The following is a 48,099-nucleotide window of genomic DNA, read 5'->3' as shown; positions in this document are numbered from 1 at the left end:
CAGTTTGATCAGGAATGAGCGTACGTTGATAAGCGGCTTCAAATTTTGCACGGTGCTTTCTGAAAGCGGTTATTTGCCCATCCGAAGAATAGGCTTGCGCACTATTTTCTGCCAGTTCCAACAGACGTTTGCGAAGAAGGAGTTGAGTCTCTACCGGTACATTTTCAGATAAATGCTCTAATAAGTGAGGACGGATATCTTCAGCAATATACCAAGTACCGTCCCATTGCGTCCATACACAGCCTAAACTCTTTACACGTCGAAGGAGGCTTTCCGTTGAACCATCGCTCTGGGTCACTAAGCCTATCGCTTGTCGGGCTATCGCATCATTAAGCGAAAGCGCTGCTGAACAGGCGAAAAGCGCGCGTTTAGCTTTTTCATCACCTGAGAGCAGATCAATATATTCCGAAACTGCTGATTGAGGCATGCTCATATCCTGCTTATCTATATTTTATCATCGTGTTTTGATAAATACAACTGCACGGCTTCACCATGTCCTAATTTACTCGTAAAGCGACGAAATCCCGCAATGCCAATTAATATAATTATAGATTTTTCCCGGTTCTCTATCGATGCCTATTCCAGACATTTTATCGCATATTTCGCATGCCTCATTATCAGTGTAACCCCAATTCGTTTTCAAATGCTTTTCTACATCTTCACGAGTGAAAAAGGAGCCAGCAAAGTCTTCAATTTCAACCCCGAGAAGTTCTTTCGGCCCCCTTGCTCCAGTCGAGAGATACAAACAAACCCTAGCAACAGGAGGATTTGTATCAGGCCGCAGGGCAAGAGTCCTGAGCAGTCGATTTATAATATCGCTTCGATATTGATCTGTAATAATGATACTGACGATTGGTTTTTCAGTTGTTGATGCGAAGGCTCGAAGCTCTTCCAAGGCGTCAATATCTGAGCTTTGCGCCATGTGTCTGCCGAATTGTTCCATAAGCTGCGAAACAATACTCGCTAAATCCAATGGGATATTCGCCTGAATATCAGCGCGTGCAACTAAACATCCGTTCTGCAGACTTGCATCTGCCTCGCACCATCTTGTGAGCTCACGTCCATCAAAATCAGGGTCTTTTGAAAACAAGAAAAGCTTCGTTTCTCCGTTTTGAATTGCCCCCCTGAATCTTGCAACAATTAGATCCCGATCGATACGGCGTTGTTCAGCTCTTTCCGCCTTAAGTATGTTAAGAGCATCAACTTTCAAATCCGGCAACGGCCCTTTTTGAGCGTTGAACGCAACTTTTGCCCACGGTTTTGCCCAACCAATAGTACCGCGGGACATTTCATAGATCTCTGGGCTCAACTGTCTCCACTGCGAATTAAACCACTGCATGATCCAATCCGCCATATCGCGTACGATATCGTCGTCCTTATGCCAAGAAAGTTGAAACTGTAGCTCGTTTCTAAGCATCGGATTAGGCGTTACGATTTGAAATCCCTTGACGAGGGCATGCTTAACCTGGTGCAACTCAGATACGGGGTTTAAATCGTAAAGGCGGTGAATGGTTCGAAAATACCGTGCGCGAACCGGAGAAATATCTAATAGGTCTGCCAGTGCAAGCAGTGTCCCTAAAAGCCGGAGTCGCCCCCGTCGATTGTTGAAAATGTAATCTTCCGAATCAAGCGCTAGAGCAAAATCTGTCCAGTGCGCTCTGGCGATAAGAGCTATAGCTTGGCGCTGGTTAGTATCGGTGATTGGTAGAGTGATTCGCCTTACTTCCGGGCCTATCTGGGCCGAAGAATAAAGAATAAGATCGTAGGCATATTGCGCATGTTTTTCTCTTGCATCAGGCTCATCGAGCTGCATCCCGATATCATGCAAACAGCAAGCTGCTAACAGAACATAAATCTCTTCCGGCTCCAATGGCATCGCGGATTCCATAAGAGGGCGCGTTAAATTATCGAGATTCTGCTCTACTTGCTCAATGTGTGGTTGCCCGTGCGCCGTATATAGTCGGAAGGCTTGCTCAGCCCACATCTTGAGCGTTTCTTTATAAATGTTATCCAATTCACCCGCAAGAGCAGGATTCATTTGTGTAAGCTTGTCATACAGATAACGGTTAGACACAGGAGTTCCTAAATTAATTCAAATTAAAACATCATGAAGTGATGAAGCGGTTCGCTCTTACAGACGGAGCGAACCCATCTTTTATTGAGTATCTATTGCTTGGATTCTATTGTGTTCCATATCTTACAAAATTTCAAGCTAAAAATACTCGGGCGAGCAGAATAGTTGGGCGGAACAAGCCCAAGTAATACTGTGGGGGACGTAGTTGACAAACTTGACTAACTGCCTAAAGGAACCAAATGGACGGCCTGCGGAATTGGCAGATATACGTTGTCACGCTGGTCAACTACCCCTAGGGCCCCTTCACCCCATAAGCCGAAGTTATTCCTCCTGAGCGCCAAACCCCGGTAAAACCTGCCGCTCCACCAAAAAGGGCAAAGAGGGTGAACTGTACCGATCCGACGAGGACACATTGCCCCGTGTTGAGCAAACAAGGTTACGAAGAGAAAGGCATCGCGTCGTGGTACGCTCCGTCTTTCCACGGACGTAAAAAGCCTTAAGGAGTGACTAACTACCTAAAGGAGCCGAACGGACGGCCTGCGGAATTGGCAGATATACATTGTCACGTTTGTCAGCTATGCCCCCCATGGAGCCCCCAAAAGGGCTTTTCCGCGGAAACGGTGCATGACTTGCTTTCCCCTCGTTAAAATCTGCAGAACAGTTTGAAAACGTTCCCTTGACGTGTGTCACGTGACGTGTTACACATAGATAGTGATAAAGACCTTTGCTGATAAACATACTAAGGAGTTATTCACGGCGGGGAAATCGAAACGGCTGCAACCTGACATCATCAGGAGAGCCGTACGGAGGTTGGAGTATGTTGACCTGGCGACATGCATCGATGATTTGAGAGTGCCCCCGAGCAATCGTCTTCACGGATTGAAGGGAGATCGGGAAGGAACGTACGCTATTTCCATAAATGATCAGTGGCGTATCTGTTTCAGATTTGCCGACGGAGATGCGTATGATGTTGAAATAACAGATTATCATTAAGAGGTGTTCAATGAGTATCAAAAATGAAGGCATGAGGAAAATAAAGCCGACACACCCCGGAGAGATGCTTCGAGAGGACTTTATGCCTGACTATGGCTTAACCGTCGCCTCCCTTGCCGCAGCCCTCGGGACATCCCGGCAGACAGTCAATGAATTACTTCGGGAGCGGCGCGCTATGACTTCAACCATGGCATTGAAGCTCGCTCGCCTCTTCGGCAATAGCCCGGAGTTTTGGTTAAACGCCCAGCAGGCTTTTGATTTGTGGGAAGCCGGGACGCGGCACAAGGAGGAGATTGAGCGTATCGTGCGCCTACCCGCCGCATAAGTTTATCGACATCCTCCCCGCCCAGAACGACGCGGTCGGATTCGGTCGAATTTGAGACGACTTGCGTGTCTTTAACGCATCAACGCTTTCACGCATTAACGCATTAACGGGTTTACAAGAAGGGGATTTTATAGACCTGACCGGCGCGCTTCCTGATCTCGTCATCCGGAGCATTGAATGAAGCCCTATAATTGAAGAAAAGGAAGAGATTGAGGAGCATGATGCCCTTTGAAGGGAGGGGTTGAAAGTATCAAATATCAATATATATCAAGGACGGCCCCTTTCTGCTCAAAAGATTGCCCTCTGAGGGGACGATGCGGCTTTCCTTGATGGTACCGGGCGATTAGAAGCCGGCGGAATGATCGGGCTTGGACGTCTGGTTCTTGAGGCCGAGAGCGTTGAAAACCAGTTGCTCCGCCAGATTGGCGACCTTATCGATGCCGCTCTTATGGTCAAAGTCGAACCAGTATGTGGTCCATGTCAACATCCCGAGTAAAAAGAGGGCGGTGAGGGAAGGGTCGATGGTCGGGCTTATTCTGCCTTCCGACTGGATTTGTCCTATGGTGTCTCGAAGAAGAAAATAGTGTTTCTTCCACTCTGTTTTCACATCACGGAAATATTTATCCTTGACGGTCAGGGTATCGTGTATGAGGACCCGGAGTTCGGGGTGGACACAGATGATCTCTTTGGTATAGGTGCGCACCATGTAGGTAAGCCTTTCCACCGGGTCCCCGATAGAGGCGGCTTTTTCGATGTAGGGTTTCAGATCCCGCTCCATGGCCGCCCCGTGGACAGCCATGAGAAGTTCGCGTTTACCGCGGAAGTAACTGTAGAGGGTTGGCCTGGTAATCTTTGCCGCAGCGCAGATGTCGATTGTCGAAACGGAAGCGGCGTTTCCCTTCTTCACAAGGACTTTCCGCGTTGCCTGGATAATCCTGTCCCTCGTCAGGCCTTGTTGATTTTCTTTCTTGATTTTGCACCCCCGTCATCTGCTGAAATTGGCATCATGGATAGGTAAATTTATTTTACCACTGCCAACGGACTTTGTCAAACTTCAGTTAATGCCATCTAACATCATGATATTAGGTTATAAGACAAATAGTAGTTGACACATGTGTAAAGTATAATTAAACTTACATGTATGTAAATTGTGATCTGTGTAAAGGTGCTCACGATGGGATGGGCCACGCAATAGATATCAGATAGGAGGATTGAAATGGAAAGAACAGAACGAACCGGGGAGGCGTCTTTTGAGTCTTCTCTCATCACGCTCGTAGTGAACGGCAGAACCTATGAACTGGAGGTGGGGGAAGGCGCCGAAAAAGTCGAAGCCTCCGCGACCCTGGCCCATACCCTGAGGGAGACACTGGGACTTGTGGGCACCAAGGTCGCCTGCGACAATGGTGCATGCGGGTGCTGCACGGTACTCATCGAGGGAAAGGCCCTCCTTTCCTGTATGACCCTCACGGTGGAGTGCGATGGAAAGAAGATACAGACGATCGAGGGCCTCAGAGACCCTGTATCCGGCGTTCTCGATCCTCTTCAACAAGCATTTATAGATCATACTGCATTCCAGTGCGGGTACTGCACCCCCGGCATCCTCATGAGCGCAAAAGCCCTTCTCAATGAAAACCCCCGCCCCACTGAGGACGAGGTGAAGGAAGCGCTCTCCGGGAATTTCTGTCGATGCATCAGCCATTACCAGGTAGTCAAAGCCGTCATCGCGGCTTCAGAAATGACGAGGTGACGCAATGGCACACACATACAGATATATAGGTAAGACAGCACCCAGGAGAGATGCTACGGATATTGTCACGGGAGGAACAAAATTCCTCAACGACATCAAACAGATCAGATTCCCCGACATGCTTTACGGAAAGGTGCTCCGAAGCCCCCATCCCCACGCCCTCATTAAAAAGGTCGATAAGGCACGGGCCCTCAAGCTGAAGGGAGTGAAAGCGGTCCTTACCTGGGAGGATGTTCCCGATTGGAAGGCAGGCACGCCGCGTATAGTGCGCATCCTTGACCGTAAGGTCCGCTATGTGGGCGATGCGGTCGCGCTGATCGCGGCTACCAGCGAGGAGGTAGCCAGGGAAGCGCTCGGTATTATCGATGTGGAGTATGAAATCCTGCCCGCTGTCTATGACGTGGAAGAGGCCCTCAAACCTGATGCTCCCCAATTGTATGAAGAACTTCCAGGCAACGTCGTAACGCCGGGACACACTCTCCTGGGACCGAAAGGGCTGACCGAAATCGTCATAGGGGATGTGGAGAAGGGCTTCGAGGAAGCCGACGTGATCACCGAGGGAACCTTCGGATACGAGGGAACGCCAAACCCCATGCCTCCCGAGCCTCCCGGCGTAGTTGCTCTGTGGGAGGAACCGAACAAAGTCGATCTTTGGGTCGTAAATCAGTTCCCCTACCTCGATAAGATCACCCTTTATTTTACCTTTGGCAGAAAAGTAGATGTAAGGGTCCATGGCGGTCCCTGCGGAGGGAGTTACGGATCACGGACTATGTCGTGGCAGGTGGAAGCCTACGCAACAGCCCTGAGCAGAGCTACAGGCCGACCCGTAAAACTGATCTTGACCAAGGAGGAACACCTCGCCACGTTTACTATCAGGCTTGGCTCGCGGATGCGAGCGAAAGTGGGCATGAAGAAGGACGGGACTCTCACCGCAGTGTCGGGCAAATGGTTTGTCAATACCGGATATTACTCCTACAGTACCCAGTTCATGGTTGCGGTCGGATCAGGGGAGGCGCAGATTATGGCCCGGTGCCCCAACTGGAATCTAAAACCCGTGATCGTCTGCACCAACCGCAACGCGTCAGGGCCGGTGCGTGGCTTCGGCGGCCAGGAGCTCAAATGCGCCCTCATCCCCCTTCTCTCCCTCGCCATGCAGAAGGCTGACGTCGACCCGCTGGAGTTTTTCAAGAAGAACTTCGTAAAACCGGGTGAGGGTTATTTTTGGAGAGACGGTATCTGGTATACCTACAGGGGAGCTGATTACCGCAAGGCCATGGACCGGGGCGCCGAGCGCTTTGGCTGGAAGGAAAAATGGAAGGGATGGCTTAAGCCTTCCTCGGTAAAGGGCGTCACGCGAAGGGGGGTGGGTGTGGCCTCACACGGAAACGCGGACGTGGGAGAGGATTCTTCGGAAGTGCACGTCCATCTTCGTCCGGACGGGACGGCGCTCATCAATTCGAACGTGACGGAGCATGGAACAGGACAGTGGAGCAACTTCCAGAAGATGGTGGCGGAAGTCCTGCAATTGCCCCTGGACCGGGTGACGATGACGCCGTCAGATACGCTCTTTAACCCCTACGAGTTCGGGCCCGCAGGGTCCAGAGGCACCTACGCGATCGGAAGCGCCATGATCGCTGCGGCAGAGGATGCGAGGAAGAAGCTTTTCGAGATAATCGCCCCCGAGCTTCAGGCAGGGCCGGACGACCTGGACACCATGGACGGGATGGTCTTTGCCCGTTCCAATCCTGAAAGGAAAATACCCTGGAGGGTGATAGGGGCCGACCGCACCGTAACCGGTTTGGGGCGTTTTGAGGCAGACTATACCATGTCCAACTGCATGACCACCTTTGTCGAGGTAGAGGTCGATACGGAGACCGGGAAGGTGGATCTGGTGCGTGTCGTGAATGCCACGGATGTGGGCCGGATCATAGACCCCCAGGGTCTCGAAGGCCAGCTCAACGGGTGTCTCGGTTCGGGAGGGATCGACAGCGCACTCTTCGAAGAGATAGTGCTTGACCGTTCCACCGGGCACATACTTAATGCGAATATGATCGACTACAAATGGCGAAGCTTCTCCGAATTGCCCCAGATCGACAATGTGGTCCTTGAAACCCCTTTTCCCACCCATCGTTTTCACGCGGTGGGGGCCGGAGAGGTTGCGACAGCGCCCGGCCCGACTGCAGTCCTCATCGCTGCCTCGAACGCCGTCGGCACATGGCTGCACGAATACCCCCTCACGCCGGACAAGATTTTGAGGGCCCTCGGGAAGATTCCCTCCGGCCGTAAAGGAGGTGCTTTATGAGATCTTTTGCCCACATCAGTGTTCCCACAATAGAGGCCGCCCTCGCTGCCATGAAAGATTATGAAGGGAAGGCCCGTCTCATCGCGGGCGGCACCGATCTTTTCGGCATGCTGAAAGATGAATTTCTTCCCCTTTACCCTGAAACAATCATCAATATAAAGACTATCGCCGATTTCGACTACATAAGAGAGGAAAAAGGGTACGCTGAAAATAGGGGCCCTCGCGAAGCTCGCCGACATGGCAAAATCACCCCTTCTCCGCAAGAAGTTCGAGGCCCTCGCCCTCGCCGCTCATTCGGTGGCTACGCCCCAGATCCGTAACGCTGCCACATTAGGCGGCAATCTCTGTCAGGACGTGCGATGCTGGTATTACCGATACCCTCGACAAGTCGGCGGTCCTATGGACTGTCTGCGCAAAGGGAAAGGGACATGCCTTGCCGTGCGCGGCGACAACCGATACCATGCGATAATAGGCGGAAAGAAATGTTTTGCCGTCTGCCCTTCGGATGTTGCCGTGGCTGTTGCCGCTCTGGAAGGGCAGGTGGTAATCGCAGGACCGACCGGGGATAGAAGGGTGGCCATCTCAGACTTTTATGCTCCCCTCGGCAATGCTCTTGTAACACACGAGATGGTAAGAGAGATTGAAATTCCAGAAATAGCAGATCAGGCGCAGCAGGTATTTCTCAAGTTTACCCTGCGAATACCGATAGATTTCGCCATTGCAAGCGTTGCAGCCGTCCTGACCACGGAAAAAGGCGTCTGTTCCAAAGCCCGCATTGCCCTTGGCGCGGTGGCCCCGGGGCCTTTTCGGCCGACGGCAGCAGAGGAATTTCTCACCGGGCGAATGATCGACAACGCGGTGGCAGAGGAGGCCGCCCGGTTGGCCGTGGAGGGGGCAAAGCCCTTAAGCGGAAATGCCTATAAAGTCGAGATCGTCAAGACCCTCGTGAAAAGGGCGATAACGTCTTAAGGGACAGAGGGAAAAGTTTCCCCACGATTAGAGAAGCGGTTTAGGGAAGGGGTGCGAAATATGGCCATTTGGGCAGCCCTTCGTCCATCCTGCCCGGGACGAAGGGCTTTTTTATGAGGCGGGATTGCGTCGTTTCACCGGTAGGTTCAATCTGAGCCAAGCAGTCAGTGCGCTCGATGGTGCGCTGCTCGCGGTCCGAGTGGAAACCATTCCCCGGTCGACTCTCCCCGTAGCTATCATTGCCACAGCGGTTGTGTTATAATGAGTACATCACATTGCGACTGATCACCAATTCTCTTACGTCCCGCGGTTATTTGTTATCCTGAAAGGCCATCGGAGGCTAAGGGTGACTGCCAGACACTCCAATAAACAATAAGGCTATTTTTATGGGCTTCAAACAGGACACGCTCTGGGAAGAAGCAGAGAAGACCCTGTCTGTGAGGACGGGGAAAGAACCGCCCCTTGACGCAGGTTCACTTACCCATCAGCTTGAGGTCCACCAGATCGAACTGGAGATGCAGAACGAAGAGCTTCGGGCATCCCAGCTTGAGATTGAAAAATCAAGGGAGAAGTATTTCGAGCTTTACGACCTCGCCCCGGTCGGTTACCTTACCTTGAGTGAGAAGGGCTTGATCACCGAACTTAACCTCACCGCGGCAGGGTTTCTGGGTGTTGAACGGAAATCTCTTATCAACAGGCCCTTTTCCCGCTTTCTCGATCGTGACTTTCAGGACACATTCTATCTTCACATTCGGGAGGCGTTCAGGTCCTTCACAAAGCAGACCTGCGAACTGGCGCTCAAGCGGCATGACGGCGCAGCAATCCATGTCCAACTGGACAGCGTCGGGGTAAGCATTAATGGACAGAATATAGTGCGTGCCGCCCTCACCGATATCAATGAGCGCATGCGGGCAGAGAAGGCGCTCAAAACGGCCCACGAGGAACTGGAACAGCGGGTTCAGGAGCGTACCGCCGATCTGAAAGAAGCACACGACAGGCTCAAAGCGGAGGTGGCCACGCGGGAGGAGATGGAGGAAAGGCTGCGCCAGTCGGAAAAGATGGAGGCTGTCGGCACTTTAGCCGGTGGGATCGCGCACGATTTCAACAATATGCTGGCTGCGGTCATAGGATTTACCGAGATGGCGATCGATGACAGCGAACCCGGCAACAGCGCCGTAGCCCGTGCCCATGATCATGTCCTGAAAGCAGCCTTCAGGGGGAGGGACCTCGTAAATCAGATCCTTGCCTTCAGCCGGAAAAGCTATCCGGACGTCGTCCCCCTCCAACTGACCCCCCTTATCAAGGAGACGGTCAAGCTCCTGAGGGCCTCGCTCCCTTCCACCGTTGAGATTGATGTGAAGATAAAGACCACGTCGGACACGGTCCTTGCCGATCCGTCGCAGATGCAACAAGTGATCATGAATTTATGCACCAATGCCGGCTTCGCCATGCGGGCCACGGGAGGGGGTAGACTCACGATAACGGTCCGTGATGCGGGCTTGTCTCATTCGACGCTGCCTGCCGGTCTGGAACCAGGGCCCTACTTGCTTTTCAGCGTAAAAGACACCGGCACAGGCCTGAAGTCTGAGGTAATAAAAAGGATCTTCGATCCCTTTTTTACCACAAAGGAACCGGGCCAGGGTACGGGCATGGGCCTTGCGGTCACGTACGGTATTGTGAAGAGCATCCACGGCGACATTACCGTCAGGAGCGTACCGGGAAAAGGCACTACTTTCAAAATCTTCATCCCTCAAGCTGAACCAGCCGTTCAATCGGATGAAATCGCCCTGGATGAAATCCCGCACGGGACCGGACTTATCCTCTTCGTCGATGACGATGAGGCCCTTGTGGAGTGGGGCCGGACGACTCTCAGGCGTCTCGGGTACAAAGTTGTCGGGGTAACGGACAGCCTGGACGCACTTCGCATATTCATGGATAATCCCGGCAAGTTCGATGTCGTCATTACGGATCATACGATGCCTGCCCTGACCGGATTAGATCTCGCAAAGGAACTCGTGAAGGTAAGGCCGGATATCCCGGTTATCCTCTGCACGGGGTACAGCGAAACTGCATCTCCGGAGATGGCGACGGAAGCGGGGATTAAAGAATTCCTCTTGAAACCCCTCGCCAAACGCGACCTGGCAGAGGCAATCCGGCGGGTACTCGACAAGAACGGGCCGCCAAGGGAATAGATTAAGAAGTCGCCCATGAAGGACCCGTAGTCACCATGGTAAGTTTTCAGTCATGGACAAGGGGCGGGGAAGAGCGGAACCGGAGGACTTTCGACTGCCTACGGGAAGTACATCTCGGAAGTACGAACCATCCGGCTTCTGGTCGGGGCGACTGCATATGAACCAGCGATTCTCATATAAGCGAAGCCGACAAAAGGTCTACTCGACCCGATGAGAATAAGCGTCAGTCGTGATCCATGGAATCCCGTAAGCCCATGCTGTGTGATGTAGCGCGCACGGCGCGCGAGAGGGGAAGGCTCGCTTGGCTTTGCCAAGCGAGGGGGCGACGTGAGCCCCGTTAACTGTGCGACGTGAGCCCCAATGGTTGAATATGGTCGGGGCGACTGGATTTGAACCAGCGACCTCTTGCTCCCAAGGCAAGCGCGCTAACCATGCTGCGCTACGCCCCGTTCCGGTGAAACGTTAGCATAGAAAAGCGTTGATTTGCAATATCAACGTCGAATCAGGGCCCGGGGATCGTTTCGGCTTTTCCATTATTCTCTTGCAAATGAGGGCCAGAAGGTGAAAAACTGGATAAATATGGACTGGAAAAAGATAACGATCATAGGGGTAGTGGCGCTCGTGATGATAATGAGTTACGGATGCGGCAGGTCTCCCGCCGATTCACCGGGATTAAATAAAAGACCTGGCCTGTCGATTGATTCCCATAAAGATGGCGGGGAAAGGCGTGGCTTGTTCACGAAGGAGAATGGGAAAGAGGAAGGGGACGAGCCTGGTGAAGGGGAAGAAGGGGAAGAAGATGGCGGGGAGGAATGAAGCGCTGCAGAATGAAACGCTTCCATGAAGCGCCGCCATTGACTTTTTGGGCCTCTTGAGGCAACAATATTCCCATGATCGGTATATCGAAACTTTATTGCGGCGCGGTTGAGGCCTCGGACCCTTTGCGGTACGGCAGGGAGTCGGGGAAGCTTCCTTCCCACCTTCTTCAGTTCTCCAAGGACAAGAAGCCCGTGGTGGTCTGGAATACGACCAAAAGGTGCAATCTCAAGTGCGTGCACTGCTATGCCTTCGCAGAAGGCGAGGGGGAGCGTAAGGGGGAGCTGACCACGGAAGAGGGCAAGAAACTGATTGACGACCTCGCCCGCTTCGGCGCGCCGGTCATCCTTTTTTCGGGCGGCGAGCCGCTGCTCAGGGAGGACCTCCCGGAGCTGATCGATTACGCGGTGAAGAAGGGCATGAGGGCGGTGATCTCTACGAACGGCACCCTTATCACCGAGGAGAAGGCCCGGATTTTCTCGAAATACTCTCTTTCCTATATCGGGGTGAGCATCGACGGCATAGGCGAGGTGAACGACGCATTCAGGGGCGTGAAGGGGGCCTTTGACAAGGCTGTCGCCGGAATCAGGAACGCGAAGGCGGCGGGCATAAAGGTCGGCCTCCGGTTCACGATCAATAAAAGGAATTACAAGGAGATACCCGCGGTGTTCGACCTTATCGAAAAGGAGAAGATCGAGCGGGTCTGCTTCTACCATCTCGTTTATGCGGGACGGGGGTCCAAATTGATCGATGAGGACCTTTCCCACGAAGAGGCGAGGAAGGCGGTCGATTACATCCTCGAGCGGACAAAGGGTTTTTTCGACAAGGGGCATCCGCTGGAAGTGCTCACTGTGGATAACCATGGGGACGGACCCTATATCTATCTGAAGCTTCTAAAAGAAGATCCGAAGCGGGCTGAAGAGGTCTATGCGCTTCTCACGATGAACGAAGGCAATTCCTCGGGAGTGGGGATCGGCTGCGTCGACGAGGCGGGGAATGTCCACGCCGACCAGTTCTGGCGCCACCACACCTTTGGGAACGTGAGGCAGAGGCCCTTCAGCGAGATATGGATGGATACCGCCGACCCGCTCATGGCGCGACTCAAGGAAAAAAAGCGGTTCGTGAAAGGCAGGTGCGCCCGGTGCCGGTGGCTTTCCGTGTGCGGGGGCAATTTCCGGGTAAGGGCAGAGGCAAAGACCGGAGACCTTTGGGCCGAAGACCCCCAGTGCTATCTTACTGAAGCAGAGATCACCCCATAAGGAGCCGACCATGTCAACCTTTCCCGCCTATCGACCCAGAAGACTGAGAAAGAATGAAAAAATCCGCGCCATGGTCCGCGAGACGGAGATCTCTTTGGACCATCTGGTCTATCCCCTTTTTGTGAAGGAGATGGCCGAGGACAAGGTTCCCGTGCCTTCCATGCCTGGTATCGACCAGTTTTCGGTCGAAGGACTGATGAGGGAGATAGAAGAGTTGGTGGACGTCGGTGTGCCGGCGATCATGCTCTTCGGGATACCGGAGGAGAAAGACGAGACGGGCAGCGGCGCCTTCGATGAAAAAGGGATCGTCCAGCGCGCGGTGAGGGCGATCAAGAAGCTCTTCGGAGACGATATTCTCGTGATTACCGATGTGTGCATGTGCGAATATACGAGCCACGGCCATTGCGGAGTGATAAAGGACGGCGAGGTCGACAACGACGAGTCGTGCAAGCTCCTCGCAGCGAGCGCCTTAAGCCATGTAGCGGCCGGGGCCGACATGGTCGCCCCATCTGACATGATGGACGGAAGGGTGAGGGCCATACGGGAGACCCTCGACCAAAACGGGTTCTCCACGATTCCTATCATGAGTTATGCGGCAAAATATGCCTCCAGCCTCTACGGGCCCTTCCGCGACGCCGCGGAATCGGCCCCTCAATTCGGCGACCGCAGGGGCTATCAGATGGACCCTCCCAACCAAAGGGAGGCCCTCCGGGAAATAGCCCTCGATATAGAGGAAGGCGCCGACATCGTCATGGTCAAACCGGCCCTCTTCTACCTCGATGTAATCTCGGAAGCGAGGCGCCTCTTCGACCGCCCCATCGCCGCCTATTCGGTGAGCGGCGAATATTCGATGATCAAAATCACCGCTTCGAAGGGGTACCTCGACCTCAAGAGGGCGGTGCTTGAATCGACCCTAAGCATACGCCGGGCGGGCGCCGACATCATCATTACCTATTTTGCAAAGGATTTGGCGAGATGGTCCAAAGAGAATACCCTCTGAGGATGGTCGCCTGGGAGGTGACGCGGAATTGTAACCTGAGCTGCGTCCACTGCAGGGCATCCGCAACGGGCGGCCCCTATACGGGCGAGCTCTCATTCACTGAGTGTACCCGGATACTCGACGAGATACGCTCATTTTCCGACCCCACCATCATCCTTACCGGGGGAGAGCCCCTCCTGAGGGACGATATCTTCGACATCATATCCTATGGCGCCGGAAAAGGGCTCCGCATGGTCATTGCCGTAAACGGGACATTGCTGGATGAAGAAAAGGCAATCAAACTCAAGCAGGCGGGCATAAAACGGGTGAGCATGAGTCTCGACGGCACGGACAGGGAGTCTCACGACAGGTTCCGGGGGGTTTCGGGCTCTTTCGACGCGGTCATGAAAGGGGCCGGGATTCTCCGCGCGGTGGATATGCCCTTTCAGATCAACACCACCGTGACGAGGCTTAATGTGGCCGATCTTCCCTCTATTTATGAAAGGGTGCAAGCCATCGGAGCAGTGGGGTGGCACGTATTTCTCCTCGTGCCCGTCGGACGCGGCGAAGGCCTCAAGGGCGAAGAGCTGAATACGGCCATGTACGAGGCCACCTTAGAAGAGCTTTACGCAATGGAGCAGAGAAACGAGATGGAGCTCAAGGTGACCTGCGCCCCCCATTACTACCGCATAGTGAAGGAAAAGGGGGACACCCCCAAAAGCGCGGGATGCCTCGCAGGCAAAAGCTTCATGTTCATATCCCACCAGGGCATAGCCCAGCCCTGCGGTTACCTCGAAGTGCCCTCGGGGGACGTGAGGAACCGGGGAGTGAAAAAAGTATGGGAAGAATCGGAAGTATTCACCGGGCTCAGGACCCTCACCAATTACAAAGGCAAGTGCGGCGGATGCAAATACCTGAAAATATGCGGCGGCTGCCGGGCCAGAGCGTATGAGGGGACAGGGGACCTGCTCCAACAAGAACCCTATTGTAGTTACACCCCGGGTTGAGCGGGGTTTGGGGTGGGGTGCCGCCTTTTTCCGCATATCTTCGTTGTCCGCGTCGTCTCTCTCCTCGACGTACCTCAAGGTACGCCTGCGTCGGCTCCTCCTAGCCGCCTCAATCTGCGAAAAAAATCGACCCGCCATGGCAGGTTCATCAATCTTCCAAAATCTGAAAGAATTACTTCCTGTGCGCTTTAGATCTTTCATATTTTGTCTTTGCTAACGACTAACGACTAACGACTAACGACTATCGACGGTTTCTGCTTTTTCATCAATTGACATCCTCCTCGGCGATGCTTTTATTATCTCTTAGGTTCGCGCACTTGGGCTGATCGGACACTATTCTCTAGGAGGTTACCATGTTGAAACCAACCAAAATACTCGTACCTACCGATTTCTCCGAATATTCGGACAAGGCCTTGAAGCAGGCGCTCGATATCGCGAAACAGTATGGCGCGAAAGTATTCCTCTTTCATGTGATCCATGAGGAGGTGCACCAGTGTGTAGTCGATTATTGCATTACCGACCAGCAGCTCACCGCGGTGAAAGAGCAGATGATGAATGAATCGCGGGCGAGCCTCGAAAAGCAGCTGGCGAAGTTTCCCCAGGCGGCCGGTGAAGTGGAAGTGGTCCCGGACGTGAAACTGGGCGTGCCTTACGAGGCTATTCTTGAAGAGGAAAAGGAGAAGGGGATCGACCTCATCGTGATCGCCTCTTTAGGAAGGACAGGCATTGCGAAATACCTGATCGGCAGCGTGGCCAGGAATGTCCTGAAAGGGGCGAAATGTCCGGTCCTTTTGACGAAATAATCACGGACCTTTTTGTGACGCGGCGCTTTCCACAAAAGAAAAGAGAGAGAAAAATCATACGAACCGGAGGCTCCCATGTTTAAACCTCAAAGAATACTCGTACCCACCGATTTTTCGGAATTTTCGGACAAGGCCCTGGCCCAGGCCCTCGATATTGCGAACCAATATGACGCCGGGGTTCATGTCCTTCACGTGATCCACGAAGAGATGCACAGGTGCGCGGCCGATTACTGCATCCCCGAAGACCAGATGGAGAAGTATAAGGACCAGCTTTTGCAAGGCGCCGCCGAGGATCTTCGGAAACAGGTGGCCAAATTCCCGGAAGCAGTCGGGGTCGAGATCTCCCTCGACGTAAAAAAAGGCATACCTTACGAGGCCATACTGGAAGAGCAAAAGGAAAAGGAGATCGATCTTATCGTGATCGCCTCCCTGGGTAAAACGGGGATAATGAAATATCTCATGGGGAGCGTGGCGCAGAACGTGATAAAGGGCGCCCACTGTGCCGTGCTCGTCATACGGTAGGTCCGACGGCGACTATGACTGAATCGAGCCGGGAGAGCCGAGTGCCTCCCGGCTTTTTAGTCCGAGAAAGGAGTAACCCTTGAACAGACTGGCGAACGAAAGATCGGCCTATCTCCGCCATGCGAAGGACCAGGAGATTGACTGGCGCCCCTGGAGCGAAGAGGCCTTCGAAGAGGCCCGCCTTCAGGATAAGCCCGTATTCCTGAGCTCCGGCGCCCAGTGGTGCCACTGGTGCCACGTGATGGCCCGTGAGTGCTTTGATAATGAAGAGGTGGCGGCCCTCCTTAACGAGCGTTACATCGCGATAAAGCTCGACCGGGACGAGAGGCCCGACGTAGACAAGAGATACCAGCGGGCTGTGGCGGCCATGGGCCTCGGCGGAGGATGGCCTCTCAGCGTCTTTCTCACGCCCGACAAGAAGCCATTCTATGGGGGTACTTATTTTCCTCCCGAAGAAGCATACGGAAGACCCGGATTCAAAACCATTCTCCTGACCCTGAGTAATCTTTACAGAGAGAAAAAAGAGGAGATTCTCGCCCAGAGTGCAAAACTCCTCGATCTCCTGAAGGAAAAACCCCCCGCTCTCGGCGAGATAAAGGAATCGGCAGTGGAAGAGGGCGTCGGTCTTATAGTCTCGGGGTATGACAGCACCCACGGAGGGTTTGGGGGTGCGCCGAAGTTCCCCATGTCCGGGGCTCTTGAGCTGCTCCTCAACAGATTCTTTCTTACCCGTGACGCATCCTATGGGGCCGTGGCCAGGGAGACGCTTTTCAACATGGCCCAGGGAGGCATGCACGACCAGTTGGGAGGAGGGTTCCACCGGTATTCTACCGACGAAGCATGGATCATTCCCCATTTTGAAAAAATGGCGGATGACAATGCATGGCTACTCAGGAATTATGCCGACGCCTATGCGGTCTTTCAAGAGCCTTATTTTAAGGAAGTGGCAGCCGGCATCGTGGGGTGGTTCCTTTCCGACCTTTCCGATCCCCGGGGCGGGTTCTATGCAAGCCAGGACGCGGACGTGACCCCCGAAGACGAGGGGGGCTTCTTCACCTGGACCGACGATGAATTGAAAGCGGTCCTGGACGACGAGGAGTATAAGGTCCTGTCGCTACGGCTTGCCGGCCCGAAAGGACGAATGCACCATGACAGGGCGAAGCATGTCCTCTACGTCGCGAGGACCGTAACGGAAATAGGAAAGGCCCTCGGTCTCCCCTCACCATCCGTGGAAAAGATCGTGGAAAGGGGAAAGAAAAAGCTCCTGGAAGCCCGTAATGGAAGGAGCAGGCCTTACGTGGACACCGCCCTTTATACGTCTCTTAACGGTCTCGCCATAGCCGCCTTCATAAAAGCTTACAGATTTCTCAATATCGGGGATGCGGCGGATTTCGCCTTCAAAAGCATAGACAGGGTTCTTGAAAAGAACGTTCACGACGGGCGCCTTCTCCACTGCGAGGGCGTGCCGGCCCTCCTCGATGATTACGTCTTCTTCTCCTGGGGTCTGATAGAAGCCTACGAGGCTACGGGGCGGAAGGAGTATCTCGACAGGGCCGCCCATTTCATGGAGGCTGCCATTGCCGAATGCGGCGATGAGGTGGGGGGAGGATTTTTCGACACAGCCGGGGAGGTATTGGGCATACGGCTCAAGGGGGTGGAGGATATTCCTCATCCCTCCGCCAATGCGGTCGCCATCCCCGTTCTTATGAAACTCGGTTTTATGCGGGACGACCAAAGGTACAGGACCGCCGCCGTGAAGGCGCTCCAGGCGTTCTCTCTTCAGGCGCAATACATGGGGGCCCACGGCGCCTATTACCTCTGCGCCCTCGACGCCTACTTCAATATGTGGGAGCTTACCTTCAACCTCTCTCCTGACGGGGAGTATGCGAGGGCGGCGCGGTCGATCTTCGCTCCCTATCAGGCCATCAAATATGGTCCCGACCTGGGGAACGTCTCCCCGTGCCGGGCAGAAGTATGTCTGGAGCCCGTCGCCAACGTGAAGGAGCTCGAAGCCCTTCTCGCTTCCGGCCCCCGGGGCTCCCGCCCCTGAAGGACCTCACCGGCCCTCCCCATGCAATTTATTTGACAAAAGGGGGTTTTTGTATCAGAATCTTCCCATAAGATCGAATGCAATGAATGGAGGCATGGTCTGGTCAAAAAAATTATCGTCTTTACGCTCCTCCTGTTATTGAGCGCACCTTTTATTTTTTGCTCCGCGGAAGCGAAAATGGTAGTGAGGTACGGGCACACGGGGCCGGTCGATCATCCCCAGCACCTGGGCGCCGTTGCCTTCGCGAAATACGTAACGGAGCGAAGCAGGGGAGAGATCGAGGTCAGGGTATTTCCCTTCGGCCAGCTTGGCGGTGAGCGGCCCATGCTCGAACAGGTCCGGACGGGAACGCTCCACATTACGGCCGTGAGCGCGATCGTCCTGGCGAATTACGTAAAGGAAGCAGGGGTTATAGGACTGCCTTTTGTCTACCCCGACCTCGAGACCGCCTATAAGGTCCTTGATGATAAAGAGGTGATGGAGCGGCTCTCGGGATTTACCGAACAAAAAGGTCTCGTCCTTATCGGGTATGGAGAGAACGAGGCGAGGGACTTCACCAATTGGAAAGGGCCCGTAAGGAAGCCAGGGGATTTTAGGGGATTAAGGGTAAGGGTGGCGGAAGGTCCCATCTATATGGATATGTTCAGGGCCCTGGGGGCGGAACCTGTTTTTCTTCCTCTGCCGGAGGTCTACAGCGCTCTTGAGCGGAAGCTGATCGACGGGCAGGAGTTCTCCCTTTCTCTTGCGGTCTCGATGAATTTTATTGAAGTGAACCGGTTTGCGACCATGACGGATCACATCCTGGTGGAATGCCCCCTGATGGTGAGCAAGTCATTCTGGGAAACCCTGTCGCCGGAGCAGAAGACGATCTTCAGAGGCGCCGGCGAGGTCCAGGCGAGGATAAACAGGGAAGGAAATGCGAAGCTGAGGGCCCTGGCCCTGGAGCAGGCAAAGGCCCGAAGAGTGGAGATGACCTTGCTTACACCGGCGGAAAGGGAAGGTTTCAGGGCAGCCCTCAAACCGGTACATGACAAATACAGGTCTGCCTATGGAGCGGAATGGTACGATTTTTTTATCAAAAAAATCGAATTCTATCAGGGTAAGAGATAACAAAAAGAGGGGCCGGATTCAAAGGGAAACCGCTGCGGCCCAATAAAGCGAAACAGAAATGGCAAATGTTCTGATTATCGACGACGACGAGATCATTTCGGAAATGCTCTCCGATATGGTTTCCATTTGGGGACATCATCCGGAAACCGCGGCTACCCTGCAGGATGGGGTGGATAAAGCCCGGGGCGACTCTTTCGACGTGGTTTTTCTCGATATAAGACTCCCCGACGGCAGCGGCCTCGATGTGCTGCCCGTGCTCCGGGAGGTGCCGTCGTCGCCTGAGATAATCATCATTACCGGTTACGGAGATCCTGACGGCGCCGAGCTTGCCATAAAGAACGGCGCATGGGATTATATCGAAAAATCTTCCTCCATCAAGGAGATGGAGCTTCCTTTTGTCCGGGCAATCCAGTACAGGCAGGAAAAACGCTCGAAGATGCCCCCTGTCTCCCTGAAAAGGGAAGGCATTATCGGAAGCTCGCCCCAGATGCAGGCATGCCTCGATTTTCTCGCCCAGACCGCCAACAGCGACGCCAATGCCTTCATTTTCGGAGAGACGGGGACAGGCAAGGAGCTTTTCGCCCGGGCCATCCATGACAACAGCATGCGGGCCCACCGGAATTTCGTGGTGGTGGATTGCGCATCTTTTCCCGAAACCCTCGTGGAAAGCATACTTTTCGGCCATGAAAGGGGGGCTTTTACAGGGGCCGACAAAGCTCAGGACGGGCTCATAAAGCAGGCCCACGGCGGGACGCTCTTCCTTGACGAGATAGGAGAGCTCCCTGCATCGATTCAAAAGACTTTCCTCCGCGTCCTCCAGGAGCACCGCTTCCGAACCGTAGGGGGTAAGCAGGAGATAGAGAGTCAGTTCAGGCTCATCTCCGCCACCAATAAAGACCTGGTGGATCTGGCATCCAGGGGGATCTTCCGGGAAGATCTGCTCTTCCGCCTGCGTACTTTAGGCGTCGAGCTGCCCCCATTGAGGACCCACAAGGAAGATATTAAAGAGCTTGCCATTCATTTCGTCACGAAGATATGCGAGCGCTACGGAACGGGGATCAAGGGATTCTCGGCCGATTTTCTGGAGGCCCTCATGACCTATGACTGGCCCGGCAATGTGCGAGAGCTGATCAACGCCCTTGAACGGGCAATCTCCGCGTCATACCACGAGCCTACCCTGTTTCCGAAACACCTCCCGACCGAGATCAGGGTGAGTCTCGCCAGGGCGTCGGTTTTCAAAGAGTCTCCCCAGGAATACGATACAAAACCGGCTTCTTCCAGGTTGCCTCTTCAGCCGCTCAAGGAATTCCGTGACGCCGCGGTGGCACGGGCGGAGAAAGGATACCTTGAAGACCTGATCCGCCTTTCCGCGGGTAATATAAAAGAAGCATGCCGAATATCCGGCCTCTCCAGGCCGCGTCTCTATGCCCTCCTCAAGCAGTATAACCTCAAGAACCTCAAGAGAGAATCGGAAGAATAGGCAGATAAAAGCTCAGCCCTTTCTTTTGCCCAGTCTCCCGGGGTGAGACAGAACGTCTTGACCCACGAGAACTTTGTCTCAGACCGCAAGACAGCCCCATCCCCCTCCGGAAGACCCATTTACCTCCTTTTCCGCGTAAAATAAGGGAAAAACAGAGAACGGGGGAGTTGTGCCCTAATGGCACGCATCTTGCGTTATAGGATGATGTGCAGGACAGAGGATAACATGGCGAAATCGATAAATTACGACGAAAGGGATCAAGACCGTGAAAACTCCTGTAGAATGCCTTACGTGGCGCTCTACTCGAAAAGTTCTCTCGTACTCGATACGCTGCAGCGCGCAACCGCGGAGGTCATGCCGAATGCCAGGGTCGAGCGGTATTACACAGTCGGGTCAATGGGCGAAGCACTTCGCAGGGCGGCTTTCGATTGCGCGATTGCGGTCATTGTGGCATCCGATAAGGAAGAGCTTCGGGAAATTGCAGCCCTGCGCCCGTTCCTCTGGGGCCTGCGGACCATAGTGGTGCTATCGGACGGGGATGAGGAGACCATTTCTCTGGCTCATAGCCTGGGACCCCGCTTTGTAAGCAACGCGGAGGACGGTTTTCTGAAAGTTACGGCAGTATTGAACAAGATGCTTGAAGACCATAATGTGAAGTCCAATGTTGGATAAGGAGGTTTAGGATATGCATACGATTCGACAGGAATGGAACCCGGCGGAAGTAAAGGGCGTCATTGACGGGGGAAATGGTATACCAGGGTTCGAGACGACACCACACGGAGCTCAGGACCCGTTGCTCATGAATAACCTTTACTCGATTCTCACGCTCTCTCTCTTCTTCTATGACAGAATCACACGGCCTTTTGACGGCCGGGAGGATGACCGGGTAGTCTCTTATGCTCAGGAATCCGGAATCGGCTCCTGAAAGGCAGGTTTAGTTTTAATGGAGGAGCAGATGATCAATTCCGAAACTCACACGGGTAATTTTCAGGATGAAGTCGCAAAAAGGCTTATCCGCTGGAGCGGCCGGGAACTGACGGGAGGGGGGCAGCAAGACGTCAAGATGGTTACAGGCCACGAGCCATCCCCCGATGACACGGATATGGCGGGGATAATGCAGTTTGCATCCCAGATTGCCCATCACTTCAATAATATTCTTTCCGTAATGTCGGGCTATGGGGGACTTCTCAAGTCGAAGATGGAGAAAGACGACCCTTCTCTGGTCTTTGTGGAGAAGATGCTCGCATCGTCGCTAAGGGCCCACGATCTGGTGAGAAGTCTTCTGCTCTTCACAGGGGACGAGAAGAGCCGGCTCAGACAAGTGGACCTTAACAGGGTAGTGAAGAGAGCGGGGAGGTTCCTCGCATTCGAAAAAGAGAGAATAAAGACAAAGGTCGAGCTCCACGAGAGCAGCCTTTTCATTATGGCCGACGTGGTGAGGATGGAAGAAGTCCTGGCCAACCTCATTGAAAATGCGCGCGATGCCATGCCTTCCGGCGGCACGCTGACGATTCGGACCGAACCGGTATTCACGGACGAGGGGCTTGCCTGCGGCGCTGAACCCGCATTCGTAAGCCTGTCGGTAACGGATACGGGATCGGGAATGGATGAAGGGACCCGGGAAAAGGTATTCGAGCCTTTCTTCACGACCAAGGGACCCGGAACCAACATGGGTCTCGGTCTATCGAAGGTGTATGGAATAGTGAAGCAACACGCGGGCGTTATAGAAGTGGTGAGCGCGCCGGGCGAAGGGAGTTCAATAAAGATACGATTGCCCCTTGTCGAAAGAGGCCGTGCGGTGGCGGAGCCCATACCCCTTCCGGATTCGGTCATGGGGACGAGTATCCCGCTATGCAGTTCCCGGTGGCCGGTATAGAATTATCGGGAGGTGAAGAAGGTCAGATAAATTTGGTGTTAACTCCCCCTCACCCCTCCCTTCGGCTTCGGCCCCCCTGCCTTTTTCCTCCTTGCTCTCCGAGGTGGTATTTGACAGGGGAGGGAGGGGTTCCCCCTAAAGAGGGAGAGATTACATATATATTCAGGGCAATGCGAAAAAACGGATTCATGTCTCCCTCCACGTGACCCGCACCAGCCGTCCCGGGAAACCGGGGCGCCGGCCCTACGGGGTCGCCATTCAAACCACTTGAAATCATAACTCTTCACCTTTTTTGGAGGCGCCCATGATAAAGACTAAACGGGTCTATGGATCTTTAGATGGAGGGGGAGGCACATTGATCCTTGTGGATAGGCTCTGGCCGCGGGGGGTGGCGAAAGAGAAGCTGAAGAACGCCCTCTGGATCAAGGACGTGGCGCCGAGTGAGACGCTTCGGCGTGAATTCGGCCACGACCCTGCGAATTGGAGATCCTTTCGGCAGCGGTATCTCGAAGAGCTGGAGCATAACCGGCCGGCGGTGGATGAAATCATGGATAAAGCAGGCCGCGGCGATGTGGTCCTTCTCTATGCCGCAAAGGACGAGGAGCATAATAATGCAGTGGTTCTGAAGGAGTTCCTTGAAGAGCGCCTTCCCCTTTAATTCCAATTCCAACTCAAAGTGCTCTCTTCGTTGCCCTCCTCATCCGTAGCTCGGTATACTGCAAAGCACACCTGCGTCGCTCCTTCCTTAGCGCCTCGATATCATCTTTCATTTGGAACCGGAATAAGCTGGGCCCGGGCGCTTTCTACGCATTATCAGACGGGCGGCAACGGCACAAGCGAGAAACAAGGCCGTGATGATCACGAAATAATCCCCGTAACGGACGTAAAAGGTCTTGCTGTCCCTGAGGTCGAACCCTTGAGTCACTACGGCAGGCTCGAACAGGGATGTCCTTCCGTGAATGCGGCCCCGGGGGTCGATTACGCCGCTTATACCCGTATTCGCGGCCCGAAGTACAAACCTGTCCGATTCTATCGCCCTGAACACGTAAAACGCGAGGTGCTGATAAGGGGCTGAAGTCCGGTCATACCAGGCATCGTTGGTGATGTTGACGAGTACCTGGGCGCCCTGCTCCACCGCCTCCCTCGTGATATAAGGAAATATGCCCTCGTAACAGATGAGGACCCCCACGTTGCCCATCCCCGACCGTATAGGGCCGTGCGAGGCGCCGCCGAAGAATTCCCCGATCTGGACACTCAGTTTCTCGAGAAAAGGGAGGTAATTCCTGAGAGGCGTATATTCGCCGAAAGGGACGAGGTGGCCCTTGCTGTATATCCCGTCTTCCTGACCGTTTTTGCCCAGAACATAGGCGGAATTATAATACCTGCCGCCGTCGTCCCTCGAGATCGCGCCGAAGAGGAGCCGTGCGCCCGTAAGCACGGGAAGGGTCCCGATATGGCTCTTCACATAAGGCTCTGCATCGAAGATAAGAGGCATGGCGGTCTCGGGCCAGACCACGAGGTCCGCCCCCATCCCCGCGCCGACCGTCGCCTGATAATAGGTCCTTATGGTGTTGAGCTTAAAGGCCTCATCCCATTTTACGTCCTGCTTTATGTTGCCCTGAACGATCACCGCCTTCAGCGTTCCCTCTCCAGCTCCCTGCATCCTGATAAATCCATACCCGATCGACCCTGCAAAAAGAAGGGCGGTAATTCCTATGAAGATCGGGGAGACCCTTTGGCGCCTCCACAATCCATAGAGGATGCAGTTCACCGCCACGATGAGAAAGGATATGAAATAGGCCCCCGTGAGTGATATTACCTGGATGAGAGGGAGGAAATTGTGCTGGGAATGGGCGAGAAAGCTCCACGGGAACCCGGTCAGGAGGCTGCCCCTCCCATATTCGAAGAGCACCCAAAGGGCCGGAGCACAGAGGTAAAAGGGAATGGACAACCGCTTCTCGCAAAAGGCCACGGCAAGGGCAAAACACCCTGTGTAGAGGGCGAGATAACAGATGAGGAGCATGAGGATGAGAAAGGCCAGGTATATGTTGATCTTTCCGTATTTGTGGACCGCCACGATGATCCAGTAAAGGAGCCCAAGAAAAGAGACGATGCCGGTCGCGCATCCCGCCATGAAACTTCTCCCCAGGTTCTCACGGTCAATCGAATAAAGCAGCGGAATGAGCGCAAAAAAGGCAAGGAACGACAGCGAGATCGGCGGCTGGATGAGGACGAGGAGGAGACCTGAGGCGACCGCCGGGCTAAAGGGTGATTTCTTTATAGATTCTATCAGATGTGACATAGGCGAGGAGCTTTTTCTCTCTGTACCTCATTCTTCTCAGTTCATTCCCCCCTTTCTCATGGTGAAAGCCCAGGATATGGAGCAATCCATGAATTATGAGGGTGAAAAGCCTCTCGTAAAAGGGGATCTCCAGGGAGTCCGCTTCTTCCCGGGCCTTTTCAAGAGAGATTACAATATCGCCGATCATTTCACAAGGCATTTCCCCGCCCGAGCTCCGGGGCACGGTCTCCTCCTCAATATAGGAAAAGGAGATTACGTTTGTCGGCTTATCTTTACCGAAGAATTGCTTGTTCAGCTTCCGTATCTGTCTGTTGTCGACAAACAGGATACTTACATCCCTATCCGGTAGCTTTAAATACGTGAGAAGGTTTCCCGTTATCTCTCGTATGCGCTTTTTGTCCGTCTTCAACAGCTTTTGGGTATCTTTTATCAGTGCCGTCATGGGGCGTCGTCCTTTCCGGATATTGAATGCGGTGGTGGAATGTGCCGATAAGAATGGCGATGAAGCTTTTCTGGATCGCATGGAGGTCCTTGAGCGTCAGCTCACATTCGTCGAGCTGACCATCTAAGAATATCTGCTCGATAATATTCTGCACGTGGGTCTCGATTCTTTTCGGCGTCGGTTCTGCGAGGATTCGCGAGGCCGCCTCCACCGCGTCGGCGAGCATGAGGATGCCGGCTTCCTTTGTCTGGGGCCTTGGCCCGGCGTACCTGAATTCCTTTTCATCCACCAGGTGGAGCTTGGGGTCCTCCAGCTCTTTTGCTCTGTTGTAAAAATAGTGCACAAGGCTCGTCCCATGGTGCTGTCGCACGGTATCGGTGATCTTCTTTCCGAGCTTGTATTTTTCAGCCAGCTCGATTCCCTCCTTGACATGGGAGAGGATGATGAGGGCGCTCATATTCGGGGTGAGGGTCTTGTGGGCGTCATCGAAATCGGTCCGGTTTTCGATGAAATAATGGGGGAGCTTCAATTTTCCTATATCGTGATAATAGGACGAAACCCTGGTAAGGAGCGGATGGGCCCCGATGCTCTCCGCCGCCGCCTTGGCAAGGTTCCCCACCACAATGCTATGGTGGTACGTGCCCGGCGCCTCGATCATCATCTGTTCGAGGAGCGGATGTTCCAGGTTCGCGAGCTCGAGGAGCTTTATGTCGGTCGTATAGCCGAAAAGGTGCTCTATCACGGGGAGAAGGCCGAGGGCGATGAAGCTGCTGCCGATGCCGGACAACAAAATTAGGGCGATTTTAGTGGGGATATTGGAGGCAGGGTCGTTAAAGAGCACGTGAAAGAGGATCATCACGAAGCTCATGATAAAAGCCGTATAGATCCCCGCTTTCAGTATGGTGTTCCTGTTCTCGCACTTACCCGAAAAATATGAAGCAGCGATATTTGCAAGAAGGGTGTAGAGAAAGACCTGGAGGCTGCTCTGAAACGCGAGCCCCATGGCAATGGCATAGATCAGGGAGAATGCGAGAGCCGCTTCGGAAAAAAGTACGATCCTGACGATGATCCCGAAGAGAAAAATGGGGATCACGTAGATCAGGTCGGACATATTGTCCCGGGCAAAATGACCGAAAATAAGGAAGCAGCTTTTTACGAAGGAGACGGTGAAGAGGATAAGAAGAAGCCCGAAAATAAGGTCTTTCTCCGAAACCACGAATTTCTTGATATTTCTGTTGGCATACTCGTAGATGATCGTTACGGAAAGGAGGAGGAGAATAAAGATGGCAAGGAATTTCCGGACGTTTAGGGTTTCCGCCTTTTCAGCCTCCTTCAGGGCGGAGAGCACGGCCACATGGTAATCGGTGATCCGCTCCCCCTCGCGCACGATGATCTCGCCTTTCTTCACCATCTCGCCGGTGGTAGGAATGCGAAACTCCACGGGTGATTTGATATTGCCGCCGGCTATGTCTCCGTATTGGTAGGCGGGTATCAGGAGCGGATATGCCGCATGGATAACGAGGGTAAGGCAAAGGGCGAAGACCGCAAAAACAAGAACTCTTTTTAAATCGGGATACGAGGGAGGTTTCTCTTTCTTGTCCTTACCGTTCTGCATGTTTATTTCCCCCCTCCGCGCCTTTCTTCTCATATGCTTTTATAATCTTCCGGACGAGAGGATGGCGTACCACGTCTGTTCCGCTGAAATTGACGAAATGAATCCCTTTTATACCCTTCAATATGGTCTGGATCTCTACCAGGCCGCTCGATCTCTTGTCGGGGAGGTCGATCTGCGTCACGTCCCCCGTAATTACGGTCTTGGATGAGAAGCCCAGCCTCGTGAGAAACATCTTCATCTGCTCCGATGCCGTATTCTGGGCTTCATCGAGGATGATGAACGCGTCGTTGAGCGTTCGGCCCCGCATGAACGCCAGGGGCGCGATCTCGATCACGCCCTTTTCCAGGAGTCTTGTACCCCTCTCCATATCGACCATATCATAAAGGGCATCATAAAGAGGCCTGAGATAAGGGTTTACTTTGTCGTACAGGGTCCCGGGCAGGTATCCCAATTTTTCACCGGCCTCTATGGCGGGTCTCGTGAGAATGATCCTCGAGACCTCCTTCCTGTAATATGCGGAAAGGGCCATTGCCATGGCAAGGTAGGTTTTACCTGTTCCCGCCGGTCCTACGCCTATGACCATGTCGTGTGTTTTTATAGCCTCAATGTACGCTTTCTGATTTGCCGACTTGGGTGTGATTACCTTTTTCGAGGGGAATATATAGATCTGGTCTTTATAAAGCTCGTCCACCGCGTTCTGTGTATGGGCGACGTACCGGACCGCATGGTCGATATCGGAACAACTGACCACGAAACCCTTCCTGATGATGCCCTGGAGCTCGCCGATTACTTTATTGGTATTCTCGACCTCTTTCTTTTCCCCTATAATGGTGAGGTGGTTTCCTCTAATGCTTGTTTTTACATTGAAGTACTTCCGTAGATATTTGATATTCTCGTCTTGTGGACCAAAAAGATTACGCGCTACATTTGTGTCGTCAAAGGACAACTTGAGATGCCCCTCTTCATTCCTTCTGTCTTCCAATAAAACTTTGAATACCTCCATGCAACGGTTTTTGAATCAGTACGAATATTATACCATAAAACGCTCCTTTGCAAGTGGTTACCATTTGTATAATCGGTGCGTTTCGGGTAAACTATGACCGTGCATAAGGTACTCATCATAGACGACGAGAAAAATATAGTCCACGCCCTCTCTTCAATATTGGGAGACGAGGGGTTCCACGTGCTCGAGGCGGGCGACGGCCAGGAAGGTCTTGCCATATTCGAAAGAGAAGCACCGGAAGTGGTCCTCTTAGACATTTGGATGCCCGAGATGGATGGGCTTCAGGTGCTCAAGAAGATAAGAGAGAAGGATAAAGACGCCATCGTAATCGTCATGTCCGGCCATGGGACCATCTCTACCGCCGTAGAGGCGGTGAAGCTGGGGGCCTATGATTTCCTTGAGAAGCCCCTTTCCATCGATAAGGTACTCGAAGTGATCCAGAGGTATCTGGCGGGCGATGCGAAGCGCTCCGAACCCGTGGAAGATGTGAAAATAGGAATGTCCCGGGGGCAGAGCATTCGCACCCAGAAGACCATAGGGAAGAGCATCGTCGTATATGGGGCGGGCCTGTTCTCTGGTGTGAAGACAGGCATGATACTGCTGCCCATGCCCGAGGGTTCGGGTATAGTCTTCGAGCATATTCCGGACGGCGAGCGCATTCCCGCGTTTATCGATTACGTCTATTCCGTAGGCTATTCCTCATCGGTAAAAGGAAAGACCTGCATCGTGAGGACCATAGAGCATCTTCTTGCCACCCTTCATATGTACGGCATAACCAACCTTCTCGTGAAGGTGAGCGAAGAGGTGCCTATCTTTGACGGCTCGGCAAAAGAGATATGCATGAAGATCGAAGAAGCGGGTGTGCTGGAGCAGAGAGAAGGGATCGAGCCCCTGAAAATAACGGAAAAGGTGGTCCTCAAAAACCTCAATGATTCCCAGTATCTCTCCATAGAGCCGTCGGACGGGTTCGAGATAGATTACGTGCTGGAGCACGGAAAACCCATCGGCGCCCAGAGATACCATTTCAAGGCTGATAAAGATTCTTTCATCAATGAGATCGCCCCCGCGAGGACATTCGGCTTCATAAAGGATTTCGAGCGGCTCGCCAGAATGGGACAGGGTGGAAGAATCGATAATGTGATGATGAATGTCATCATCCTGAGCGATGAAGGGGTGGTAAATACGAAACTCAGATTCGAGGACGAATTTGTGCGCCACAAGATCCTGGACGTGATCGGAGACACCTACCTCCTCAACAGGCCCGTGATCGGCAAAATAACCGCAAAACAGACAGGGCACCTGGAAAACATAGCCCTCATGAAAGAGCTCAAGAAGCTATACAGTTAAGACTGCCCCTGTCTTGATCCTCCGGATTCCGCTTTAACCTCCCGATTTCCGATTACACGTTTTCCGTTTTCCGCTCTTAACGCTTCACACGCTTCACACGCATCACACGCAAACGCCTCTACTTCAAATGATCGGGAAATTTACGAAAGTAGTGGTGAAAGGCTACGATAACGAGGGCATGGTTTATCGCGCCTTTTTCGATCAGCGAAGCTACCTCCGATATGGGGAGAAGCTCCACTTCGATGTCCTCGTCGGCATCGAAATTAGTCTCCCCCACCTTTCTTGCCCCTTCTATGAGATAGGTATGGCAGAGGTTGTTGAATATGGCCGGATTCGGATTGATGGAGCCGAGGAATGAAACGCGCTCTCCCTTATAGCCCGTCTCCTCCAGAAGCTCTCGCTCGGCGGCCTCCATAGGATCGGACTCGTCGACAAGACCGCCCGGTATCTCGAGGGTGATCTCCTTTGAGCCATGCCGCCACTGGCGGATCATCACGATCTTTCCGTCTTCCGTGACGGGGATGACATTGACCCAGTCATTCGTGTCGATCACATAAAAACGACCTTCTTCGTTGGTTCTGGGAGAGAGGGCCTGTTCTATTTTTATCCGGAAGATCTTGTAGTCCCGGTCTACATTGGAATCTATGAGTTTCCAGTCTTTTAACATGGCTTTCGGAAGAAGAAGTTACCACAGGATATCGGCCATTTTCAACCGGGAAGAAAGGGGAAAGGAAATAAAGAAAAGGAAGGGCCCCTAAAAGGCCCTTCCTTCAGTTACATCGGCAAGATATGACAAGCGCGGTTTCCCGATTGTCAGCACAATTCCATGCTTTCCCCACAGCAGATGAGATCGCATGCAGGGCAGGAGCAGGCTTCGTCAACTACGACGACCATTCCGCATTCCGCACATTCGAATTTCGATCCCTTCTTTACGGCGCCGTTCTTCGGAGCCTTCGCTTTGACGCTCTTCACGGATTTGGCTGTGGCGGCGGCAGTTTTAGGCGCCTCAGCCTTTTTGGGAGCGCCGGCTCTTTTGGCAGCGGGCGCAACCGGTTTTCCCTTGGCCGCGCTCTTCTTTTCCGGCTCTTTCTTTGGCGCGGCTTTGGCCTTCACCGCCTTGTCAGCGCCCTCAGTTTTTTTAGTCGCCATACCGTACCCCCTTTTTTTAATGAGATTTTGTAACCTATATCTTAATTTTATATAACTTATTCATTCTGTCAAGGTAATTTTACCAATAGTATCAGGTAATTCCACCTTTTCACGAAAAAAAATGGTCTATTTATCAGACCGGCCGGGTTTCGGGAGGGAACCTCCTGCGCTGCGCCCTCCTTTTATGGACTTCATTTGACAGAAGAGTGGAAAAAGTAATAATTTTAGGATCACGGCCGGGTAACGGAAAAGAGATGGTCCGAAGAAAAGGCCGCCGGAGAAGAAGAGGCGGAAAGCCGGACAGGGAGTAAGGATGAATTTCGATCGGGAAGAAGAAGGCGTTCCGGAGCGCGCTCAGCCTGTCGTGGCTGTGGGCGTGATGGACCTCCGGAGAGAGGTATCAGTCCGTCTGAACGGTGAATTTACCTGTGAAGAAGGAGATGGGCTATCGGGTGCATTCACCGCCCGGACCGAAGGGCAGGCAATCCTCATCACCGAAGGAGACGGTCGCGAGACGGTCCGGTCCTCGCGGATAAGGTTGGAAGGGAGACCGGGATCGACATTCACCCTTCTCAACGTCACTATAGGTAAAAACTTTCATTGGGAAAGGGCCGAGGAGCAGACTTTCGAGGGTAATCTCATCCTCCTCAGCCGCGGCAGCGGCGTCATGGCCGTAATCAATGAGATACCCATAGAGGAGTACCTTCGGAGCGTCATCTCGTCGGAAATGAAGGCCACGGCGCCCATGGAATTTCTCAAGGTCCACTCCATCCTGTCCCGTAGCTGGCTCCTCGCCGCCCTTGACAGAAAACAGAAGAAATGCGGGACTTCGGCAAAGGTGAGTGAGGGGCTTCAGGGTGCGGGAGAGATGGTGCGGTGGTACGAGCAGGAAGAACACGACCTCTTCGACGTGTGTGCCGACGACCATTGCCAGAGGTACCAGGGCGTCACGAAGATCGTCTCGCCCGATGCCGCCCGCGCAGTAAAGGAAACAGAGGGAAAGGTAATCGCCTTTCGCGGAGTGATTTGCGATGCCCGCTATTCGAAGGCCTGCGGAGGAATTACCGAAACCTTCAGGACCGCGTGGGAGGAGAAAGATGTGCCTTATCTCATTGCCGTCTCCGACTCGGAACACGTATATCCTCCCATAATCACCGAAGAAGAAGCGCATCGCTGGATTATTTCGAAGCCGCAGGCATACTGCAATGTGGATGACCCGGCAATTTTGGCGGGAATTCTTCCCGATTTCGACAGGGAGACAAAGGAATTTTTCCGGTGGAAGACGGAATATGAAAGAGATGAGCTCGAGGCGATCATGAAAGAGAAGTCCGGCATCGATTTCGGCGTCTTACGGGAGATAATTCCCCTCCGAAGAGGCCCGTCGGGCCGCATCTCCCGGCTGAAGATCACGGGCTCCGGGGGAAGCATGATAGTCGGGAAAGAGCTCGAGATAAGACGCTGGCTCTCTCCCACCCACCTTTTCAGCAGCGCATTCATTGTGGAAACCATAGCGTCCCCCGCCGGGGAAATAGAAAAATTCATTTTCCACGGCGCAGGTTGGGGCCACGGAGTCGGTCTTTGTCAGATTGGAGCGGCGGTAATGGCAACAACTGGTTTTAAAGCGGAGGAGATTTTGAGCCATTATTTCCCGGGAACGGAGGTACGGAAAATCTATTGAAGAAGATCCGGAGCATGGAGCCATGACGCGGCGGCGATTCAAGACCGCCTTCATATTGGGTGCAGGTCTGGGAACTAGGCTCAGGCCCCTGACGGAACGGTGTCCCAAGCCGCTCCTCCCGGTGGAAGGACGTCCCGTCATAACTTATGCCATGGATCGCCTGATCGAGGCAGGAGTGGACAGGCTCATCGTGAACACCCATCATCTTCCCGAAGTGTATGAGGAGAAATTCCCCGACAGGTCATGGCGCGGCGCGACCATTACATTCCGCCACGAGCCGGTTCTCCTGGATACAGGAGGAGGGCTCAAGAATATCGAGGACCTTCTCGAAGACGACCAAAGCATATTCTGCTACAACGGCGATGTGTTCTGGGAACCGGACCTGTTGCGTCTTGCCCGTTTCCACGAGGAAAAAAAGGCGGAGGTGACCCTTGCCCTCAGAAGCACCGGACCTCTTTTAAACGTGGATATAGACGAGAGGGGCGAGGTCTGCGATCTCAGGCATACCTTCGGGCAAAGAGGGGTGAAGAGCTGCCAATTCAGCGGCGTCTATGCCCTTGAGACATCATTCCTGCAAAACCTTGAGGAGGGAAGGGTGGAATCGGTCATTCCGGCCTTCCTGAGGAGGATCGCCACGAGACCGGGATCGATCATGGGCGTGATCATGGACGACGGCTCCTGGAATGACATAGGCACCGTAGAGGAATACGAGCGGCTAAAGGGGGATCGGCATGAGTTTGGCCGGTGAATTTATAATCGATTTCGCGCGTGAGGCGCTGGGGCTCGACAGACCGCTCCCAATCGAAGGGGCTCCTCTTTCCGCCAGGGGATCGGATAGAACTTTTTACCGGATCACGTGGGGGGAAGGGAAGAGCTGCATTCTCGTTCATTATAACCCGGTCAGGACCGAGAACGGATACTACGCCGAGATCACGCAATTTCTCGCCGCCATAGGGGTGCCGGCGCCCCGGCTCATCGCGCACGATCCCGGGCAATGCCTCCTTCTCATGGAAGATATGGGGGAACGGGACCTATGGTATTACAGGGAAGATCTTTGGGAGGGGCGGCGCGATCTTTACGTAAAGACCCTTGAAGCGGTCCATTGCCTTCACTCCTTTGATATAGAGGATTTTCCCCGGTATGGCGTGAGACTTATGGAGAGATTCGGCCCGGAGCTCTATCAATGGGAGAGGGAATATTTCAAGGAGCACTTCATGCAAGGATCCCTGGGCCTTACCATCGAGCCTTCCTGCGCGAAGCGCCTGGAGGGAGAGCTTGCCGGCCTCGCGAAGAGGCTTTCAGATACCCGTCAATGCCTTGTTCATAGAGACCTGCAGTCGCAAAACATCATGATCCGCGACCGCATGCCTTTTCTTATCGATTATCAGGGGATGCGTTTCGGAAGCCCCTTTTACGACCTCGCCTCTCTTCTCTGCGATCCCTATGTCAGATTCTCCTTCACGGAGATCGAAGACCTTCTTCTTGTCTACTATGGTATGGGAAATAAGGAGATGGAATGGGACGTGTTCCAGGGGCTTTTCTGGGACGCCTCGGCCCAGCGTCTCATGCAGGCATTGGGCGCATACGGCTTCCTCGGCTACAAAAAGGGCCTGACCTCCTTCCTCGGCCACATCCCGGCGGCGCTGGCGAACCTCGACATGGCAGCGGCGAAGGCCGTATCCCTGCCGTGCCTTAGGGAGCTCACGGGAAAATGTCTCAAGAAATGGGGTTCGATGCATTCATTATCGTGAGACGGTATAAAGGGATGGCATACCGTGTGCGCGGCGAGCCCCGCGTAAGCGGAAAAGGGAGAGTAGTTCTATCGTCCGTTCAGGACCATTCGCATGGTCCTCAGGATCTTGTACCGCTGGAGGTCTATTACCGTTCCGTCCTCCGAGGCTCCGGGACGGCCCTCACTATTGAATCCCGGTCTCTTCACATAAATGAGGTTCATATCGAGGCCCATTTCACGTATGTCCCGTTCCATTAAGAAAATTATAGCACAGGGTCCCTCGGGGGAAGTGTGATCTTGATCACACTTCCGGCTGTCGATTGCCGGAATCTGTCTAAAAAAGGCCTTCCATAGGGGTTCTGAATTCCCATCTACACCAGCTTCCCTCCGGATGGAGACCGGGAGGGCAGTAGACGCACGATACCAATACCCTTGGGTCTATCGTGGAAGCTACATTTTTGAAGCCTGTTTCGAACGTGGGGCGGCAGGCGAAAAGCCCTTTGCCGGACTTAAGCCGCGCCTCCTGGGGAGGACAGGAGGTGACCGTGAGAAAGGCGCTTCCGCTGCTATTCCTCTCGATTCCGTAGGCGCACTTTCCGGCCCAGCTCATGAAGTTAATCGTCCGGAGCACCGCGTCGATTCCCCCATTATCGGAGATCCGGAGAATCTCCTTGATTCTGCGCGCCTCCACCCTCGATGAGACATCCCACATGTGCACATCGATCTCGAGGGCACTCGCCGTACCATACCGGTCTTCGACCCCGGAAAACCAGAGCCCGTCACAGGTATGCCAGTTTAAGGAATACATCCTGATGAGCTCGATGAGCGTCTCTTTCGGAAGCTTCTCCAGCTCCCCCTGCACCGGATTTAATGGTTGTTCCATTCCAAGCCCTCCCTGTCCGTGGTCCGGTATGCCACCCCCGTGGCGCCGGAAATATGAGCCATCGCCTCTTCAGTCCTTATACCATAATCCTGACTTTCAGCACAGGGCCCGGTTCGGAGCAATAAAGTCTATTGCGGGAGACGCGGGTGGCTGCGAGGGCGAGCGTGTGGTATACTTGAGCCGTGACATTCAGACGAGACTTTCGGGAGAGACCCTCTTTCGACTATGATGAAGAACCGATGCCCAGCGGCCATTGGGCGGTCCCATGGTCGGACCTCATGATGGTCGCCTTCGTGCTCTTCGCCGTTCTCTATTCCTACGTCCTCTCCCACAGGGATTTCGGCGATGCATTAAAGAAACCGGCCAAGGGCGCGGCTCAACGATCAGCGATCCGGGAAGGGTCAAAAGCCCCGGGCGCGGCCCCCTCACTAAATCCGGCACCCGGCACAGGGGAAGCCGGGGGAGCGGCCATGGAAGACCTTTTCGAGGCGCTCCGGACTACCGTGAAAGTCTCGAAACTGGAAGACGTGACCGTGGCGCTGGAGAAGGATAAGACCATAAAGGTCAGCGTGGGAGAGCCCCTGATGTTCGATCTCGGACGGGCGGAGCTTAAGCCCGGATCGATGCAGTTCCTGAGAGAGCTCGCCGACCGGATAGTGGCGACGAAGTACAAAGTGGTGGTCGAAGGCCATACCGATTCTTTCCCTGTCCATAGCGCGGGTTTCACCACGAACTGGGAGCTCTCCGCGGGAAGGGCGGTGAAGGTCGCCCGCTTTCTTATCGAAGACGGGGGTCTTGAGCCGGAGCGCTTCAGCGTGGTCGGCTACTCCATGTATAAGCCCGTGGCGCCGAATACTTCGGCTGCCAATAAGGCGAAGAACCGGAGAGTAGAGATCGTGATCACCAAAGAGAAGATAGAGTAGGGGAGAAATAGGAAGCTATGATCAAACATAATTTCGTGGGGGCTTTCATCTGCTTCCTCATCTTTGTAGGGTGCTTCTTCTGGGGCGAAAGCGGCACGGTCGTTTTCTACCTCAATATCGTGAGCCTCCTGGTGGTGGTTTCGGGCACCCTCGGCGCCGTCTTCCTGAGCCATCCCTTCAACAGGCTGAGCAGCGCCTTTAAAGTGGCAAAGAACGTCTATACAAAAGATGTGATCTCCAATTCCGACGAAGTGGTGAACCTCCTCCTCGATATGGCGGTGAGGTCCAAATATGACGGTATACTCTCCCTGGAGCGCTATGAGAAGCAGCTGACCGTATCGTTCCTGAGGGACGCCCTCGCCATGGTGGTCGACGGCTATTCGGAGGAAGAGATCAAAGATATTCTCGGCACGGAAATGCACTTCTTCAGACTGAGGCGGCAGCAATCGGAGAGGGTGTTCAGGACCATGGCTGCCGTTGCCCCGCCGTTCGGAGTGGCGGGAAGCATCATAGGCCTTATCGGGATGCTCGTAGGCATGGGGGACACGGGGATCATCCTGAAGACCATTCCCCTTGCCCTCACCTCCACCCTCTACTCCATTATCATCAGTTATTTTATCCTCATTCCCATCGCGGAAGGCATTTATTCGAAGACCCAGAGGGAGCTTTACCTCCAGAGTATCATCAGTGAAGGGGTCGTCGAGATCGCACGGGAAAAAAATGTATATAAGCTCGAAAGAAAGCTCTCCACTTTCCTCACCCCTTCCCAGAGAGAAGGGGCGGGCCAGGGCATCCGGCAAATCCAGAAGCGCTACGCCGACATGAAGAAAGGCAAGGGCGCTCCCAGGGAACAAAGGGCCGCCGATTCCGCGGCAAAAGCGAAATAATCCTCAGACTATCTTTTATCCTCCAAGCATAATCATAATAGATTATGAGAGATTCGAGGCTTCTTATTCCATTTCTAAGTCAAAGATGATATCGAGGCGACGAGGAAGACGCGACGGAGGTGTACTGCCAGTACATCGAGGAGCAGATGACGAAGGCAACGAAGAGAGCGCTTTGAATTAAAAATGGAATCAGGGCTCTTCTTTTCCGAGGCGGGCAATCTCTTCCTTGAGCCACCAGAGCATGAGGAGACCCGGAAGGGCGGTCAGGGTGGTGATGAGAAAGAATGGGGCCCACCCGAGGTATTTCACCACAAAGCCCGAGGTCGGGGTGATGAAGACCCGGCCCAGGGCGGAAAGAGATGAGAGGAGGGCGAACTGGGTAGCGCTGTATCGTTTATTGCAGACGGTCATGATAAAGGCCATGAATGCGGCCATTCCCATGCCTCCCGCAATGTTTTCGAAGGCCACGGCGAAGATCATCATCCCGTAGCTCTTGCCGGTGTACGCGAGGGCCATGAAGGAGAGATTGGAGACCATCTGAAGAATCCCGAAGATCATGAGGGACCGGAAAAGGCCGAGCCTGATCATCATGCCTCCCCCGTACATGGCGCCCGCAATGGTGGCGGCAAAACCGAGGCCTTTATTGATGGTGCCCACGTCCGTCGGGGTAAAGCCGACGCCTCTCAAAAGAAAGGTCGTGGTGAGGCTGCCCGCATAGGCGTCGCCGAGCTTGTAGAGGATGATAAACAGAAGGATGATGAGGGCCATGGGACGGTAAAAGAAATCCTTGAGAGGTCCCCATACCGCTTCCTTGAGGGTTTTCGGAGGGACGATCTTTCCATCCGGCTCGCGCCCGATCAGGGTGCCGACCATGCCTACTATCATAAGCCCCGCCATGATAAGGTAGGTGTTCTGCCACCCTATGCGGTCCGACATGATAAGGGCGATGGCGCCGGCGGTCAGCATGGCCACCCTGTATCCCACGATGAAGGCGGCCGAGCCGGTCCCTCGTTCCTTTTCCGGCAGTATATCCGTTCGATAGGCGTCCACCACGATATCCTGGGAAGCGGAAGAGAAGGCAACCATGAGGGCAAGGAGCGCCAATGAGAGAGGGGCGTATTGGGGTGAAGAAAAGGCCATCCAGGCTATGGCGGCCATGAGGACGATCTGTGTGGATATCGCCCATCCGCGGCGCCTTCCGAGCCAGGGCGGCACGAACCGGTCCATGAGGGGCGACCATATGAATTTTATCGTGTAGGGTATGCCCACGAGAGAAAAAATCCCGATAGTCCGGATATCGACGCCCGCGATGGTGAGCCACCCCTGAAGGGTGCCGCTCGTGAGCGGAAGAGGAAGGCCCGAAGAGAACCCGAGGAGCATCATGACCGCCATGGGGCGGCTGCAATATACTTTCATGAAATTGGCGATCCGGAGCATCATGGGGCTGTCCTTTTTCTTTCCTTTTCAGATAGTACGGAATTCACGGGCAGCCGTCCCTCGAAGGGTCGCTCTCCCGTGATGCAACGGAACACTGCTTCCTCAGCTTCCGGCGACGGGTCATAGGCGGCAATAAGGATCTCCGCCTCTTTAAACCGGTCGAGCAGCCACGGGCTGCCGAAGGAGACGACTATGGCCGGGGAGATCGACCTTGCCATCTGTTCCGCCTTCTCGAACTCTATTTCTTCGCCTTTACCTTTTTCCCGGCCGCCGAAGAGGAGGAATACGACCGGCCTCTCGTGGGTGGGAAGGGGTTTCTTAACGTGCGAGGCCTGAGAAACGTAGTATCTGAGGTGTGAAAGGAGAAAATGTTCTTCCCCGCCCCCATAAATGAGGGGCAATCTGTCCGAATCCCTTACGGGCATAAACCTGCCCCTTCCTTTTACCAGGGTCACCGCCTTCTGGGCAATCTCCTGAGCGAGCTCACTGTTTCTCTCATAATCGACCGGAGTTGCCGCGGCCGGATATTCGCGGCCGATCCTGACCTTTAACGCTTCAACTCCGAGAAAAGCCTGGTCGAGCCGCTCTTTGGTGACGAGACCAGTCTCGAAGGCATGGGCAAGAGCTCCCACGAGGGCCTCCGGCTCCCCGGCGCCGATGAGGAGGTCTCCTTCCGCCGCGATACAAGATGCGAAACTCGCTGCAGAATCATCTTCCCTTATCAGGGCATGAATAAAGGGTTTGTCATTCTGATCGGAAAGGCAGGGAGAATAAAGAAAACCCCCGCGGGCAAGGGCCTCCGGCCTCCACGGCGTCAAATCCGCATTCAGAAATGCGGCCTCATATTCGCAATTCAGGCGGTCGAAGAGAGCGGCCTGCAGCAAAGGGCGCTCATCGTTTTTTTCAGGAGGGGGAGCGGGATTTTGCTGAGGGAATTGGGGCATGAGGGGGATGTTTATCCCCAGGTCCGCAGCCTCGGCTGCCATTGCGGCCAAAGCACGGGTAATGAGAAGGGGAGCCCCGGGATCATCCGAACCAAAGGCAGCGGCAAAGGCCATGGGTCCGGGAAAATGCGTGGCGCCCCTCATGGGCGCGCTCATACCATTATCGACGGAAGAGGCGAACAAAAGAGGCCGGTCCCCATGAGACCGGGCGCGGGTAAGGAAAGCCCTTATCTCGTCCTTTTCCCCGCCTTGCAGCAGAAACCCGCCTATTCCTTTTCTGATCAGGGAAAGTACTTCTTCGCCATAGGAGGTGTGACGAATCCGGTCGCCGTCCAGCCGGGCGATGACGAGGCCGTAAAGTTTTCTTTCGAGAGCAGTCTGGCCGGAAAGAAGATTCAGCAGCATTGAGTGCTTAGTTTACCGGATCGAGAACGTTCGATGCAGAGGCAGAACCATCGTTACCCCCGTTGAGCCTGACTTTTCCAGTCCCTCCCGCAGGGGGCATCCGGCGACTACGCGTGTCTTTTCGACCTCAAGGATTTCAGCCTTCTCTTCTGCGCTTCGCGCTGTTTTCTCCTGATCTTTTCCGAAGGTTTTTCATAGAAGCTTCTCTTCTTGATTTCCTTGAAAAGCCCTTCCATCTGGAGTTTGCGCTTCAGATCCTTAATCGCCTTCTCAATATTATCGCCTTGAACCCTTATATCCAATATTCTTACCCCTTTCTTTTTCGAGACTATATTCTTTAAGTAAAAACCCAGGGCTTTTAAAGGCCCTGGGGCACCGTTCTCTTTAAAAGTCAAATTTAAGATAATACAAAAACGAGTATAAGTAAAGACTTAAATTGAAGAACAGGGTTCTTTGAAAGGCGAAATAAATGTTCTAAAATAGACCTTTACAGATAAGAATCGTGACGCGAAGGAGGGAGGATATGAAATACCGGACAGGAAATATAGGCAGGGTCGTCGTGGCGAGATTCGAGGACGGGGACGACCTGCTGGAGGGGCTTAAAGATATCGCAAGGGGGGAGGGGATCAGGGCGGCAGTCTTTTTTCTGGTGGGTGGAATATCGGAAGGCAGGATCGTGGTAGGGCCAGAGAGAGATGAGTCCCCGCCGGTCCCGGTGTGGCGCGAGCTGAATGAGAGTCATGAGATGCAGGGTACGGGCACGATATTCTGGGAGGGGGATGAGCCGAGGATACACCTCCACGGGGCGTATGGCAAGAAGGACAGCGTGAAGATGGGGTGCCTGAGGGAGTCGGCGAAGACGTTCCTGGTCATGGAGGCGGTGATTATGGAGATAAAGGGGATAAATGCCGTGAGGCAGCTCGACCCCCTGTCGAAAATGGTCCTCCTCAAGCTGAAGGATCTACCCGACGATGGCAGGTGGAAGACGCCCGAGATCGATTATCCGGGATCGAAGTGAGGGCTATCGTTATCGTTGAGTGCGCTTGGACGGAACGCGGATCGGGGTGGGAACTCCATATCCGCCGCCTGGGTCCGCTCGAGCCCTTCGCCGTATGAGTATACGGCTGCGGTCCACGATGCTCCCCAGACGACGAATCTGAAGTCCCCACCCCGATCCGCGTTCCACACGACCCCGGCCTTTTTAAACTGTAGAGGCCGGGGGAAAGGAATAGCTTGTGTGAAGGTGGACTGAGTTTCCGGTGTCATGACTGATCCGGGTTTGAGCGGTTTTTTGAACGAAGCTTGGGCCTGAAACTGGGCCGGGCTTTATTTCGGCCGGTTATTTTTGTATAATATCGATATGGAGAATGCTCTTTCCCATCTTGTGAAGTGTGAGCTTTGCCCGCGGCGGTGTAAGGCGGGCAGGACCAGGGACAGGAAAGGGTATTGCGGGGTCGGCAAAGAGATCATCGTCTCCCATTACGGGCCTCATTTCGGTGAAGAGCCTCCCATATCCGGCGAGAAGGGTTCGGGGAATATCTTCTTCGGCGGCTGCAACCTCAAGTGCATCTATTGCCAGAATTTTCAGATCAGCCAACAGCATGAGGGAGAGCGCCTCGATGTGAACGGCCTCGTCAGCCTATTCTTTTCCCTTGCGGCACAAGGGGTCCATAATATCAACCTTGTAAGTCCTACCCCTTATATTTCCTTTATCGCTTCGGCGATCAGGGCGGCAAAGGGGAAGGGGTTCACCCTGCCTTTCGTTTACAATACGAATGCCTATGAGAATGTGGAGTCCCTGGGCCTTCTTAAGGGGCTTATCGATATCTACCTCCCTGATTTCAAATACGGGAACCCGAAGATGGGAAAACTCCTTTCCGACGCCCATGAATATCCCAAATGGGCAAAATTCGCCATTCTCGAAATGAAGTCCCAGGTCGGCGACCTGATTGTCGAAAAGGGGATTGCAAAAAAAGGGCTCCTCGTCCGCCACCTCGTGCTGCCCAATAACCTTGCGGGCTCCAAAGAGGTCATCACATGGATCAAGGAGAACCTCGGGCCCCAGACTTATCTGAGCCTCATGGCGCAGTATAACCCGTTATATAAGGCAAGCACCTATCCGATGCTCGACCGGAAGATCAATAGGGACGAATATAACGCCCTTCTGGAGCTTTTGCACCAATACGGGTTTCATAACGTGTACGTTCAGGAGTTGGAGAGCGCATCTTGCTTTGTTCCCGATTTTAAAAAGGATAAGCCTTTCCAGGAGAGGACCGGCACAAAAGGATGAAGGAGGATTGAACAGTGGAGATAAAGACGGTAAAGATCGACATCCCCGAAGGCGCGAATATCGTGATAGGCCAGTCCCATTTCGTGAAAACTGTGGAGGATATGTATGAAATCCTCGTGGGCTCCTCGTCCCACCTGAAATTCGGCATTGCCTTTTCCGAGGCGAGCGGGCCGTGCCTGGTGAGGTATGAAGGGAACGACGAGGCTCTCATGAAACTCGCCTGTGAGACCTCAATGGCCCTTTCCGCCGGCCATACCTTCGTCATCTTTCTCAAAGAGGGTTTTCCCATAAACATACTCAATGCGGTGAAAGCCTGCCAGGAAGTCTGTCATGTTGTCTGTGCCACTGCAAACCCCCTGGAAGTGGTCCTGGCCCTGGGGCAGGATGGGAACGGCATTCTCGGGGTAATTGACGGGGCCCGCCCGGAAGGCATCGAGGCCGCAGAAGACAAGAGGTCCCGGCAGGACCTATTGCGTAGGTTCGGGTACAAGCTATAAGGGTTCTACATCACCTCCAAAGAGGCTAATACCCGAATATTTCAGAAGTTTCTTTTGATGTTGATTGTTCGGCCGGTTCTATGGTATTTTTCATCTAAATGGATGATTTTTACCGTATATCTAGGCTTCCCCCGTACACCTTCGCAATCGTAAGAGACCTGCTCATAGAGGCACGAAAAAGAGGAGAGGACATTATCGACCTCGGCATGGGCAACCCTGACCTGGCCACTCCCAAGTGCATCGTCTCGAAACTCGTGGAGGCGGCGAGGAACCCGAAAAACCACAGATATTCAGTGACGAAAGGCATTTATAAGCTGCGCAGTGCCATGTCGGAATGGTATAAGAGAAAGTATGACGTGGAGATAGATCCCGATTCGGAAGTCGTGGTCTGTATGGGGGCAAAGGAAGGGATCGGCCACCTCGTGCTCGCCACCATAAGCCAGGGGGAAGTGGTCATTGTTCCGGGACCTGCCTATCCGATCCACACGTATTCGGTGGTGATCGCGGGAGGAGATCTCCGGACGATTCCGCTCATGCCCCGGGAAGAATTCTTCGAGCGGCTGAATATGGCGGTCAAGACCACCTGGCCCCAGCCGAAGATGCTGATAATCAGTTTTCCCAATAACCCCACCACGGAAGTGGTGGACTTGGAATTTTTTGATAAAATAGTTGCCTTTGCCAAGGAGCACAATCTTATGGTCGTCCACGATCTTGCCTACGCGGACCTCGTCTTCGACGGATACCGGGCGCCGAGCTTCCTTCAGGCGAAAGGCGCGAAAGATGTGGGTGTTGAATTCTATTCACTCTCCAAAAGCTACAGCATGCCCGGATGGAGGGTAGGCTTTGCAGTGGGAAACAAGGAGATGATCAATGCCCTGAGCAGGATCAAGAGTTATTTCGATTACGGCGTATTTCAGCCTATTCAGATTGCATCCATCATCGCCCTCAATGAATGCGATGATGAGGTTCTAAATATAGTGGACCGGTACAAGGGCAGGAGAGATGTCCTTTGTGAGGGGCTTTCCCGGTTCGGTTGGGTTGTGGAAAAACCGAAGGCGACTATGTTCGTCTGGGCAAAAATACCCGGAGAGTTCGAATCGATGGGCTCGGTCGAATTTTCAAAGCTTCTCCTGAGGGAGGCAAAGGTTGCCACATCGCCGGGTATCGGTTTCGGGGAATATGGAGAGGGGTATATACGGTTCGCCCTCATCGAGAATGAACACAGGATCAAACAAGCGGTAAAAGGGATAAAAAACCTTCTTTACTCAGCAAAAAAAATATGATCGGAATAGGTATAATAGGCTTAGGCACCGTAGGCGTAGGTACGTACAAAATCCTCAGGGACCACGGCTCCCTTATAAGGTTAAGGACGGGGACGGAATTGGAAGTGGTGAGGATCGCGGACGTGGATATTACGAGTGACAGGGGCATTGCCCTTGAAAAGGGGCTCCTTGTCAACAATGCCATGGAGCTTATCGAGGACGAGCGGGTCGATATCGTGGTCGAGCTTATGGGCGGAACTACCCTCGCATTCGACTTCATATCGGAAGCATTGAAGAGAAAGAAGTGGGTGGTAACGGCGAACAAGGCGCTTCTTGCCGAAAGGGGCGACGACCTTTTCCGTCTCGCCGAGGAGCAGCACGGGGAGATCGGCTTCGAGGCCTCCGTATGCGGCGGCATCCCGGTCATCAGGGCGATACGAGACGGCCTCGTGGGGAACCGGCTGACTTCGCTCATCGGTATCCTGAACGGCACATGCAATTACATACTCTCCCGGATGACGGAGGAGGGGATATCTTTCAGCAATGCCCTATCGGAAGCCCAGCGTCTCGGTTTTGCGGAGAAGGACCCTACCCTCGATATAGAAGGGATAGACGCGGCGCATAAACTCTGCATTCTGGCCCGCCTGGCCTTTCACTACCCGGTGGAGATGAAGGATGTGGCCACCTCGGGCATCTCGAGGATCGATCCCATAGATATCCAGTTCGCGAAAGAATTTGGATACAGGATAAAATTGCTCGGAATGGCAAAGGAAGAAAAGGGTCTGATCGAGGCCAGAGTAGAGCCGGCCATGATCCCGGCGGCCCATCCCATGAGCAACGTCAACGGCGTCTTCAATGCGACCTATGTAGTGGGCGACAGGGTCGGGCCTACCCTTTATTACGGCCGCGGCGCGGGCAGCGACCCCACGGGAAGCGCGGTGGTGAGCGACATCGTCGATATGGCCTCGAGGTTCAGGGCGGGCGCCGCCAGGACGATAATGCCCTTTCAGGCAGAGGGACGCCGCATGAGGAGACCAGAAGAATCGTCCTTTCCCTACTACATGCGGTTTACGGTCGAAGACAGGCCGGGCGTTCTTTCGAAGATTTCGGGCATCCTCGCCCAATATAATATCAGTCTTTCTTCGGTGATCCAGAAGGGAAGAAGGGAAGTGGGCCACGTGCCCCTGGTGATCGTCACCCACGAAGCGATTGAAGAGAACCTCAACAGGGCCAAATCCGAAATCGACGGTCTGCCGTTCGTACAGGGCGAGAGCGTTCATATAAGGATCGAAGAAGGCAACTCATGATGCCCTTCTCCAATCGATGCCGTCGACCTTCTTCCGCCCTCTTCAGGGGCGGCCGGAGGAGGTCGGGCGAATGAAATTCATCGTGATTATCGGAGACGGCATGGCGGATTTCCCCATTCCGGAGCTCGGCGATAAGACCCCTCTCATGGTTGCCCGCACACCGCACATGGACAGGATGGCGAGGGAAGGATTTTGCGGCAAGGTCATGACCATACCTGACGGCATGCCTCCGGGAAGCGACGTGGCGGGCATGTCGATCTTCGGATACGATCCCGGCCAATATTATACGGGCAGGGCGCCCATAGAGGCCGCGGGAATGAGCATCCCCATGGAGAGTAATGATATCGCGTTCCGATGCAATCTTGTGCACCTGGAAGTTGAGCCGGGAAAAACGGTTATGGGAGATTACAGTGGAGGGCATATCACCACGGAAGAAGCATGGCGGCTCGTCGATACCCTGAACAGGGAGATAGGCACCGACCGCATCCGTTTTTATCCCGGCGTCGGCTACCGTCACATCATGCTCTGGCGCTCCGGCGATGACTCCATGGCAACCACGCCTCCCCATGACATTACGGGCCGTGAGATCGGTCCCTATATGCCTGCCGGCACAGGCGCCGAGATGGTAACCGCCCTGATGGAGAGGTCGCGGCAGGTCCTGGCATGCGATCCGGTAAACCGGGAGAGGGAGAAGGCCGGAAAGCTTCCCGCCAACAGTATCTGGTTATGGGGGCAGGGCAAAAAGGCCTTTCTTCCCGTCTTCAAGGAAAAATACGGCCTCAAGGGAGCGACGGTTGCGGCGGTCGACCTTATCAAGGGCTTAAGCTGCCTCATAGGGTTCGACACGCCTCTTGTGAGGGGCGCGACCGGATATCTCGATACGGACTATGGCGCGAAGGCGAGAAAAGCCCTCAACCTACTCCGGGACCATGATATCGTCTATATTCATGTTGAGGCGCCCGACGAAGCGTCCCACAACGGCAACAGGGAAGAGAAGATCAAAGCGATCGAAAGCATAGACAGGGAAGTGGTGGGCAAGGTCCTTGAAGAGGCGGGCGAGGGGGTAAGATTTCTCGTTCTCACGGACCATGCCACGCCTTTATCGATGAAGACCCACTTTGCATGCCCGGTGCCCTTTGCAATCTATGAAAAAGGGTCTGAATCAGGGGCGGGCTGCGCATGGGGATACGACGAACGAACAGGGGATAAGGTAATGAGCGGAGAAGAAATGGTCGCCTATTTCGTGAGGGGAAAGAACGGATGAGACAGAAATTCATATTTATTACCGGCGGCGTGGTTTCGTCCCTTGGCAAAGGGATTGCTTCGGCATCTATCGGAGCGCTTCTTGAAGCAAAAGGGCTTACAGTGACCCTGATCAAGCTCGATCCTTATATCAACGTGGACCCGGGGACCATGAACCCTTTCCAGCACGGCGAAGTCTTTGTGACCGACGACGGTACCGAGACGGACCTGGATCTGGGTCATTATGAGCGGTTTACCCATTCCGTGTCGTCGAAGAGGAACAATTTCACGACCGGCCAGGTATATGATACGGTCATCGCCAAGGAGAGGCGCGGCGAATACCTCGGGGGGACCGTGCAGGTGATCCCCCATATCACGGACGAGATCAAAAGAAGGATCCTCGATGTAGATGACGGGATAGATGTAGCCCTTGTGGAGATCGGAGGGACGGTGGGCGACATCGAGAGCCTCCCTTTTCTCGAAGCCATAAGGCAGCTCAGAAATGACCTCGGCAAGGAGAATACCCTTTTCGTCCATCTCACCCTGGTGCCTTTTATCAAGACTGCCGACGAGATGAAAACGAAGCCGACCCAGCACAGCGTAAAAGAGTTGCGCGAGATCGGTATCCAGCCCGACATCCTCCTGTGCAGGACGGAAAAGTTTCTTTCCCAGGGGCTGAAGGATAAGATTGCCCTTTTCTGCAACGTCGACAGGGACGCGGTAATCACGGCGAAAGACGTGGACCATGTCTACGAGGTGCCCCTGCTTTACAACCAGGAGGGCCTTGACGAGAAGATTACGAACATGCTCAACATATGGGCAAAAAAACCCGATCTATCCCAATGGGTAACCATTGTCGATACGATCAAGAACCCGAAAAAGCAGGTCGAGATCGCGGTGGTGGGCAAGTATGTGAAACTGATCGATTCATACAAGAGCCTTAACGAGGCACTCGTCCACGGCGGCATCGGGAACGGCTGCAAGGTGAATGTCCATTATATAGACTCCGAGGAGCTCGAGGGCGGACCGACCGACTATTTTGACGATATAGACGGTATACTGGTGCCGGGCGGGTTCGGCGACCGGGGTATCGAGGGAAAAATAAAGGCCATCGGCTATGCACGGACGAACAAGATCCCCTACTTCGGCCTCTGTTTGGGCATGCAGCTCGCAGTGATAGAAATAGGGCGCAGCCTGGCGGGACTCAAGGGCGCGCACAGCACGGAATTCAATGAAGGTACGGCCTGTCCGCTCATATACCTCATTGAAGAGTGGGTGGACCGGGAGAACCAAATTCAGAAGAGGGACAAGTTCTCCGATCTGGGAGGGACCATGCGACTCGGGGCCTATCCATGTAAATTAAAACCGGGAAGTCTCGCTGCCAAGGCATACGGTCAGGACCTGATCCATGAGAGACACCGGCACCGCTATGAATTCAATATGTTCTACCGGGAAGAGCTGGAAAAATGCGGCATGAACGTGACCGGGATATCCCCCGACGGCACCCTGGTGGAGATCGTCGAGTTCAAGGGCCACCCGTGGTTTCTCGCGTGCCAGTTCCATCCGGAATTCAAATCAAAGCCTTTGAATCCTCATCCCCTGTTCAGGGACTTTATCAAGGCATCCCTGAAGAGGAGACAAGATAAGCAGAAATGGAAAAAGAAGTGACCATAGGCAATATAAGGATAGGGGAGAAGCCCTTCCTCTTTATCGGGGGACCCTGCGTCATCGAAGGGAGGGATATCACCCTGCGCCATGCCGAAAAGCTGGCCCGCCTCACTGAGAAGCTCGATATACCTTTCATATTCAAATCTTCCTACGACAAAGCAAACAGGACCTCCGTCACGAGTTACCGGGGCGTGGGCATCGAAGAAGGGTTAAAAATACTCCAGGAGATCAGATCCGGGTTTGGAATTCCGGTCCTCACGGACGTCCATTCGGTGAAGGAGGCCCGTATTGCGGCAGAGGCAATCGATGTGCTCCAGGTCCCGGCCCTTCTTTCCAGGCAGACCGATCTCATTGTCGCCTGCGGCGAGACGGGCAAGGCAGTCAACATCAAGAAAGGGCAGTTTCTTTCCCCCCGGGATATGAGGTATGCTATAGACAAGGTGGAATCGACGGGAAACCGGAAGATCCTCCTCACCGAGAGGGGCACCTCCTTCGGCTACAACACGCTGGTGAATGATTTCCGGGCGATCCCCATCATGCAGGAATTCGGGTATCCCGTGATCTTCGATGCCACCCATAGCG

At 53.9% G+C, this 48,099-nt stretch carries 46 protein-coding genes, 1 tRNA gene and 1 pseudogene; 33 read left to right on the top strand and 15 right to left on the bottom strand.

All coding sequences use genetic code 11. The annotated features are described in order from the left end of the window. A partial coding sequence (locus tag VGJ94_12375; GenBank protein ID HEY3277407.1) for a hypothetical protein occupies positions 1–427 on the bottom strand: 427 nt, incomplete at its 3' end. A gap of 75 nt (positions 428–502) precedes the next feature. Continuing rightward, positions 503–2,074 carry a hypothetical protein gene (locus tag VGJ94_12370; GenBank protein HEY3277406.1) on the bottom strand — a complete coding sequence of 524 codons (1,572 nt, stop codon included), beginning with the start codon at positions 2,072–2,074 and terminating at the stop codon, positions 503–505. Between the two features lie 1,003 nt (positions 2,075–3,077). On the opposite strand from VGJ94_12370, the gene VGJ94_12365 reads away from it, so the two are divergent. Next, on the top strand, positions 3,078–3,392 hold the full coding sequence (locus VGJ94_12365) for a HigA family addiction module antitoxin (GenBank protein HEY3277405.1): 315 nt from the start codon (positions 3,078–3,080) through the stop codon (positions 3,390–3,392). A 343-nt stretch (positions 3,393–3,735) separates the two neighbouring features. Here the strand turns inward: VGJ94_12365 and VGJ94_12360 are convergent, their stop codons facing one another. Next, the gene (locus VGJ94_12360; GenBank protein ID HEY3277404.1) at positions 3,736–4,323 is read right to left on the bottom strand and encodes a TetR/AcrR family transcriptional regulator; all 588 of its coding nucleotides are present in this window, start codon (positions 4,321–4,323) and stop codon (positions 3,736–3,738) included. 285 nt (positions 4,324–4,608) lie between these two features. On the opposite strand from VGJ94_12360, the gene VGJ94_12355 reads away from it, so the two are divergent. The 5 genes and pseudogenes from VGJ94_12355 to VGJ94_12335 all read left to right on the top strand — a co-directional run bounded on the left by VGJ94_12355 (position 4,609) and on the right by VGJ94_12335 (position 10,602). Continuing rightward, the gene (locus VGJ94_12355; GenBank protein ID HEY3277403.1) at positions 4,609–5,139 is read left to right on the top strand and encodes a (2Fe-2S)-binding protein; all 531 of its coding nucleotides are present in this window, start codon (positions 4,609–4,611) and stop codon (positions 5,137–5,139) included. A 4-nt stretch (positions 5,140–5,143) separates the two neighbouring features. Next, on the top strand, positions 5,144–7,441 hold the full coding sequence (locus VGJ94_12350) for a xanthine dehydrogenase family protein molybdopterin-binding subunit (GenBank protein ID HEY3277402.1): 2,298 nt from the start codon (positions 5,144–5,146) through the stop codon (positions 7,439–7,441). A gap of 201 nt (positions 7,442–7,642) precedes the next feature. Continuing rightward, positions 7,643–8,083 (top strand): annotated as a pseudogene (locus VGJ94_12345) (FAD binding domain-containing protein). Beyond that, positions 8,069–8,410, top strand: coding sequence for a hypothetical protein (locus VGJ94_12340; GenBank protein ID HEY3277401.1), 342 nt, complete (start codon positions 8,069–8,071; stop codon positions 8,408–8,410). Before VGJ94_12345 ends, VGJ94_12340 begins: the two are co-directional and overlap by 15 nt. 386 nt (positions 8,411–8,796) lie before the next feature. Continuing rightward, entirely contained in the window at positions 8,797–10,602 is a 1,806-nt protein-coding gene (locus tag VGJ94_12335; protein HEY3277400.1) for a response regulator, read from the top strand. A 371-nt stretch (positions 10,603–10,973) separates the two neighbouring features. Here the strand turns inward: VGJ94_12335 and VGJ94_12330 are convergent. Further along, positions 10,974–11,051, bottom strand: a tRNA-Pro gene (locus tag VGJ94_12330). A gap of 112 nt (positions 11,052–11,163) precedes the next feature. Here VGJ94_12330 and VGJ94_12325 point away from each other — a divergent pair. The 13 genes from VGJ94_12325 (at position 11,164) to VGJ94_12265 (ending at position 23,162) form a co-directional block, all read left to right on the top strand. Further along, positions 11,164–11,418, top strand: a complete 255-nt coding sequence (locus tag VGJ94_12325; protein ID HEY3277399.1) for a hypothetical protein — start codon at positions 11,164–11,166, stop codon at positions 11,416–11,418. Positions 11,419–11,492: 74 nt separating this feature from the next. Continuing rightward, positions 11,493–12,677, top strand: a complete 1,185-nt coding sequence (gene ahbC / locus VGJ94_12320; protein HEY3277398.1) for a 12,18-didecarboxysiroheme deacetylase — start codon at positions 11,493–11,495, stop codon at positions 12,675–12,677. A 10-nt stretch (positions 12,678–12,687) separates the two neighbouring features. Next, positions 12,688–13,677: a porphobilinogen synthase gene (gene hemB, locus VGJ94_12315; GenBank protein HEY3277397.1), complete on the top strand. Its 990-nt coding sequence runs from the start codon at positions 12,688–12,690 to the stop codon at positions 13,675–13,677. Further along, positions 13,653–14,663 carry a radical SAM protein gene (locus VGJ94_12310; GenBank protein ID HEY3277396.1) on the top strand — a complete coding sequence of 337 codons (1,011 nt, stop codon included), beginning with the start codon at positions 13,653–13,655 and terminating at the stop codon, positions 14,661–14,663. Before hemB ends, VGJ94_12310 begins: the two co-directional genes overlap by 25 nt. A gap of 353 nt (positions 14,664–15,016) precedes the next feature. Next, a complete protein-coding gene (locus tag VGJ94_12305; protein HEY3277395.1) occupies positions 15,017–15,466 on the top strand; it encodes a universal stress protein in 450 nt (149 codons plus the stop codon). Between the two features lie 75 nt (positions 15,467–15,541). Further along, a complete protein-coding gene (locus VGJ94_12300) occupies positions 15,542–15,988 on the top strand; it encodes a universal stress protein (protein ID HEY3277394.1) in 447 nt (148 codons plus the stop codon). 79 nt (positions 15,989–16,067) lie between these two features. Further along, positions 16,068–18,038, top strand: a complete 1,971-nt coding sequence (locus VGJ94_12295) for a thioredoxin domain-containing protein (protein HEY3277393.1) — start codon at positions 16,068–16,070, stop codon at positions 18,036–18,038. A gap of 177 nt (positions 18,039–18,215) precedes the next feature. Continuing rightward, positions 18,216–19,148, top strand: a complete 933-nt coding sequence (locus VGJ94_12290; protein ID HEY3277392.1) for a DctP family TRAP transporter solute-binding subunit — start codon at positions 18,216–18,218, stop codon at positions 19,146–19,148. A gap of 58 nt (positions 19,149–19,206) precedes the next feature. Further along, positions 19,207–20,628: a sigma-54 dependent transcriptional regulator gene (locus VGJ94_12285; protein HEY3277391.1), complete on the top strand. Its 1,422-nt coding sequence runs from the start codon at positions 19,207–19,209 to the stop codon at positions 20,626–20,628. 225 nt (positions 20,629–20,853) lie between these two features. After that, positions 20,854–21,300 carry a hypothetical protein gene (locus VGJ94_12280; protein HEY3277390.1) on the top strand — a complete coding sequence of 149 codons (447 nt, stop codon included), beginning with the start codon at positions 20,854–20,856 and terminating at the stop codon, positions 21,298–21,300. 13 nt (positions 21,301–21,313) lie between these two features. Continuing rightward, positions 21,314–21,553, top strand: a complete 240-nt coding sequence (locus VGJ94_12275; GenBank protein ID HEY3277389.1) for a hypothetical protein — start codon at positions 21,314–21,316, stop codon at positions 21,551–21,553. A gap of 30 nt (positions 21,554–21,583) precedes the next feature. Then, positions 21,584–22,504: an ATP-binding protein gene (locus VGJ94_12270; GenBank protein ID HEY3277388.1), complete on the top strand. Its 921-nt coding sequence runs from the start codon at positions 21,584–21,586 to the stop codon at positions 22,502–22,504. A gap of 304 nt (positions 22,505–22,808) precedes the next feature. Next, positions 22,809–23,162 (top strand): DUF488 family protein, encoded by a 354-nt coding sequence (locus tag VGJ94_12265; protein HEY3277387.1) that lies wholly within the window; start codon positions 22,809–22,811, stop codon positions 23,160–23,162. Between the two features lie 108 nt (positions 23,163–23,270). On the opposite strand, the gene lnt is transcribed toward VGJ94_12265, so the two are convergent. From lnt to VGJ94_12245, 4 genes are read right to left on the bottom strand one after another with little or no spacing between them, the layout of a single operon-like run. Further along, on the bottom strand, positions 23,271–24,806 hold the full coding sequence (gene lnt / locus VGJ94_12260; protein HEY3277386.1) for an apolipoprotein N-acyltransferase: 1,536 nt from the start codon (positions 24,804–24,806) through the stop codon (positions 23,271–23,273). Next, entirely contained in the window at positions 24,766–25,248 is a 483-nt protein-coding gene (ybeY, locus tag VGJ94_12255) for an rRNA maturation RNase YbeY (GenBank protein ID HEY3277385.1), read from the bottom strand. The genes lnt and ybeY overlap by 41 nt, the downstream gene beginning before the upstream one ends. Beyond that, positions 25,145–26,863 (bottom strand): HDIG domain-containing protein, encoded by a 1,719-nt coding sequence (locus tag VGJ94_12250; GenBank protein HEY3277384.1) that lies wholly within the window; start codon positions 26,861–26,863, stop codon positions 25,145–25,147. The genes ybeY and VGJ94_12250 overlap by 104 nt, the downstream gene beginning before the upstream one ends. Beyond that, positions 26,850–27,845 carry a PhoH family protein gene (locus tag VGJ94_12245; GenBank protein ID HEY3277383.1) on the bottom strand — a complete coding sequence of 332 codons (996 nt, stop codon included), beginning with the start codon at positions 27,843–27,845 and terminating at the stop codon, positions 26,850–26,852. Before VGJ94_12245 ends, VGJ94_12250 begins: the two co-directional genes overlap by 14 nt. A gap of 114 nt (positions 27,846–27,959) precedes the next feature. Between VGJ94_12245 and lpxC the strand changes: the two genes are divergently transcribed. Continuing rightward, on the top strand, positions 27,960–29,213 hold the full coding sequence (lpxC, locus tag VGJ94_12240) for a UDP-3-O-acyl-N-acetylglucosamine deacetylase (GenBank protein ID HEY3277382.1): 1,254 nt from the start codon (positions 27,960–27,962) through the stop codon (positions 29,211–29,213). Between the two features lie 118 nt (positions 29,214–29,331). Here the strand turns inward: lpxC and VGJ94_12235 are convergent, their stop codons facing one another. Both VGJ94_12235 and VGJ94_12230 read right to left on the bottom strand, forming a co-directional pair. Next, complete coding sequence (locus tag VGJ94_12235; protein HEY3277381.1) at positions 29,332–29,880, bottom strand: NUDIX hydrolase; 549 nt, start codon at positions 29,878–29,880, stop codon at positions 29,332–29,334. 146 nt (positions 29,881–30,026) lie between these two features. Continuing rightward, entirely contained in the window at positions 30,027–30,362 is a 336-nt protein-coding gene (locus tag VGJ94_12230; GenBank protein HEY3277380.1) for a hypothetical protein, read from the bottom strand. A 313-nt stretch (positions 30,363–30,675) separates the two neighbouring features. Between VGJ94_12230 and VGJ94_12225 the strand changes: the two genes are divergently transcribed. The 3 genes from VGJ94_12225 to VGJ94_12215 are packed head-to-tail and all read left to right on the top strand — an operon-like array spanning position 30,676 to position 33,791. Further along, complete coding sequence (locus VGJ94_12225; protein HEY3277379.1) at positions 30,676–32,040, top strand: SpoIID/LytB domain-containing protein; 1,365 nt, start codon at positions 30,676–30,678, stop codon at positions 32,038–32,040. A gap of 22 nt (positions 32,041–32,062) precedes the next feature. Next, on the top strand, positions 32,063–32,788 hold the full coding sequence (locus tag VGJ94_12220; protein ID HEY3277378.1) for a nucleotidyltransferase family protein: 726 nt from the start codon (positions 32,063–32,065) through the stop codon (positions 32,786–32,788). After that, entirely contained in the window at positions 32,772–33,791 is a 1,020-nt protein-coding gene (locus VGJ94_12215; GenBank protein ID HEY3277377.1) for a phosphotransferase, read from the top strand. The genes VGJ94_12220 and VGJ94_12215 overlap by 17 nt, the downstream gene beginning before the upstream one ends. Before the next feature lie 68 nt (positions 33,792–33,859). Here VGJ94_12215 and VGJ94_12210 read toward each other — a convergent pair whose 3' ends face one another. Both VGJ94_12210 and VGJ94_12205 read right to left on the bottom strand, forming a co-directional pair. Then, complete coding sequence (locus VGJ94_12210; GenBank protein HEY3277376.1) at positions 33,860–34,027, bottom strand: hypothetical protein; 168 nt, start codon at positions 34,025–34,027, stop codon at positions 33,860–33,862. Between the two features lie 79 nt (positions 34,028–34,106). Beyond that, a complete protein-coding gene (locus VGJ94_12205; GenBank protein HEY3277375.1) occupies positions 34,107–34,655 on the bottom strand; it encodes a DUF6125 family protein in 549 nt (182 codons plus the stop codon). Positions 34,656–34,837: 182 nt separating this feature from the next. Between VGJ94_12205 and VGJ94_12200 the strand changes: the two genes are divergently transcribed. Both VGJ94_12200 and VGJ94_12195 read left to right on the top strand, forming a co-directional pair. Continuing rightward, positions 34,838–35,578 (top strand): flagellar motor protein MotB, encoded by a 741-nt coding sequence (locus tag VGJ94_12200; protein ID HEY3277374.1) that lies wholly within the window; start codon positions 34,838–34,840, stop codon positions 35,576–35,578. A 17-nt stretch (positions 35,579–35,595) separates the two neighbouring features. Next, a complete protein-coding gene (locus VGJ94_12195) occupies positions 35,596–36,465 on the top strand; it encodes a MotA/TolQ/ExbB proton channel family protein (GenBank protein ID HEY3277373.1) in 870 nt (289 codons plus the stop codon). A 189-nt stretch (positions 36,466–36,654) separates the two neighbouring features. Here VGJ94_12195 and VGJ94_12190 read toward each other — a convergent pair whose 3' ends face one another. From VGJ94_12190 to rpsU, 3 genes are all read right to left on the bottom strand, one after another. Continuing rightward, the gene (locus VGJ94_12190; protein ID HEY3277372.1) at positions 36,655–37,905 is read right to left on the bottom strand and encodes an MFS transporter; all 1,251 of its coding nucleotides are present in this window, start codon (positions 37,903–37,905) and stop codon (positions 36,655–36,657) included. Further along, on the bottom strand, positions 37,902–39,251 hold the full coding sequence (locus VGJ94_12185; GenBank protein HEY3277371.1) for a hypothetical protein: 1,350 nt from the start codon (positions 39,249–39,251) through the stop codon (positions 37,902–37,904). The genes VGJ94_12190 and VGJ94_12185 overlap by 4 nt, the downstream gene beginning before the upstream one ends. A gap of 107 nt (positions 39,252–39,358) precedes the next feature. Then, positions 39,359–39,553, bottom strand: coding sequence for a 30S ribosomal protein S21 (gene rpsU / locus VGJ94_12180; protein ID HEY3277370.1), 195 nt, complete (start codon positions 39,551–39,553; stop codon positions 39,359–39,361). Positions 39,554–39,774: 221 nt separating this feature from the next. Between rpsU and VGJ94_12175 the strand changes: the two genes are divergently transcribed. The 8 genes from VGJ94_12175 to kdsA form a co-directional block, all read left to right on the top strand. Next, a complete protein-coding gene (locus VGJ94_12175) occupies positions 39,775–40,269 on the top strand; it encodes a PPC domain-containing DNA-binding protein (GenBank protein HEY3277369.1) in 495 nt (164 codons plus the stop codon). 342 nt (positions 40,270–40,611) lie between these two features. Continuing rightward, positions 40,612–41,541, top strand: coding sequence for a radical SAM protein (locus VGJ94_12170; GenBank protein ID HEY3277368.1), 930 nt, complete (start codon positions 40,612–40,614; stop codon positions 41,539–41,541). A 14-nt stretch (positions 41,542–41,555) separates the two neighbouring features. Continuing rightward, complete coding sequence (locus tag VGJ94_12165) at positions 41,556–42,038, top strand: adenosine-specific kinase (GenBank protein HEY3277367.1); 483 nt, start codon at positions 41,556–41,558, stop codon at positions 42,036–42,038. Between the two features lie 98 nt (positions 42,039–42,136). Then, positions 42,137–43,321 carry an aminotransferase class I/II-fold pyridoxal phosphate-dependent enzyme gene (locus VGJ94_12160; GenBank protein ID HEY3277366.1) on the top strand — a complete coding sequence of 395 codons (1,185 nt, stop codon included), beginning with the start codon at positions 42,137–42,139 and terminating at the stop codon, positions 43,319–43,321. After that, entirely contained in the window at positions 43,318–44,607 is a 1,290-nt protein-coding gene (locus tag VGJ94_12155; GenBank protein ID HEY3277365.1) for a homoserine dehydrogenase, read from the top strand. The genes VGJ94_12160 and VGJ94_12155 overlap by 4 nt, the downstream gene beginning before the upstream one ends. A 70-nt stretch (positions 44,608–44,677) precedes the next feature. Beyond that, on the top strand, positions 44,678–45,871 hold the full coding sequence (locus tag VGJ94_12150; protein HEY3277364.1) for a cofactor-independent phosphoglycerate mutase: 1,194 nt from the start codon (positions 44,678–44,680) through the stop codon (positions 45,869–45,871). After that, the gene (locus VGJ94_12145; protein HEY3277363.1) at positions 45,868–47,517 is read left to right on the top strand and encodes a CTP synthase; all 1,650 of its coding nucleotides are present in this window, start codon (positions 45,868–45,870) and stop codon (positions 47,515–47,517) included. Before VGJ94_12150 ends, VGJ94_12145 begins: the two co-directional genes overlap by 4 nt. Further along, a partial coding sequence (kdsA, locus tag VGJ94_12140; GenBank protein ID HEY3277362.1) for a 3-deoxy-8-phosphooctulonate synthase occupies positions 47,502–48,099 on the top strand: 598 nt, incomplete at its 3' end. The genes VGJ94_12145 and kdsA, both read left to right, overlap by 16 nt.

It is taken from the genome of Syntrophorhabdaceae bacterium, from assembly GCA_036504895.1.
Lineage (GTDB): Bacteria > Desulfobacterota > Syntrophorhabdia > Syntrophorhabdales > Syntrophorhabdaceae > PNOM01.
The sequence above is the reverse complement of the archived record's forward strand: the minus strand, read 5'-3'. Positions and strand labels throughout refer to the sequence as shown.

What these genes read in the sequence shown, in the direction of transcription:
- VGJ94_12290 (HEY3277392.1), top strand. Translation starts at nt 18,216, where the DNA reads ATGGTAGTGAGGTACGGGCACACGGGGCCGGTCGATCATCCCCAGCAC.
- VGJ94_12215 (HEY3277377.1), top strand. Translation starts at nt 32,772, where the DNA reads ATGAGTTTGGCCGGTGAATTTATAATCGATTTCGCGCGTGAGGCGCTG.
- VGJ94_12150 (HEY3277364.1), top strand. Translation starts at nt 44,678, where the DNA reads ATGAAATTCATCGTGATTATCGGAGACGGCATGGCGGATTTCCCCATT.
- VGJ94_12265 (HEY3277387.1), top strand. Translation starts at nt 22,809, where the DNA reads ATGATAAAGACTAAACGGGTCTATGGATCTTTAGATGGAGGGGGAGGC.
- VGJ94_12195 (HEY3277373.1), top strand. Translation starts at nt 35,596, where the DNA reads ATGATCAAACATAATTTCGTGGGGGCTTTCATCTGCTTCCTCATCTTT.
- VGJ94_12185 (HEY3277371.1), bottom strand. Translation starts at nt 39,251, where the DNA reads ATGCTGCTGAATCTTCTTTCCGGCCAGACTGCTCTCGAAAGAAAACTT.
- VGJ94_12350 (HEY3277402.1), top strand. Translation starts at nt 5,144, where the DNA reads ATGGCACACACATACAGATATATAGGTAAGACAGCACCCAGGAGAGAT.
- VGJ94_12205 (HEY3277375.1), bottom strand. Translation starts at nt 34,655, where the DNA reads ATGGAACAACCATTAAATCCGGTGCAGGGGGAGCTGGAGAAGCTTCCG.
- VGJ94_12275 (HEY3277389.1), top strand. Translation starts at nt 21,314, where the DNA reads ATGCATACGATTCGACAGGAATGGAACCCGGCGGAAGTAAAGGGCGTC.
- VGJ94_12160 (HEY3277366.1), top strand. Translation starts at nt 42,137, where the DNA reads ATGGATGATTTTTACCGTATATCTAGGCTTCCCCCGTACACCTTCGCA.
- lnt (HEY3277386.1), bottom strand. Translation starts at nt 24,806, where the DNA reads ATGTCACATCTGATAGAATCTATAAAGAAATCACCCTTTAGCCCGGCG.
- VGJ94_12300 (HEY3277394.1), top strand. Translation starts at nt 15,542, where the DNA reads ATGTTTAAACCTCAAAGAATACTCGTACCCACCGATTTTTCGGAATTT.
- VGJ94_12230 (HEY3277380.1), bottom strand. Translation starts at nt 30,362, where the DNA reads ATGGCGACTAAAAAAACTGAGGGCGCTGACAAGGCGGTGAAGGCCAAA.
- VGJ94_12190 (HEY3277372.1), bottom strand. Translation starts at nt 37,905, where the DNA reads ATGATGCTCCGGATCGCCAATTTCATGAAAGTATATTGCAGCCGCCCC.
- ahbC (HEY3277398.1), top strand. Translation starts at nt 11,493, where the DNA reads ATGATCGGTATATCGAAACTTTATTGCGGCGCGGTTGAGGCCTCGGAC.
- VGJ94_12170 (HEY3277368.1), top strand. Translation starts at nt 40,612, where the DNA reads ATGGAGAATGCTCTTTCCCATCTTGTGAAGTGTGAGCTTTGCCCGCGG.
- VGJ94_12270 (HEY3277388.1), top strand. Translation starts at nt 21,584, where the DNA reads ATGATCAATTCCGAAACTCACACGGGTAATTTTCAGGATGAAGTCGCA.
- VGJ94_12210 (HEY3277376.1), bottom strand. Translation starts at nt 34,027, where the DNA reads ATGGAACGGGACATACGTGAAATGGGCCTCGATATGAACCTCATTTAT.
- hemB (HEY3277397.1), top strand. Translation starts at nt 12,688, where the DNA reads ATGTCAACCTTTCCCGCCTATCGACCCAGAAGACTGAGAAAGAATGAA.
- ybeY (HEY3277385.1), bottom strand. Translation starts at nt 25,248, where the DNA reads ATGACGGCACTGATAAAAGATACCCAAAAGCTGTTGAAGACGGACAAA.
- VGJ94_12145 (HEY3277363.1), top strand. Translation starts at nt 45,868, where the DNA reads ATGAGACAGAAATTCATATTTATTACCGGCGGCGTGGTTTCGTCCCTT.
- lpxC (HEY3277382.1), top strand. Translation starts at nt 27,960, where the DNA reads ATGACCGTGCATAAGGTACTCATCATAGACGACGAGAAAAATATAGTC.
- VGJ94_12250 (HEY3277384.1), bottom strand. Translation starts at nt 26,863, where the DNA reads ATGCAGAACGGTAAGGACAAGAAAGAGAAACCTCCCTCGTATCCCGAT.
- VGJ94_12175 (HEY3277369.1), top strand. Translation starts at nt 39,775, where the DNA reads ATGAAATACCGGACAGGAAATATAGGCAGGGTCGTCGTGGCGAGATTC.
- VGJ94_12340 (HEY3277401.1), top strand. Translation starts at nt 8,069, where the DNA reads ATGGTAAGAGAGATTGAAATTCCAGAAATAGCAGATCAGGCGCAGCAG.
- VGJ94_12225 (HEY3277379.1), top strand. Translation starts at nt 30,676, where the DNA reads ATGAATTTCGATCGGGAAGAAGAAGGCGTTCCGGAGCGCGCTCAGCCT.
- VGJ94_12355 (HEY3277403.1), top strand. Translation starts at nt 4,609, where the DNA reads ATGGAAAGAACAGAACGAACCGGGGAGGCGTCTTTTGAGTCTTCTCTC.
- VGJ94_12310 (HEY3277396.1), top strand. Translation starts at nt 13,653, where the DNA reads ATGGTCCAAAGAGAATACCCTCTGAGGATGGTCGCCTGGGAGGTGACG.
- VGJ94_12220 (HEY3277378.1), top strand. Translation starts at nt 32,063, where the DNA reads ATGACGCGGCGGCGATTCAAGACCGCCTTCATATTGGGTGCAGGTCTG.
- VGJ94_12335 (HEY3277400.1), top strand. Translation starts at nt 8,797, where the DNA reads ATGGGCTTCAAACAGGACACGCTCTGGGAAGAAGCAGAGAAGACCCTG.
- VGJ94_12305 (HEY3277395.1), top strand. Translation starts at nt 15,017, where the DNA reads ATGTTGAAACCAACCAAAATACTCGTACCTACCGATTTCTCCGAATAT.
- VGJ94_12235 (HEY3277381.1), bottom strand. Translation starts at nt 29,880, where the DNA reads ATGTTAAAAGACTGGAAACTCATAGATTCCAATGTAGACCGGGACTAC.
- VGJ94_12155 (HEY3277365.1), top strand. Translation starts at nt 43,318, where the DNA reads ATGATCGGAATAGGTATAATAGGCTTAGGCACCGTAGGCGTAGGTACG.
- VGJ94_12280 (HEY3277390.1), top strand. Translation starts at nt 20,854, where the DNA reads ATGGCGAAATCGATAAATTACGACGAAAGGGATCAAGACCGTGAAAAC.
- VGJ94_12365 (HEY3277405.1), top strand. Translation starts at nt 3,078, where the DNA reads ATGAGTATCAAAAATGAAGGCATGAGGAAAATAAAGCCGACACACCCC.
- VGJ94_12285 (HEY3277391.1), top strand. Translation starts at nt 19,207, where the DNA reads ATGGCAAATGTTCTGATTATCGACGACGACGAGATCATTTCGGAAATG.